General features: G+C 60.1%; 65 protein-coding genes, 1 tRNA gene and 1 pseudogene (1 of these 67 running past the window's edge). 29 read left to right on the top strand and 38 right to left on the bottom strand.

Going from position 1 to position 55,118, the window contains the following annotated elements; all coding sequences use genetic code 11:
• Positions 1-71 (top strand): annotated as a pseudogene (locus DCC24_RS07140) (transposase); its annotated part reaches 533 nt to the left of the window's first position; the annotation flags it as partial.
• 465 nt (positions 72-536) lie between these two features.
• Here the strand turns inward: DCC24_RS07140 and DCC24_RS07135 are convergent.
• Together DCC24_RS07135 and DCC24_RS07130 are read right to left on the bottom strand one after the other, a co-directional pair.
• On the bottom strand, positions 537-1,439 hold the full coding sequence (locus DCC24_RS07135) for a Cof-type HAD-IIB family hydrolase (protein ID WP_233492019.1): 903 nt from the start codon (positions 1,437-1,439) through the stop codon (positions 537-539).
• Positions 1,436-2,398 (bottom strand): carbohydrate kinase, encoded by a 963-nt coding sequence (locus tag DCC24_RS07130; protein ID WP_233492018.1) that lies wholly within the window; start codon positions 2,396-2,398, stop codon positions 1,436-1,438. The genes DCC24_RS07135 and DCC24_RS07130 overlap by 4 nt, the downstream gene beginning before the upstream one ends.
• Before the next feature lie 91 nt (positions 2,399-2,489).
• Between DCC24_RS07130 and DCC24_RS07125 the strand changes: the two genes are divergently transcribed.
• Positions 2,490-3,818, top strand: coding sequence for a uracil-xanthine permease family protein (locus DCC24_RS07125; protein WP_110099230.1), 1,329 nt, complete (start codon positions 2,490-2,492; stop codon positions 3,816-3,818).
• Here the strand turns inward: DCC24_RS07125 and DCC24_RS07120 are convergent.
• Genes DCC24_RS07120 through DCC24_RS07110 form a run of 3 tightly spaced genes read right to left on the bottom strand, consistent with a single transcriptional unit; the run spans position 3,815 to position 6,278 of the window.
• Complete coding sequence (locus DCC24_RS07120; RefSeq protein WP_110099229.1) at positions 3,815-4,504, bottom strand: LysR family transcriptional regulator substrate-binding protein; 690 nt, start codon at positions 4,502-4,504, stop codon at positions 3,815-3,817. The genes DCC24_RS07125 and DCC24_RS07120 overlap by 4 nt on opposite strands.
• Positions 4,505-4,536: 32 nt before the next feature.
• Positions 4,537-5,445, bottom strand: coding sequence for an Lrp/AsnC family transcriptional regulator (locus DCC24_RS07115; RefSeq protein ID WP_110099228.1), 909 nt, complete (start codon positions 5,443-5,445; stop codon positions 4,537-4,539).
• Entirely contained in the window at positions 5,442-6,278 is an 837-nt protein-coding gene (locus tag DCC24_RS07110; RefSeq protein ID WP_110099285.1) for a nitrilase-related carbon-nitrogen hydrolase, read from the bottom strand. The genes DCC24_RS07115 and DCC24_RS07110 overlap by 4 nt, the downstream gene beginning before the upstream one ends.
• A gap of 272 nt (positions 6,279-6,550) precedes the next feature.
• Here DCC24_RS07110 and speB point away from each other — a divergent pair, with 272 nt between their 5' ends.
• Genes speB through DCC24_RS07095 form a run of 3 tightly spaced genes read left to right on the top strand, consistent with a single transcriptional unit; the run spans position 6,551 to position 10,715 of the window.
• Complete coding sequence (gene speB, locus DCC24_RS07105) at positions 6,551-7,510, top strand: agmatinase (protein WP_110099227.1); 960 nt, start codon at positions 6,551-6,553, stop codon at positions 7,508-7,510.
• Between the two features lie 53 nt (positions 7,511-7,563).
• Positions 7,564-9,333, top strand: coding sequence for an NAD(P)/FAD-dependent oxidoreductase (locus DCC24_RS07100; RefSeq protein ID WP_233242959.1), 1,770 nt, complete (start codon positions 7,564-7,566; stop codon positions 9,331-9,333).
• Positions 9,330-10,715 (top strand): YjiH family protein, encoded by a 1,386-nt coding sequence (locus tag DCC24_RS07095; protein ID WP_233492017.1) that lies wholly within the window; start codon positions 9,330-9,332, stop codon positions 10,713-10,715. Before DCC24_RS07100 ends, DCC24_RS07095 begins: the two co-directional genes overlap by 4 nt.
• 102 nt (positions 10,716-10,817) lie before the next feature.
• On the opposite strand, the gene DCC24_RS07090 is transcribed toward DCC24_RS07095, so the two are convergent.
• A complete protein-coding gene (locus tag DCC24_RS07090) occupies positions 10,818-11,333 on the bottom strand; it encodes a methylated-DNA--[protein]-cysteine S-methyltransferase (protein WP_110099225.1) in 516 nt (171 codons plus the stop codon).
• Between the two features lie 347 nt (positions 11,334-11,680).
• On the opposite strand from DCC24_RS07090, the gene DCC24_RS07085 reads away from it, so the two are divergent.
• The gene (locus DCC24_RS07085) at positions 11,681-11,917 is read left to right on the top strand and encodes a hypothetical protein (RefSeq protein WP_110099224.1); all 237 of its coding nucleotides are present in this window, start codon (positions 11,681-11,683) and stop codon (positions 11,915-11,917) included.
• 441 nt (positions 11,918-12,358) lie between these two features.
• Here the strand turns inward: DCC24_RS07085 and DCC24_RS07080 are convergent, their stop codons facing one another.
• Positions 12,359-12,709 (bottom strand): PadR family transcriptional regulator, encoded by a 351-nt coding sequence (locus DCC24_RS07080; RefSeq protein ID WP_110099283.1) that lies wholly within the window; start codon positions 12,707-12,709, stop codon positions 12,359-12,361.
• A 120-nt stretch (positions 12,710-12,829) separates the two neighbouring features.
• On the opposite strand from DCC24_RS07080, the gene DCC24_RS07075 reads away from it, so the two are divergent.
• The 3 genes from DCC24_RS07075 (at position 12,830) to DCC24_RS07065 (ending at position 14,710) form a co-directional block, all read left to right on the top strand.
• Positions 12,830-13,075: a hypothetical protein gene (locus DCC24_RS07075; protein WP_146206301.1), complete on the top strand. Its 246-nt coding sequence runs from the start codon at positions 12,830-12,832 to the stop codon at positions 13,073-13,075.
• A complete protein-coding gene (locus DCC24_RS07070) occupies positions 13,076-13,426 on the top strand; it encodes a relaxase domain-containing protein (RefSeq protein WP_110099222.1) in 351 nt (116 codons plus the stop codon). It abuts the gene before it with no gap.
• A 150-nt stretch (positions 13,427-13,576) separates the two neighbouring features.
• Complete coding sequence (locus DCC24_RS07065; protein WP_110099221.1) at positions 13,577-14,710, top strand: hypothetical protein; 1,134 nt, start codon at positions 13,577-13,579, stop codon at positions 14,708-14,710.
• A 4-nt stretch (positions 14,711-14,714) separates the two neighbouring features.
• Here DCC24_RS07065 and DCC24_RS07060 read toward each other — a convergent pair whose 3' ends face one another.
• The 4 genes from DCC24_RS07060 to DCC24_RS07045 all read right to left on the bottom strand — a co-directional run bounded on the left by DCC24_RS07060 (position 14,715) and on the right by DCC24_RS07045 (position 15,945).
• On the bottom strand, positions 14,715-15,107 hold the full coding sequence (locus tag DCC24_RS07060; protein ID WP_110099220.1) for a hypothetical protein: 393 nt from the start codon (positions 15,105-15,107) through the stop codon (positions 14,715-14,717).
• A gap of 9 nt (positions 15,108-15,116) precedes the next feature.
• Complete coding sequence (locus DCC24_RS07055; protein ID WP_110099219.1) at positions 15,117-15,389, bottom strand: hypothetical protein; 273 nt, start codon at positions 15,387-15,389, stop codon at positions 15,117-15,119.
• A gap of 5 nt (positions 15,390-15,394) precedes the next feature.
• Positions 15,395-15,628: a hypothetical protein gene (locus DCC24_RS07050; protein ID WP_110099282.1), complete on the bottom strand. Its 234-nt coding sequence runs from the start codon at positions 15,626-15,628 to the stop codon at positions 15,395-15,397.
• A gap of 92 nt (positions 15,629-15,720) precedes the next feature.
• Positions 15,721-15,945, bottom strand: coding sequence for a helix-turn-helix domain-containing protein (locus DCC24_RS07045; RefSeq protein WP_110099218.1), 225 nt, complete (start codon positions 15,943-15,945; stop codon positions 15,721-15,723).
• Between the two features lie 98 nt (positions 15,946-16,043).
• Here DCC24_RS07045 and DCC24_RS07040 point away from each other — a divergent pair, with 98 nt between their 5' ends.
• Together DCC24_RS07040 and DCC24_RS07035 are read left to right on the top strand one after the other, a co-directional pair.
• Positions 16,044-16,697 (top strand): helix-turn-helix domain-containing protein, encoded by a 654-nt coding sequence (locus DCC24_RS07040; RefSeq protein WP_146206299.1) that lies wholly within the window; start codon positions 16,044-16,046, stop codon positions 16,695-16,697.
• 173 nt (positions 16,698-16,870) lie between these two features.
• Complete coding sequence (locus tag DCC24_RS07035) at positions 16,871-17,956, top strand: site-specific integrase (protein ID WP_158524622.1); 1,086 nt, start codon at positions 16,871-16,873, stop codon at positions 17,954-17,956.
• A gap of 60 nt (positions 17,957-18,016) precedes the next feature.
• Here DCC24_RS07035 and DCC24_RS07030 read toward each other — a convergent pair whose 3' ends face one another.
• Positions 18,017-18,493: an HXXEE domain-containing protein gene (locus DCC24_RS07030; protein ID WP_110099215.1), complete on the bottom strand. Its 477-nt coding sequence runs from the start codon at positions 18,491-18,493 to the stop codon at positions 18,017-18,019.
• 199 nt (positions 18,494-18,692) lie between these two features.
• Positions 18,693-18,776 (bottom strand) — tRNA-Leu (locus tag DCC24_RS07025).
• A gap of 296 nt (positions 18,777-19,072) precedes the next feature.
• On the opposite strand from DCC24_RS07025, the gene DCC24_RS07020 reads away from it, so the two are divergent.
• The 7 genes from DCC24_RS07020 to pknB are packed head-to-tail and all read left to right on the top strand — an operon-like array spanning position 19,073 to position 28,670.
• Positions 19,073-19,858 (top strand): FhaA domain-containing protein, encoded by a 786-nt coding sequence (locus DCC24_RS07020; protein WP_369860055.1) that lies wholly within the window; start codon positions 19,073-19,075, stop codon positions 19,856-19,858.
• Positions 19,858-20,364: an FHA domain-containing protein gene (locus DCC24_RS07015; protein ID WP_110099214.1), complete on the top strand. Its 507-nt coding sequence runs from the start codon at positions 19,858-19,860 to the stop codon at positions 20,362-20,364. The genes DCC24_RS07020 and DCC24_RS07015 overlap by 1 nt, the downstream gene beginning before the upstream one ends.
• A gap of 11 nt (positions 20,365-20,375) precedes the next feature.
• The gene (locus DCC24_RS07010) at positions 20,376-21,878 is read left to right on the top strand and encodes a PP2C family serine/threonine-protein phosphatase (RefSeq protein ID WP_233492016.1); all 1,503 of its coding nucleotides are present in this window, start codon (positions 20,376-20,378) and stop codon (positions 21,876-21,878) included.
• Positions 21,875-23,341: an FtsW/RodA/SpoVE family cell cycle protein gene (locus DCC24_RS07005; RefSeq protein WP_110099212.1), complete on the top strand. Its 1,467-nt coding sequence runs from the start codon at positions 21,875-21,877 to the stop codon at positions 23,339-23,341. Before DCC24_RS07010 ends, DCC24_RS07005 begins: the two co-directional genes overlap by 4 nt.
• Positions 23,338-24,804 (top strand): penicillin-binding transpeptidase domain-containing protein, encoded by a 1,467-nt coding sequence (locus DCC24_RS07000; protein ID WP_110099211.1) that lies wholly within the window; start codon positions 23,338-23,340, stop codon positions 24,802-24,804. Before DCC24_RS07005 ends, DCC24_RS07000 begins: the two co-directional genes overlap by 4 nt.
• Positions 24,801-26,729 (top strand): protein kinase, encoded by a 1,929-nt coding sequence (locus DCC24_RS06995; RefSeq protein WP_110099210.1) that lies wholly within the window; start codon positions 24,801-24,803, stop codon positions 26,727-26,729. Before DCC24_RS07000 ends, DCC24_RS06995 begins: the two co-directional genes overlap by 4 nt.
• Positions 26,730-26,759: 30 nt before the next feature.
• Positions 26,760-28,670: a Stk1 family PASTA domain-containing Ser/Thr kinase gene (gene pknB / locus DCC24_RS06990; protein WP_199446244.1), complete on the top strand. Its 1,911-nt coding sequence runs from the start codon at positions 26,760-26,762 to the stop codon at positions 28,668-28,670.
• Between the two features lie 53 nt (positions 28,671-28,723).
• Here pknB and DCC24_RS06985 read toward each other — a convergent pair whose 3' ends face one another.
• From DCC24_RS06985 to DCC24_RS06980, 3 genes are read right to left on the bottom strand one after another with little or no spacing between them, the layout of a single operon-like run.
• Positions 28,724-29,317, bottom strand: coding sequence for an aminodeoxychorismate/anthranilate synthase component II (locus tag DCC24_RS06985; RefSeq protein WP_110099280.1), 594 nt, complete (start codon positions 29,315-29,317; stop codon positions 28,724-28,726).
• Positions 29,317-29,481: a hypothetical protein gene (locus DCC24_RS12195; RefSeq protein ID WP_166769954.1), complete on the bottom strand. Its 165-nt coding sequence runs from the start codon at positions 29,479-29,481 to the stop codon at positions 29,317-29,319. Before DCC24_RS12195 ends, DCC24_RS06985 begins: the two co-directional genes overlap by 1 nt.
• Positions 29,482-29,492: 11 nt before the next feature.
• Positions 29,493-30,479, bottom strand: a complete 987-nt coding sequence (locus DCC24_RS06980; protein ID WP_110099208.1) for a class E sortase — start codon at positions 30,477-30,479, stop codon at positions 29,493-29,495.
• Positions 30,480-30,586: 107 nt separating this feature from the next.
• Here DCC24_RS06980 and DCC24_RS12320 point away from each other — a divergent pair, with 107 nt between their 5' ends.
• Positions 30,587-30,823 carry a cell division protein CrgA gene (locus DCC24_RS12320; RefSeq protein ID WP_233488049.1) on the top strand — a complete coding sequence of 79 codons (237 nt, stop codon included), beginning with the start codon at positions 30,587-30,589 and terminating at the stop codon, positions 30,821-30,823.
• Positions 30,824-30,938: 115 nt separating this feature from the next.
• On the opposite strand, the gene DCC24_RS06970 is transcribed toward DCC24_RS12320, so the two are convergent.
• Together DCC24_RS06970 and DCC24_RS06965 are read right to left on the bottom strand one after the other, a co-directional pair.
• Positions 30,939-31,892 (bottom strand): rhomboid family intramembrane serine protease, encoded by a 954-nt coding sequence (locus tag DCC24_RS06970; protein WP_233492015.1) that lies wholly within the window; start codon positions 31,890-31,892, stop codon positions 30,939-30,941.
• 103 nt (positions 31,893-31,995) lie between these two features.
• Positions 31,996-32,541 carry a peptidylprolyl isomerase gene (locus tag DCC24_RS06965; protein ID WP_110099277.1) on the bottom strand — a complete coding sequence of 182 codons (546 nt, stop codon included), beginning with the start codon at positions 32,539-32,541 and terminating at the stop codon, positions 31,996-31,998.
• Between the two features lie 252 nt (positions 32,542-32,793).
• On the opposite strand from DCC24_RS06965, the gene DCC24_RS06960 reads away from it, so the two are divergent.
• Positions 32,794-33,591, top strand: coding sequence for a hypothetical protein (locus DCC24_RS06960; RefSeq protein ID WP_110099207.1), 798 nt, complete (start codon positions 32,794-32,796; stop codon positions 33,589-33,591).
• 63 nt (positions 33,592-33,654) lie between these two features.
• On the opposite strand, the gene DCC24_RS06955 is transcribed toward DCC24_RS06960, so the two are convergent.
• Positions 33,655-34,578: a site-specific DNA-methyltransferase gene (locus DCC24_RS06955; RefSeq protein WP_110099206.1), complete on the bottom strand. Its 924-nt coding sequence runs from the start codon at positions 34,576-34,578 to the stop codon at positions 33,655-33,657.
• Positions 34,579-34,666: 88 nt separating this feature from the next.
• Between DCC24_RS06955 and DCC24_RS06950 the strand changes: the two genes are divergently transcribed.
• From DCC24_RS06950 to DCC24_RS06935, 4 genes are all read left to right on the top strand, one after another.
• Positions 34,667-34,990, top strand: coding sequence for a putative quinol monooxygenase (locus tag DCC24_RS06950; RefSeq protein WP_110099205.1), 324 nt, complete (start codon positions 34,667-34,669; stop codon positions 34,988-34,990).
• 41 nt (positions 34,991-35,031) lie between these two features.
• Positions 35,032-36,726 carry a phenylacetate--CoA ligase family protein gene (locus DCC24_RS06945; RefSeq protein WP_233492014.1) on the top strand — a complete coding sequence of 565 codons (1,695 nt, stop codon included), beginning with the start codon at positions 35,032-35,034 and terminating at the stop codon, positions 36,724-36,726.
• Between the two features lie 276 nt (positions 36,727-37,002).
• Positions 37,003-37,263 (top strand): hypothetical protein, encoded by a 261-nt coding sequence (locus DCC24_RS06940; protein ID WP_110099204.1) that lies wholly within the window; start codon positions 37,003-37,005, stop codon positions 37,261-37,263.
• On the top strand, positions 37,247-38,275 hold the full coding sequence (locus tag DCC24_RS06935) for a hypothetical protein (RefSeq protein WP_110099203.1): 1,029 nt from the start codon (positions 37,247-37,249) through the stop codon (positions 38,273-38,275). The genes DCC24_RS06940 and DCC24_RS06935 overlap by 17 nt, the downstream gene beginning before the upstream one ends.
• Positions 38,276-38,286: 11 nt before the next feature.
• On the opposite strand, the gene DCC24_RS06930 is transcribed toward DCC24_RS06935, so the two are convergent.
• Positions 38,287-38,511, bottom strand: a complete 225-nt coding sequence (locus DCC24_RS06930) for a hypothetical protein (RefSeq protein WP_110099202.1) — start codon at positions 38,509-38,511, stop codon at positions 38,287-38,289.
• Between the two features lie 4 nt (positions 38,512-38,515).
• Between DCC24_RS06930 and DCC24_RS06925 the strand changes: the two genes are divergently transcribed.
• The gene (locus tag DCC24_RS06925) at positions 38,516-38,818 is read left to right on the top strand and encodes a hypothetical protein (protein ID WP_110099201.1); all 303 of its coding nucleotides are present in this window, start codon (positions 38,516-38,518) and stop codon (positions 38,816-38,818) included.
• A gap of 34 nt (positions 38,819-38,852) precedes the next feature.
• On the opposite strand, the gene DCC24_RS06920 is transcribed toward DCC24_RS06925, so the two are convergent.
• The 14 genes from DCC24_RS06920 to DCC24_RS06850 all read right to left on the bottom strand — a co-directional run bounded on the left by DCC24_RS06920 (position 38,853) and on the right by DCC24_RS06850 (position 47,906).
• Complete coding sequence (locus DCC24_RS06920) at positions 38,853-39,512, bottom strand: hypothetical protein (RefSeq protein ID WP_110099200.1); 660 nt, start codon at positions 39,510-39,512, stop codon at positions 38,853-38,855.
• Positions 39,509-40,135 (bottom strand): SatD family protein, encoded by a 627-nt coding sequence (locus DCC24_RS06915; RefSeq protein ID WP_158524621.1) that lies wholly within the window; start codon positions 40,133-40,135, stop codon positions 39,509-39,511. Before DCC24_RS06915 ends, DCC24_RS06920 begins: the two co-directional genes overlap by 4 nt.
• 17 nt (positions 40,136-40,152) lie before the next feature.
• Positions 40,153-40,431 carry a hypothetical protein gene (locus DCC24_RS06910; protein ID WP_158524620.1) on the bottom strand — a complete coding sequence of 93 codons (279 nt, stop codon included), beginning with the start codon at positions 40,429-40,431 and terminating at the stop codon, positions 40,153-40,155.
• A 358-nt stretch (positions 40,432-40,789) separates the two neighbouring features.
• Positions 40,790-40,987 (bottom strand): hypothetical protein, encoded by a 198-nt coding sequence (locus DCC24_RS06905; RefSeq protein WP_110099197.1) that lies wholly within the window; start codon positions 40,985-40,987, stop codon positions 40,790-40,792.
• 88 nt (positions 40,988-41,075) lie between these two features.
• Positions 41,076-41,327, bottom strand: a complete 252-nt coding sequence (locus DCC24_RS06900) for an ABC transporter substrate-binding protein (protein WP_110099196.1) — start codon at positions 41,325-41,327, stop codon at positions 41,076-41,078.
• A gap of 348 nt (positions 41,328-41,675) precedes the next feature.
• A complete protein-coding gene (locus tag DCC24_RS06895) occupies positions 41,676-42,530 on the bottom strand; it encodes a hypothetical protein (protein WP_110099195.1) in 855 nt (284 codons plus the stop codon).
• A complete protein-coding gene (locus DCC24_RS06890) occupies positions 42,527-43,234 on the bottom strand; it encodes an ABC transporter ATP-binding protein (RefSeq protein WP_110099194.1) in 708 nt (235 codons plus the stop codon). Before DCC24_RS06890 ends, DCC24_RS06895 begins: the two co-directional genes overlap by 4 nt.
• A gap of 4 nt (positions 43,235-43,238) precedes the next feature.
• The gene (locus DCC24_RS06885) at positions 43,239-43,622 is read right to left on the bottom strand and encodes a GntR family transcriptional regulator (RefSeq protein ID WP_110099193.1); all 384 of its coding nucleotides are present in this window, start codon (positions 43,620-43,622) and stop codon (positions 43,239-43,241) included.
• A gap of 548 nt (positions 43,623-44,170) precedes the next feature.
• The gene (locus DCC24_RS06880) at positions 44,171-44,527 is read right to left on the bottom strand and encodes a hypothetical protein (protein ID WP_146206298.1); all 357 of its coding nucleotides are present in this window, start codon (positions 44,525-44,527) and stop codon (positions 44,171-44,173) included.
• A complete protein-coding gene (locus tag DCC24_RS06875; protein ID WP_110099191.1) occupies positions 44,514-44,798 on the bottom strand; it encodes a hypothetical protein in 285 nt (94 codons plus the stop codon). Before DCC24_RS06875 ends, DCC24_RS06880 begins: the two co-directional genes overlap by 14 nt.
• 175 nt (positions 44,799-44,973) lie before the next feature.
• Positions 44,974-45,519 (bottom strand): hypothetical protein, encoded by a 546-nt coding sequence (locus DCC24_RS06870; protein ID WP_110099190.1) that lies wholly within the window; start codon positions 45,517-45,519, stop codon positions 44,974-44,976.
• A 141-nt stretch (positions 45,520-45,660) separates the two neighbouring features.
• Complete coding sequence (locus DCC24_RS06865) at positions 45,661-45,945, bottom strand: hypothetical protein (protein ID WP_110099189.1); 285 nt, start codon at positions 45,943-45,945, stop codon at positions 45,661-45,663.
• An 879-nt stretch (positions 45,946-46,824) separates the two neighbouring features.
• Entirely contained in the window at positions 46,825-47,187 is a 363-nt protein-coding gene (locus DCC24_RS06855; protein ID WP_158524618.1) for a DUF4282 domain-containing protein, read from the bottom strand.
• A 47-nt stretch (positions 47,188-47,234) separates the two neighbouring features.
• Complete coding sequence (locus tag DCC24_RS06850; protein WP_110099186.1) at positions 47,235-47,906, bottom strand: pyridoxamine 5'-phosphate oxidase family protein; 672 nt, start codon at positions 47,904-47,906, stop codon at positions 47,235-47,237.
• A gap of 260 nt (positions 47,907-48,166) precedes the next feature.
• On the opposite strand from DCC24_RS06850, the gene nrdI reads away from it, so the two are divergent.
• The 4 genes from nrdI to DCC24_RS06830 are packed head-to-tail and all read left to right on the top strand — an operon-like array spanning position 48,167 to position 52,482.
• Positions 48,167-48,616 carry a class Ib ribonucleoside-diphosphate reductase assembly flavoprotein NrdI gene (gene nrdI / locus DCC24_RS06845; RefSeq protein WP_199446249.1) on the top strand — a complete coding sequence of 150 codons (450 nt, stop codon included), beginning with the start codon at positions 48,167-48,169 and terminating at the stop codon, positions 48,614-48,616.
• 16 nt (positions 48,617-48,632) lie between these two features.
• Positions 48,633-50,789, top strand: a complete 2,157-nt coding sequence (gene nrdE / locus DCC24_RS06840; protein WP_110099184.1) for a class 1b ribonucleoside-diphosphate reductase subunit alpha — start codon at positions 48,633-48,635, stop codon at positions 50,787-50,789.
• 33 nt (positions 50,790-50,822) lie between these two features.
• Positions 50,823-51,848, top strand: coding sequence for a class 1b ribonucleoside-diphosphate reductase subunit beta (gene nrdF / locus DCC24_RS06835; protein ID WP_110099183.1), 1,026 nt, complete (start codon positions 50,823-50,825; stop codon positions 51,846-51,848).
• A gap of 58 nt (positions 51,849-51,906) precedes the next feature.
• Entirely contained in the window at positions 51,907-52,482 is a 576-nt protein-coding gene (locus tag DCC24_RS06830) for an NADPH-dependent FMN reductase (protein ID WP_199446243.1), read from the top strand.
• A 233-nt stretch (positions 52,483-52,715) separates the two neighbouring features.
• On the opposite strand, the gene DCC24_RS06825 is transcribed toward DCC24_RS06830, so the two are convergent.
• From DCC24_RS06825 to DCC24_RS12315, 4 genes are all read right to left on the bottom strand, one after another.
• On the bottom strand, positions 52,716-52,955 hold the full coding sequence (locus DCC24_RS06825; protein ID WP_110099181.1) for a hypothetical protein: 240 nt from the start codon (positions 52,953-52,955) through the stop codon (positions 52,716-52,718).
• Positions 52,956-53,286: 331 nt separating this feature from the next.
• The gene (locus DCC24_RS06820; protein WP_110099180.1) at positions 53,287-53,679 is read right to left on the bottom strand and encodes a hypothetical protein; all 393 of its coding nucleotides are present in this window, start codon (positions 53,677-53,679) and stop codon (positions 53,287-53,289) included.
• Positions 53,679-54,692, bottom strand: coding sequence for an N-acetylmuramoyl-L-alanine amidase (locus tag DCC24_RS06815; RefSeq protein ID WP_110099179.1), 1,014 nt, complete (start codon positions 54,690-54,692; stop codon positions 53,679-53,681). Before DCC24_RS06815 ends, DCC24_RS06820 begins: the two co-directional genes overlap by 1 nt.
• A 59-nt stretch (positions 54,693-54,751) precedes the next feature.
• On the bottom strand, positions 54,752-55,118 hold a 367-nt coding region (locus DCC24_RS12315; RefSeq protein WP_233492013.1), incomplete at its 5' end, for a hypothetical protein.

Raw genomic sequence — 55,118 nt, 5'->3', positions numbered from 1 at the left:
AACTCGCCGCCACCTACCCCGACCGAATCAACCCCTACCTCTCAACCCAATCCCCTACACAACAAACTTGACAAGCCCCATGGATATCATCATGACCGCCGGCATTCCTCGCTGGGTTACCTGCCCCCGATCGAGTACGCTCGAGCTTGCGCCCACCAGTTAGAAGTAACCGACTCACATACCGGCCGGACCTCACAACGGGGCGACCCACTGCTAACAGTACCAGTAACAAATTCCCCTCCGAGAAACTCTCACGAACCTCGATATCCCGGTTACAAGTTCTACCAATCATTGAATCCGATCGAGCTCAGCTAAATCATTTCCCAGCACGGCAGACCCAGAAGGCCATAACAAAAACGAAGACATCTAACAGTTCAAACCCATAAAGCCAGAAAATAACGTAAAGTCGCTACGACACCAGCTTGAACATCAGACCCTGCTACGACGATGCAATCCTTCAAATCTGAACTACGACAATCCATTCATGCTCAACAACATGAGGCACGGCACTTGCCCCGCTCTCGGTAAAGAAGATCCTAGGTGGGTAGGTGCATCAAATGCTCGATCACCGCGGCCACCCCGTCATCGTCACAGTCCGCGGTGACCGCATTGGCGGCTGCTTTCAGCTCGGGGTGTCCGGAGCCGACCGCGTACCCGGTGCCGGCCCAGCGAATCATTTCCACATCATTGAGCTGGTCGCCGAAGGCCACGACCTTGTTGGCGTGGACTCCCAGAGAGGTGGCGTAATCGGCCAGGGTCGCGGCTTTATTCACGTCGGCCCGCGAGATCTCCAACAAGGGTTGGCCGGGGGCCGAATGGGTCACGGTCACGGTGGTACCCAGGTGTGCGCGCACCCTGGCCAAGAGCTGGTCGGGTTCCCGGTCGGGAACGCGGACCATGAACTTCAGCACCCCGGGATGCTCGTCCAAGCCGTCAATGGTGCGCGGGTAGTGGTGCAACCCTCCGGGGCGATATCCACTGGGGTCCTCGGGGTGGTCATCCCGAAAGCCGGGCTCGACCACGAAGCCGGTCAGGGTTTCAAATCCACACCGAGCTGCGGGTTCGATCCGGCGGAGCTCCTCGTAGACTGCGACGACACTCGCTACCGGGATCGGGTGGGCCTCCAGCACGGTCTCAGAGCTCAAGTCATAGATCACCGCCCCGTTAGAACAGATCGCCGGCCCGTTCAGAGTCGCGACGAGTCCGGACATCCACCGCATGGGTCGGCCGGTCACAAAGACCACCGGGATGCCGGCTTCTTGAGCGGCCTGAAAGGCAGCGGTGGTGCGCGGGGTGATGATCGACCCACCGGCGGGGTGACGGTAGGAGATGATAGTGCCGTCGAGATCGGAGGCGATCAGGCCCGGCCGGCGCACGGGATGGCCCGTCGCGTCACGCTCGACGGATTCCCCGTGCGGGCTCAGGCCATCCCGGTTCACGGTAAGCCCTGCGCGTCGATGCCGGCAGCCTGTAGCGCTGCCAGGAGTTCAGCGGTCTCAGGTGGGTTGGCTCCCGGTCGGGAGCTGGTGATCGCCGAGGCGTGTGCGGCGATGCGCACCGCGTGCTGGGCGGCGCTGGTGGAAAGTCGGTGGATGCCCGCACGATCGCCGAGCACCTGGTGCAACGCCCACAACAATGCGGCGGTGAAGGAATCTCCGGCCCCGACGGTGTCGGCGACCTGTACCGGGACGATCGGCATCTCGAAAATCTCCCCGTCAGCGCAACTTCCGAGAATGGTGCGGGCGCCTCGGGTGACAATGACGAGCCCCGGCCCGCGGGCCGCCCAATCGCGCAGTGAGTCGGTGATCTCGCGGTGCGGATACAGCCAGGTGAGGTCTTCATCGGAGGCGTGGACGATATCGGTCAAGCCCACGATCTCTTCGGCCCGCTGCCGGTAGGCCTGCCGATCGGGCAAAATGGTGGGCCGGCAGTTGGGGTCATAGCTGATGGTGGCGTGCTCGCGCACAGCGCTCAGAGCTCTCAGCACCGTGGCGGCCCCAGGTGCTAACACAGTACCGATGGATCCCACGTGAACGTGATCGAGCTCGGCCCCGCCGGTGGCGGTGGCGAAGTCGGTGACCAAGGTCTCGGGCACCTCCCAGTTCAGGTCGAACTCATAGGAGGCCACTCCGGAGGGGTCGAGGTAGGCCCGGGCCACGGAGGTGGTCTCCACCCGCTCGAGCACCGGTTTCACGCCGTGAGTGCTCACGTGCTGATCGATCAAATCACCGAACTCGTCCCGACCCCAGCGACCGGCAAAAAAGACATCGTGACCCAGTTTGGCCAGCCCGACGGCCACGTTTAGCGGCGATCCGCCAGGAAAGGCTCGTTGTTCGGCGGTATCCGAGATCACCACATCAACGAGTGCTTCACCAATCACGCCCAATTGTTTACTCACGGGGTTAACGCTACCGGAGAAAGTCACGCCGGGTGAGAATGGGCTACAATCGAGCCGATCTGATCACCGCACTCGTGCATAAGGGGAGGCCATGGCCGGCACTTTGAGACAGAAACTCGGACTCACCTGGAGACTCCATGGCGATGGACGGCACATTCGTCCCGGTGAAGTGGTGCTACCTGAAGAGCGGTTGCGCTGGCCGTTGACCATCGGGGTCGGAGTGCAACACGTGATGGCCATGTTCGGTGCGACTGTGCTGGTGCCGACGCTGACCGGGTTTCCGGCGACCACTGCCCTGTTTTTCTCCGCAGTGAGCACGGTGCTGTTCTTACTCCTGACCGCCGGGCGGGTGCCCAGCTACCTGGGATCCTCCTTTGCCTTCATCGCACCCATTACCGCCGCCACCCAGGCCCATAACATGTATGCCGCCATGGGCGGGGTACTCATCGCCGGGGTCACCTTATTCTTAGTGGGCCTGGTCGTCCATCAGGTCGGTACCGGCTGGATTCACGCGCTCATGCCACCGGTGGTGATGGGCACCATTGTGGCTCTGATCGGTTTGAATCTGGCCGGGTCCACGACCGAGGCCATGGTGGAGGTACCGCTGACGACTTTCGGTACCACCGCGGCGGTGGTCATTGCTGCGGTGTTATTCCGCGGGATGCTGGGGCGACTCTCGATTTTGATCGGCATTGTCACCGGGTATCTCCTGGCCCTGGTCCAGCGGCAGATCGATTTTTCCCCGGTGGAGCAGGCCGACTGGCTGGGGGCGCCACCCTTCCATGCCCCGGAATTCCACCTAGACGTGGTGTTCCTGTTTGTTCCGGTGGTGTTCGTGTTGGTGGCAGAGAATATTGGCCACGTGCGCACCGTGGGGCTGATGACCCGGGAGAATCTGGACAGCTACAACGGTCGAGCCCTGATGGCCGACGGGCTCGCCACCACGCTCTCGGGTGCCGGCGGTGGGGTGGGTAATACCACCTACGCCGAAAATATTGGTGTGATGGCCTCCTCGAAGGTGTACTCCACCGCCGCCTACTGGGTGGCGGCCACGGTGGCCTTCGCGCTGGCGTTCTTTCCCAAGTTCGGGGCCCTGATTGCCACCATTCCACCGGGGGTGGCCGCCGGGGCCGGGATCATTCTCTATGGCATGATCGGCATCATGGGAGCCCGGATTTGGGTGCAGAATTCGGTGGACTTCTCCAACACCATTAACCTCATGGCCGCCGGGGCCGGGCTGATCGTGGCCATTGCCGACCCGCAGATTTCGATGGCCGGTGCCCAGTTTGGTGGCATCGCGCTGGGTACTGGCACCACGCTGATCGTCTTCCATCTGATGACGCTGATCGCCAAACTTCGCGATACCGAACCGGTCGAAGACGAGGAATTTTCCCCAGCCGAGCCCGGCCGGCTGGGCTAGGTCCAGCGCTGGGAGGAGGGCCGGCGGCCTTTGGTGACCCCGATGAAGTCTTGAATCAGCGGGGAATCTAGGTCTCGTCGCCAAGCTAGCCCAACCTGCCAGCCCGGATGCGCCGTGGTGGGCAGGGTCAGCGTTCGTTTGACCCCGAACATGCGTGCCACCGAGGCCGGCAACAGCGTGAAGCCGGTGCCTGTGGCCACGATCTCGATCGCCATGCGCTCCCCGGAGCCGGGAACCTCCGGTGGCTCCAGGGCATCAGGGGCAACCGGTGGAGCGAAGTCGGCAGGGTCCAGGAACCCCTCGGTGAGCTCCTCAGCAGGAATGGGCCCATCGGCCTGCGGGTCCCAGGCGGCCAGCAGGTGATCGAGGCAGACCACAATGACCGGTTCTTCTTCGTATAACGACACCAGGTGCACCTCATCGGGGTCGAGCCCGTGGGCGGTGACCAGCTGGTGCCAGCTGGCATCGCGTCTCCAGCGCAGGTAACCCAACTGTGGAATACCGCGGACCGTGCCGTCTGGGCCCGGTTGTAAAAACAGGGTTTGCGAGGACTCGTCGTGATTGACCAATTGTACTCTGCGCGTCGAGCCATCGGAGGTGAACCGGTGCACCCATTTCGAGGGGGTTGCCCCGGGAATGGTGGACAAAAACAGGGTCTGGGCCACATCGGCAGACTGTAAGGACATGGGTTCAGTTTAAAAGACGGCGGCCCCACAGCTCAGCTCCGCAGAGAGGACAGTGAGGACACGGATCGGCCGTAGTCCTCTTTAACGGTGTGCAGGTGGAACCAGGTGGTCATCCGGTGGACCGCATCCAGGGCGCGCAGTCGCTCGAGCCGGGCGAATAGTTCGGGTGGGGAGCCACCGGAGACGGTGGCGATCAGATCATATCCGCCCAGGGTGAGCGCGGTGAATTCGGTCTCGGGACTGTCGGCCAGTGTTGTCAGCACGGAGGATTCATCGCCGCCGAGGTTGAGCCCGACACCGACTTTCACCCGGGCGGAACCGGCGTCTTGGCGCACCACGGCGCTGATCTTCAGGATCCGAGCCTGCAGCATCCGATGCACCCGAGCGCGCACCGCGGTTTGGGACAGTCGCACCCGTTCGGCGAGGTCGCGGTAACTGGTGCGACCATCAACGTTCAATTGCTCAATCAGAGCGGCATCGATATCGTCGACGGTGACTTCACCGGTGAAGTGCGAGGCGAAGGTGCCACGAATGACGTCGGTGTAGAGGTTCACCCGCACGGTATCGGCCTCGGGTAGCCCGCGAATCCAGCACAGCGTTTCGCGTAGCGCGGTTTGGTCGGTGGCGCGGATCTCGGCCACCAGATCCACCGGCCCCGAAGTCGCTGAGACCAGTGGGATCTCGGGGCGCGCACATAGCCCCTCGGTCAGTCCGGTGAGATCTCCCTGGCCGGTGATCGAGACATGGGCCAGGGCGCGGTCGCCGACAAAGGCCGGGTCGGCCGCGGCCACGATGCGCATTTCGCCCGAATCGAGCAGAGCTCGCACCCGTGTCGACACCAGGCTACGGGGGACACCGAGTCGGGTGGCCAGCTGCCGGTAGGTGGCCCGGCCGTCTTCGCGCAAGGCTTGAATCAGGGCGTCGTCGAGGTCGGGGGTCATGACTGGGTGGCAGGATCGTTCCGGGCGCACTGCGACAAACTGCCGGTGTCCCAGTGGCGATAGATCTCGGGGCGACGATCCTGCAGGTACCACGGTCCCTCGGGTCCGGGCTGCGGGCGGGCGGGGACGTGAACCACGACGAGCCCCGGTTCGTCCTGCAGCGCACCAAGCACCGCGCCGTCGGGACCGGCCACTACGCTGCGTCCTTTAAAGTCCCATCCGTTTGCAGTGCCCACGTGGTTGGCGTAGGCGACCGTCATCCGGTTTTCGAGCGCTCGGGTCGGAATCACCAGGTGCGGGATCTGCGGAAAATCACCGGCCAAAGCGGTGGGTACCAGCAAAACATCCGCGCCGGCGGCGGCCACCGCCCGGGCCATCTCGGGGAACTCAATGTCGTAGCACACGGCCAACCCCACCTGTCGTCCGTCGAACTCCACCACCGGTGGGGCTTGGGTTCCGGCCTGGAACGCGGCGTTTTCCTCCGGGCCGAAGAGATGGACCTTCTGATAATGCGCGCGCCGGGTGCCGGTGGCGTCCACCAGGGTGGCGGTAATTCCCCGACAGGCTGGCTCTTCATCCCCGGGCAGGCTGTAGACGAGTCCGATGCGATAACGGCGAGCAATGTCTGCCAGCTCACCGTGTGCGAAGGCAACGTCTGCGGGGCTGATCTGGTCGCGGATGCGCTGCGGTGCGTATCCGACCACGAATAATTCCGGGGTGAGTAATAGCGTGGCATCCTGGGCTGCGGCGGTTTCGGCAGCGATCTCCATCAGTGCGAGATTGTGCTCGATCTGTCCTGGCTTAGCGGTCTGCTGGAACACGGCGATGCGCATGGTCCCATTATGCCTACCGACCGCTCTAGTGATCAGAACCCGATCATCCAACACGCCCAATTCGGCGCAGACGAGCCTCAAGGTGAACACATCGTGCGTGAAATGTCTCTGAACCGGTGCTTTGGTGCGCACTATCGTGAGATATCGTGTCACATCCGCGTTCTAGCACGCGGATCGTACCCGTTTGTCACATTGCTGAGGGCAGAAACTGCGCTTAGTATTCGAGGGAACATATCTATGCCACACATCACACCTGCAGCTGAGGAGACGCTATGGCGACGTCGCACCATTCCGAACCGATCGGCCCCCGTGACTCATCGCAAACCCCGCGCTACGCCGGAGCGGCCAACTTCGCCCTGTTGCCCACTCTCGACGAGGTCGGTCACGCCGACATCGCGGTGGCCGGAGTGCCCTTCGACACTGGTGTCAGCTACCGTCCCGGCGCCCGTTTTGGGCCCTCACACGTGCGTGAGTCGTCTCGCCTGTTGCGTCCGTATAACCCGTCCCAAGATATCTCCCCGTTCGCTGTGGCTCAGGTCGCCGATGCTGGGGACATTGTGGCCAACCCGTTCAATCTCGACGAAGCCGTCGCCCAGGTGGCTGATGGTGCCCGCGAACTGCTCGAGCGCGCCGACCGACTGGTGTGCATTGGTGGCGACCACACCATCGCCTACCCCCTGCTGAAAGTCATGGCCGAGAAGCACGGCCCGGTGGCGGTATTGCACGCTGACGCCCACCTGGACACGTGGGATACCTACTTTGGTGCCCCGGTCACCCACGGCACCCCGTTCCGTCGCGCCTCCGAGGAAGGATTCATTGACCTCACCGCGAGCGCACACCTGGGTACCCGTGGACCGCTGTACGGCAAGCACGATCTCGACGACGATGAGAAACTGGGTTTTCAGATCACCGGCAGTGTCTACATCGAAGAACACGGCATCGCTGCCGCAATTGAGCGTCTTCGCGCCCGGTTGGGCGACCGGCCCGTCTATATCTCCATCGATGTCGACGTCATGGACCCGGCCCACGCCCCCGGAACCGGTACCCCGGAGGCCGGTGGAATGACCAGTCGCGAGTTACTGCGGGTCATCCGCTCGCTTTCTGATCTGAACATCGTGGGCGCCGACGTTGTTGAGGTGGCCCCGGCCTATGACCACGCTCAACTCACTGGCATCGCTGCCAGCCACGTGGTGTATGAGCTGATCTCCTCCATGAGCATGTCATTGCGCTAAGACAGTGCTCCGCCCGCTGACCGACACTCCGACCACATCCCGAAAGGCTCACCATGAGTTCGCCTGCTGAACAGCCTCCGCTGACGATGCTCAGCCCTGATTTCCCGTTTAGCTATGACCATTACTTGGCCCACCCGGCCGGGCTGGGTTCCGTTCCCGAATCGGCCTACGGCACCGAGGTGGCGGTCATTGGCGCCGGGCTTGCCGGCGTGATCACCGCCTACGAGCTGATGAAGATGGGACTCAAGCCCGTCGTCTACGAAGCCGGGGCCATTGGGGGCCGGCTGAAGTCCCAAGCTTTCGACGGTAACGATGACGTCGTCGTGGATTTAGGCGGGATGCGTTTCCCCGTCTCGGGCCGGGCCTTTTACCACTATGTGGACAAGTTGGGGCTGGAAACCCGCGCATTCCCGAACCCTCTGGCCGATGTCACTCCTTCCACTGTGGTGGAGCTGAAAAACCAGACGATCTATGCGGAGTCCGCCGAGGATCTTCCCGAGTTCTATCAGCAGGTCGCCCGGGCGTGGAAACGCGCCTTGGTGGAGGACGCCGAGCTCGAAGCCGTACAAACCGCCATCCGGACCCGGGACACCGCCACGCTGAAGCGTCTGTGGAATGAGCTTGTCGCCACGCACGACGACACCTCGTTTTACGGGTTCCTCGCGTCCTCCCAGGCGTTTGGTGAGCTGAGCTTCGAACACCTGGAGACCTTTGGCCAGGTCGGCTTCGGATCGGGTGGCTGGGATACCGACTTCACGAACTCGATTCTGGAGGTGTTGCGCGTGGTGTTCACCGATGCCGATGACCAGCACCGTGGCATCGTCGGTGGGGCACAGCGCTTACCACTGGAACTCTGGGAGCACGCCCCCGAAGACCTGGTGTATTGGCCGGTCGGCACCTCCCTGGCCTCTCTGCATGCAGGCACCCCGCGAGGTGCGGTGACCGGCATCCATCAGGCTGAGAATCCAGAACTGTCCGGGGGCATCCGCATCAAGGAGAAGTGGGGTCGCACCCGCGAGTACGCTGCCGCGGTGGTGACCTGCCAGTCCTGGTTGCTCTCCAGCCGGATCGACACCGATGAGTCCCTATTTACCGCCGATATGTGGACCGCCATCGAAAAGAGCCACTACATGCTCTCCTCTAAGACCTTCGTGATGGTGGACCGCCCGTTCTGGCGCGATGTGGACCCGCAAACGGGGCGCCCGGCGATGTCGATGACGCTGACCGACCGGCTCCCCCGCGCGACCTACCTGCTGGATGATGGGCCCGATCAGCCCGCAACGATCCTGCTGTCCTACACCTGGAATGACGACGCGTTAAAGTGGTTGTCTTTGGATGCTTCTGAGCGCACCCGGCTGATGCTACACTCGCTCCACAAGATCTATCCCGGTCTGGATATCGGATCCCACATCGTCGGGGAACCGATCACCGTCTCGTGGGAGGCAGACCCGAACTTCATGGGCGCGTTCAAGAATAACCTGCCCGGGCATTACCGGTACCAGGAGCGGTTATTCGGCCACTTCATCCAAGACGACCTGGCGGAACACCAGCGCGGGATCTTCCTGGCCGGTGACGATATCTCCTTCACCGCCGGCTGGGCCGAGGGCGCGGTGACCACCGCGTTGAACGCTGTCTGGGGCGTGGCGCGCCACCTCGGCGGAGCCTGCGCCCCCGAGAACCCCGGTCCCGGGGACGTGTGGGACGAGCTCGCTCCGGTGCGCCTCGACCGCATACACAACATCAACACCACTGATAACACTGATATGGCTTCGATGGCTTCCGGTTCGGCTCCATCGGGCAACACAAAGGACGGTATCCGATGAGTGAGATGTCGACGTCCACCCCCCACCCCGATGAGACGGCCCAGCCGACCCGTTCCCGGGCCTCCAGCACCTGGTGGTTCCTCCTCCCTTCGCTCCTCGGGGTGCTGATCTTCATGGTTCCGGTACCCGACGGCGCCGGTTCCGTGACCATCCCGATCGCTTTTCTCTCCGATTCCCTGACCACCGCCCTCGGTGTTCTCGTGCCGTGGCTCGTCGTCGCACTGGTCGCCATATCGGTGATCGGCACGTTGGTCTGGTGGACTGCGCGACCCGCCTTCCTGGATAACCACCTGGGTCGCACGCTATTCGACATCGGCTGGATGTGGATGACAGTACGCGTATTGGGCCTCGTGTTCGCGGTGCTCATCGTCCTGCAGCTCGGGCCAGAGCAAGTCTGGGGCGAGAACACCGGTATGGTGATCATGGATCTGGCCACGGTGCTGGTGTCGGTGTTCTTCCTGGCCGGCCTGTTACTACCGCTGCTGTTGAACTTCGGATTGCTGGATTTTGTCGGTGCGCTGATGACCCGATTGATGCGCCCGCTCTTCCGGTTGCCCGGTCGTTCCTCGGTGGTCTGCCTGAGCTCGTGGCTCGGAGACGGTTCCATTGGCGTGCTGATGGCCAACCAACAGTACGTGCAGGGGTACTACACCAAGCGCGAAGCTGCGGTATTGGGTACCACCTTCAATATTGTCTCGGTGACCTTTACTGTTGTGATCCTGGAATACCTGGGCCTACAGCACATGTTCCTGCCGTTTTACCTCACCATCGTTGTCGCCGGCCTCGTCGCCGGCGTCGTGATGGTGCGCATCCCACCACTGTCACGAATTTCCGATGACTACGCTGAAGGGGTAACTCCCCAGCCAGAAGAGACAGCTCCTCCACGGCGCGGGTTGTTGCGTCGGGCCTGGAATAATGGGCTCAAACGGGGCTGTGAGGTGCACTTGGGCTCAGTCGTCCGGCACGGATTCTCCAACGTATTAGAGATGTGGGTCGTGGTGGTGCCCAGTATCCTCGCGATCGGTACCGCGTCGGTGATGCTTGCCGAACACACCCCGTTGTTCACCTGGTTGGGTACCCCGTTCATTCCGGTCCTGGACCTCATGCAGGTCCCGGAGGCCGAAGAGGCGTCGGCGACCATGCTGATCGGCTTTGCCGATATGCTCCTGCCGGCAGCGTTCGCGGCCTCGATTGACGCGGAGATGACCCGGTTCATCATTGGCGCCCTGTCAGTCACGCAGCTGATCTTCATGTCCGAGGTGGGTGGCATGTTGCTCGCCTCCCGGATCCCGGTGCGCTTCCACCATCTGGTGGCGATTTTTTTGCTACGCACCCTGATCACACTGCCCGTTATCGTCGCGATCGCCCACCTGTTCTACTAATCAACACGATCCAGCGAGCGTGTCATCACCACCCCGGAGGCCACGGTGCTCCGGGGTGGTGATTGCTATCCGGCCTATCGTGGTACTCGATGTGCACCAAGTTCACGCTCGGGCACTGGACTCCAGCTCTAATAGATACCGTTTCCAATCCTCTCCCCCGCGATAACCACCGAACCCTCCGGAAGCGGGCACCACACGGTGGCACGGCACCAGAATCGGCAACGGATTACTAGAACAACCTGCACCCACCGCACGAGCTGCACCCTCGGCATCTAGCTGATCGGCTACCTGCGCATAGGTCAGGGTCGTTCCGTAAGGAATATCGAGCAGGGCTCGCTGCACGCGGGCCAAAAAGTTCTCCGCTACCGGGAGCGCTATGGGGATGGTAAACGCTTCTCGCTCACCCTGGAAGTACTCCGCTAATTGCGTCTCGGCTCGGTTCAGCACGCGTGAGGATTTCCGTTCCGTCGCGCCCGGGAAGCGTTCCTGAAGAAACTGCAACACTGCTTCGGAGTCGTCGACGAATTCTACGGCCAGTACGGTCTGAGCGTTCGCCACCAGGAGTAAAGGAGTCACCGGCGTCTCGATGACGCGATAGTACTGTCGTTCAGTGGTCATGATGCGCTCATCCTTCCAACTCGGCGCGTGGTAATGATCACATTAGCCCACGCGTGGGACATCGCGGGAGTATCCGGGCACCCAGTGCCTTCGGCGGGGAAGAATTAAACGAAAAAGACCTCGACCGGATCTCTTCTTTCCGGTCAGAAGCCTTTTCCCACGGTGCGCGAGGGGGACTTGATCTCTTGCCCCCGTCCGGGCAGGCACCGACCTCAAAGGGCGGAAACCCACATGAAATCAACGGATTTCGGGGAGGAACCTGCGTTCGCGCACCTCCCGATACATGCGAAGACGTACTCGGTGCCCCATGGTTTGCCCCATGAACCCTGCGTTCAGGGATAGGCCGGATGTCACAACACGAGAAGGGCATCCGCATGGTCTCCGTCCTCAAGCTAGCGATGCCCCCGCTTGATCCGTTGCCCTTCGACGATCAGCCAGATGCCGACGGCGAGGAGCAGGCCGAACAGCAGCGCGCCGAGCAGGGGGCTGAGCACGGCGCCGATGTCCCACCCGGCAACACCGGTGAGCGGCGCGCTCTCTGGGGTGATCGTCGCAGTGCCCTCCGCGCTCACTATCTGCTCTGAGGTCACGATGACGGCGGGTGCGTTCAAAGCCCATGACACGAGACTTTCGACACCGACGAGCGTCACGACAGGCCAGGTAGCGGTACCGATGATGTGGTGTCGCTTCTGCCAGGTCTTGGAGTTCCAGAGGAGTACGACGCCTCCGATCCATCCGAGGAGCGGGAGGGAAACCGCCGAAGGTGACCAGGAACGCTGTCAGCCAGGTGTACCAGCCCGCATCGTGGGGTCGGTTTGCAACCTCTGCTCGTAGATCGGCGGTGACGTACTCCGGTGAACCGATCTGCTCGATCCTGCTTCGAACGGCCACGTCGTCCAGTCCCTCGAACTCCTTGGTGATGCTTTCCAGCAGTGACGAGGCGGCTTCGAGGTCTGTACCTTCGAGCAGTCGCCTGACACGGCGCAGGTACCCCCTCGCGGTGGTGTCGAGTGTGGTCTGTGCGGTCATGACTGGTTCCCCTCTCTATCGGGCGTGATATGGCGTGTGACGGCGGGAACGAAGTGTGCCCACTGCTGACGGAAAGCATCCAGCGCCGCCTGCCCCGCGTCGGTCAGCTCGTAGTAGCGCCGAGTCCGCCCCTCATCAGAGAGCTGATCGAAGGTGGTGACGTAGTTGCTCTTACGAAGGCGGGTCAGCACCGGGTAGAGCGTCCCGATGCCGCCGATGATCTGACCCTCGTCCACGAGGAGTTGGGACAGCTCCCACCCATACATCGCGCGCTTGCTCAACAACCCGAGAACACACGCCTCGACAACGCCGCGCCGCAATTGCGCTCCGACATCCTCGATACTCATGCCAAGCACCATATCATGCACCACCTAATATCCTTCGACGATCTCATCGGTCCGACGTCGCACATCCACTGAGAACTCCGACGTTCTCACCGCATCTCTCCCGAATGGGCGTATTCTACCGTGGTAGATACACAGGTTTCCGTACTGGAAATATTGGTGGTGAGTGTCGTGCAGGGCGGCGTGATCCCGTTCCGGGGAACCGGAGCTGACGGGCGCCGCTATGTCGAAGCAGACCGTTCCCGCGCCGATGACTACTACCTCGGCGCGGGAACCACGGTCGCTGAGTTCGCCGCGCTCGATGGCGCTGGCAACGTGACGGCCGAGCTGGGCCTTGACCCGGAGACGTATGCGGGTTGGGTGGACTGAGTGAACCCGGTCACGGCAGAGTCGATGGGGAGGCCGCGCCTGCCTGGAGAGGCTCGTCAAGGGTCGCCTCGGTTTATGGAGATGGTCGTGACCTCTCCGAAGTCGCTCTCCATCGCCGCCGCGCTCCACCCCGAGGTTTCCGAAGCTCTCGATCAGGCGCAACAGGGCGCGCTTTCCGAGATTCGATGCTGGCTCGCGCAGCACTCCGTCACCCGTGTTGGCCCGCGCGGACGTCAGGAGGTCGTGCCTATCGAGCACATGCAGGTCGTTGGCATCACGCCCCGGACTTCCCGTGCGGGTGATCCGCACCGCGACCGGCAGCGACGGCCCCCACCGGTGCCGGGGATCTGATCCAGACGCGCAAGAACAACACCAGCGTTGGGGTCGCGAACCGTCAGAACTGGATCGTGCAACACGTCGAAGACGACGGCACGCTCAGAGTGCGCGAGGCCGGGAGCGGGAGGAAGCGGCAGCGCACCCTGCGCATCCCCGGCCGAGTATGTGGCCGAGCACGCGCACCTGTCCTATGCGGCGACCGCCTACGGAGTCCAGGGCGCGACTGTGGCGGGGTCGCACACGCTTCTCACTGACGCCACCAGCGCCGCGAGCGTGTACGTCGGAATGACTCGCGGCCGCAAGCAGAACTTCCTGCACATCGTCGCCGAAAGCCAGGAGCAGGCGCGAGAACAGTTCATCGCGACGATGGAACGCGATCGCGCCGACCGAGGCCTCACCGACGCGACCGAACGCGCAGCGGAAGCTGTGCGAGGACTTGTGGAGGATGGGCCGGTGCGTCTCGTGCAGACCGAACGGGCACGCCTCACCCAGCTCATCGAACGCGCGGAACAGCACGCGGCCGTGTTCGAGGACGCCGCCGCGCGATTCGTCGAGCAGAAGCAAGCGCAGCACGTCGAAGCCGGGGAGCACGCCGAACTGGTCGTCCACGCGAAGGAGCTTGCGGCGCGCACCCGCCACACGGTCACGGCCGAGGTGGAAACGCGGGCGCGGGCGGACGGGCAAGAACTCGTAGAAGCTCGGGCGCATCTCCACACCGCCCGAGAAGAGGTGAGGGCGGCGAGGTTCGGGCGTAAGCGCACCGCCGCCCGGAACATCGACACCGCGAAAGAGTCGGTTGAGAAGATCGAGCAGCACATCACCCAGACCTGGGGCACCGCACCGTCTCTCTTGCGACCCGTCACCGAGTGGGCGCAGACCATCGCAACAGGACAGGCCGATGCCCATCCCGAGGTGCGGGCGGCTGAACAGGCCCTCAGCGAGGCGGAGGCCGCGAAGCGGCAGACCGCCGAGTGGCAGGCCGTTGAGCGGGATCGCCTCGCCGTCCAGGTCTACGGGGCGGAGCAGGCGCGGCAGATGCGAGGCACGTTCCGCATCCCCAACCCGACAGCCGACGCCGAACGCGCCAGGAAGCGCGCCGCCACAGGGCGGCGCATCATTGCTGAACTGTATGCGCGCCCCGTCGCGGAGGCCGCTGAATGGCTCATTCAACGACGCGAGCAGCAGCGAGCCGAGCATGAGGCTCTGCAAGCCCGCCAGGAAGGCTTGGCGCGCCGCAGTGCTGGCCTGACAAGGACTGGCCCGGATCAGCAGCCAGGGGCACTGGGCATCGGATGGTGAAGCCTCAGACGGTCCGCACAGTCGGGAGGGTACGCAGCGCGAGCGCCTGGCTACCTGCGAAGAGCGCGATATCGACCACGACGGCCAGAACCCCGACCACCGCGAGCAGCGTTCCCGCCGCCATCACGCACACCGCGACCAGAAGTGCGGCGAGGATGTTCACGCCCATCACCATGCGCAGCGCGGTCTGGATGCGCAGCTTCAGCAGCATCCACAGCACGAGGCCCGCCCACAGCACGACCGTGACACCCGCAGCCGCGATCAGCAGTTGCGGCAACGCGACGACCTCGGCGATGGGCGCAGCGAAGAGCGCGACGGACGCGCCAAGGAGCGTGCAGTAAATCGCGTCAAGGCGGAGGCTCCACCTACCGAGCTTGTGCCCGTTGATCCGTTTCATGCCGTCCTCCTACGCGCTGGCGCTGTAGCGCTGGCGGGCGGCCTCGCCGCTGGTGCCGATTGCCTCACCGACCTCGCGCCACGACAGCCGCTTCTCCCGCGCCGCACGCACTGCGTCGGCCAGTTCACGCTCGGCAGTGTCGCGTCGCCAGGCGGCGAGCTTGACGGCCATGACGGGCGAGATCGGGGCGTCCTTATCGCCGGGCTTGGGGTCGTAGTTCTCGAAGGCGTCCGCGAACTCGTCGGCGCGGGCCTTGATGTCTTCGATAGAGCGTGGAGCCATGATGTTCACCTCAGATACTTGGGTCGGGCCGGACGCATCGCGTGCGCGATCGCGATGATGCCGTGCCATTCGATGACGCCGACTTCAACCAGGGTGCCGGTCTCGTCGGGGCCGATGAACATGGTCATCGCGTCGTCTTGCACGAAGTGCCGGACAGGGAAACGGAGCGCATGAAGCATCGCCGCATCCGAGACGCCGTGCCGGTGGGCACTGTCCAGGATGAGCGGTTCCGACTCCATGCTCACAAGTTTACTTGCCACAAGTTATCTTGCCAAGCGGGGCAACAAAGACTTGCGCGGGGGTGCCGAATCGGCACCGCCGTATCCGAGTGTCAGGACTCGCCGGTATCGGTCACGGCATCTGCGAAGAGGGCGAGGAACTTCTCGCGGGGGATCACGATGCGCCGCCCGAGCTTGACATGCGGGATCGTGCCCTCGTTGATGCTCGTGGTGTTCGTGCGGGGATCGACGCCGAGCGCTTCGGCGGCTTCCTTGCTGGTGATGACGAGGCTGCGCCGTTTGCGGAGGTCGTCCATATCGAGGGTGCTCTGCCACATGTCGCACCGTCCGTTCGTGTCAGCGCCGAGAAATGTGGTTCATCCCACCGTAGAGAATCGCACTTGTACTGTCAAGCATTGCGTTGTAGTTTTCTACTATGGAAACAGAGAGGGTGCGGGGCAACCCCGCAGGCATCACGAACACGCACGTCGCTCAGAACATCCGCGCGGCACGTCAAGCGATCGGCATGGACTTGCGCACCATGTCCGACGGGCTGAAAGCCGCCGGGCGCAAGCTCTCGACTTCGGGGATCAGCAAGCTGGAGGCCGGGGATCGCCGCGTGGACGTGGACGACCTCACCGTGATCGCCTACCTGCTACGCACCACCCCCGCAGCCCTCCTGACCCCACCGGAGGAGCAGACGACACTCACCGGGGTGCCGGAGGGGTATGAGCCGGAAGAGATCGACAGGTGGATACGCGGGGAACTCGTCCTCACCGATGAGGGACTGTTCAACTACTGGCAGCAGGAATGGGTGGTCTGCACCGACCGCATCCACCACCTCGAAACCACCCTCGCGGGCATGACCGCTCCAAGCAAGGACGACCCCGAGAAGACCAGCGCGCACCCGAAGACCATCGCCGCCTACCAGGAACGCCTGGATCACGCGCGGGCACGCGCGCGCGTGATCCAGGAGCGCGGCGTGCAGGTCGATCCGGAGGGGCGCGTGTTCAACGCCGCCGACTACATCGAGAACTATGGGAATACTCACCGGCCTGGCAAGACCACGGCGAGGAGCATCCTGTCATGACCAGGAAACAACAGCCCGCGGAGCAGGGTGGCGGGGGTGAGAAGCAGCAGCGGCGCTCCCGTTCCCGGTAGCCGGGCTCGATCCAGGCCTACGACACCGACACGGGGAAGCGGTGGCGGTTCCAGATCTACGTTCTGAAAGATCCCGAGTACCCCGAGATGGGATCGCGACGGTTGACGCGTTCCGGGTTCACCAGCACCGACGAGGCCAACGACGCGTTGCAGGAGGCGTTGAAGCAGCGGAAGCAGAACGAGAAGTTCGGCAACAAGGTACCCACCGTCGGCACCTATGCGGATGAGTGGGCGGCAGGGCTCAAGCTCGCGGCGTCCACGATCACGGGGTACAAGGAGATCATCCGCAACCACATCCGCCCCCAGCTCGGCCCGATCCGGCTCGATAAGCTCACCGCCACGAGGATCGCCCGCCACTACCGCGACCTAGAAGACCACGGCCGCAACGACGAATACGGCAAAGGACAGCCGCTCTCGGCGAACTCAGTTCACAAGGTGCATGTCGTGCTCGGTGCGATCCTCGATGCCACGATTGACGACGGGCACCTGACCGTGAACCCGGCGAAGAAGAAGCGCACCGTGAAGCCCCCGAAGTCCAGCGACGTGCGGGCACAGAAACCCGAGATCGCGACCTGGACGGCCGAGCAGTTGCAGACCTTCTTCACCTGGAACCGCGACACCCTCGAAGACGAACTGTTCCCGCTGTGGCGACTCATCGCCTACACCGGCATGCGCAGATCAGAAGCCCTCGCGCTCCGATGGTCGGATATCAACACAAAGACGATGCGGGTCAGCATCCGCCGCGCCGTCGACACCGACGACTGGACGAAGACGAAGACCACCAAGACCGGGCAAGCCCGCGTCATCGACATCGACGCCGAAACCCTCAAGGTGCTCGCCTCCTACAAGGTCGCACGAGCCGAGGTGTCGTTCGAGCTGGCGAAAGCCGACGCCTACATCTTCGGCGACGATGATGGGAAGCTTCGCTCGCCCGACGCGATGACCAGCCGCTGGGATCGCCGCTTGAAGTGGGCGACTGAGAAGTTCGACTCTCTGCACCGGGTGACGATCAAAGGACTGCGTCACACCCACGCGACGCTGCTGCTCGAACTTGGCGAGCACCCCAAGGTCGTGCAAGAGCGGTTGGGTCACTCCACGATCACTACGACGATCAACATCTACTCCCACGTCACCCCGACCATGCAGCGGTCGGCAGTAGACCGCTTCGCCGCACACCTGGGTTCGTAACCGACGCCGTAACCCAGTAAGCAGACAACTCGGAGCTCTCTGCGTTCGGGCCAATGAGGTCTAGCTTCTCCGAATCAACATGCGCGCGAGTGCCTGGCACCCCAGCGCAGCAGGGAGCAGGAGCGCAGCTCCGACAGCGTAGTCTTTCGCGCGAAGTGGCCCGCCGAAGTCGCGAAGCTCCCGACGAGCGGACTCAGCACCGGGCAGCATGACCGGAAGCGCGGTTGCAACGCCAGCCGTATACCGACGTTGCAGCACCGAAGCCAACAGATGCGTACCAACGTGTGCCTGAAGTCCCGCCACCATCGCCCGATAGAACCGCGAGCGGCCATTCGATACCGCGCCCCGGCGACAGGCAAGAGCGACAAGAACTCCCATCAGGCCAACAGCCAGCCATGACTGACGCTGATCCATGCGCAACGCCTCGATACCAGTCCGATCAGCCAGGGCATCGCAGGTGCTCGGAAACGCCACCGCCTCCTCGACATCGTGAACAGCCCACGCGATGAAGAGATGAGCGGGGCCACGGGCGTGCATGCCATAACGCTACCATGAACGCTGCTTCGAGACCGTTGGGGCGCACACGCCCCCGAGGGTAAGGCAACATCGAGCCCCGCACAGAAGCCTCGGTGATTGGCCCGGTATCGCAGCCATTAGCACTTTTTCTAGCACTTCCGACGCAAATGACCCCCAACCTGAGAGATAAAATCCCAGGTCAGGGGTCATTTCATTTACGTGCGCGAGGGGGGACTTGAACCCCCACGATCTTGCGATCACTGGCACCTGAAGCCAGCGCGTCTACCAATTCCGCCACTCGCGCAAATCATGGTACTGTTCCACAGCGAGTCACCACCGTGGGTTGCACAGCGAAAACTATCATAATCATAGGGAGCTCGATTCACCTAATCGTGAAGCCTTTCGTAGAGAAGGATCACAACTGAGCCACGTTTTTCTCGCATTTCCGCTTGAAAACAGGGTGTATGGTCGAGGAAGTTGTGACCCGTGTAGCCCAAAGATACGCAAGGGCATTACACTTTAGTACTCTGACGTGAGGAGAGAACACCTCCTCGGCCTGTTAGGTCATGTCCGAGGTGTGTTCATGTTCATCTCCTAAAATTGACCCAGATTATTGACGAAGGGGGTGCCTCGGTGGGAGTACTCGACAATCTCGAACGCGGCCTCGAACGTGCCGTGCGAACGGTCTTCACCGCCGGTGGCGCTCGTAAGGTCAAGCCCGTTGAGATCGCTAACGCGCTACGATTGCACTTGGATCGCGAATCCATCTCACTACACGAGGGCCGGACTCTGGTGCCCAATGTCTTTTCGATCTCGTTCTCACCCCAGAACTTTGAACAGATTCGACACTGGGGTTCAGCATTGGCTGAAGAGCTCTGCGATGAGGTCATCCGTCACTCTTCCGAGCAGGGCTATACGCTCCAGGGGCCGGTGCGTGTGACCTTCCTGGAAGATCAGAACGTCTCCCGCGGTGATATCTCGATCGAATCCGAAACGCAGTCCGCGCAGTCCGCTCCAGCGCCGGCGCCGCGACAACAACAACGCGCCCGGCAACCAGCGCCTGTTGCACCCACCCAACTCCAACCGGTTCTCGAAATTGACGGGACCACCTACTCCATCACGTCTCCTGCTGTCGTGATTGGTCGCTCGTCCGAGGCTGATATCACGATCCAAGATCCCGGGATTTCTCGTCGCCACCTGGAGGTGCGCGTGCACGGAGACAGCGTGACCGCCGTCGACCTGGGCTCCACCAACGGCTTTTATATCAACGGTCATCAGGCCCAAGGCTCGGCCGTCTTGCGCCACGGGGATACCGTGACCGCCGGACGCACTCGGATGACCTTCCGTATGGTGCCGAAACAACAGTCCCGGCAGGGAGGGTTTTAATGAGCGAACTTGCCGTCGCTGCCCTTCGTTTGGGTCTGCTGGCCGCCCTATGGGTGTTGATCATTGCCATCGTCGCCTCGCAGGGCCGAGATTTGATGGTGGGCCGTCGTAATAAAGTCCGGGGACAACAGGCCGATGCGATTGCCGTCTCCCCCGACGGAGCCCCGGCCAGCCAAGGACCCCGCGCTGATGCCCCGAGCGCCCCTCCACGCGCTTTGGCCACCCAGTTGGTAGTCACCGAAGGGCCCCTGTCCGGACATATCGTGGATCTACAGGGCGCGCCACTGATGATGGGGCGCGCCGCCGAACGCGACCTGGTGCTGGATGATGATTATGTCTCCGGGCGCCATGCTCGCCTGTTCCCGCAGGGTACCCGCTGGTTCCTCGAAGACCTCGGATCCACCAATGGCACCTATATCAACGGCGCGCAACTGGCGCGAACCCTCGCTGTGGAGCCCGGCACCCCGATTCGCATCGGTAAAACCGTGCTGGAGCTGAGGCAATAACAATGGCTTTAATGCTGAATTTTGCCGCCCGATCCGATGTGGGTAGAGTCCGCGCCAAGAACGATGACTCAGCCTATGTGGGTCGTTACTTCGCGGTGGTCGCCGATGGAATGGGCGGACACGTCGGGGGCGATGTCGCCTCCGCCTCAACCGTGCTGGATTTGGCACCGTTGGATCGGCCCGATCAGCAAGACCCCGAGAATGTGCTGGCCGATGAAATTCAATCCGCCAACCTGATTCTCAACGACCTGGTCAATACCAACCCCAAACTGGCGGGAATGGGTACCACCTGCACCGCTTTACTGGTCGATCACGACCAGTTGCACATGGCTCACATTGGTGACTCTCGGGCCTATCGCCTGAAAAACGACACCTTTGAGCAAATCAGTAAAGACCACACCTTCGTCCAGCGGCTGATCGATGAAGGCCGTCTCGACCCGGCCGATGCCGAATCTCACCCGCATAAAAACGTGTTGATGCGCGTGCTCGGCGACGTTGATGCCTCCCCCGAACTGGATGTGTCCACCTTTGCTGCCCAGCCCGGCGAACGCTGGCTGTTGTGCTCCGACGGACTCAACGCCGTGGTGGCCGACAACATCATCGAAGAAAAACTGCGCTCGGCCGACGACATTGAGCAGGCGGTCGAGGAATTGGTCGACCTGACCTTGGCCGGAGGATCTCCCGATAACGTCACCGTCGTGATCTTCGAAACCGTGCCCGAGGATGAGACCAGCCGTCTGGCCCCGGTGGAAGAAGACACCACCGAGCTGACCCGTTCCGCCCGGGAGATCTCCGAATCCGACCCCCAATCCCCGGTTTCTGCGGCGCTATTACGTCACGACCTGGGCAAACGTCCGCACCTGCTGGTTGGTGCCGCCGCGCTGGCCACCGACACCGACCAGATTCCGATCGTGACCCGCTCATCCTCGGCCAAACGAGCCGCCGCGCTGTTGCACGGCACCCCGCAGGCCCTGGATGCCCCACGAGCTGAGAAGACGTACCAGCCGATCCCCTACCGGACGCTGAATGGCACCTCCGAAGACTTCTCCGACGATACCGACACCTCGCGCCCGCGCGGACGCAACTGGCCATTGATCGCAGCATTGCTCACCATCGTGGTGCTCATTGTCGGTGGCGGGATCGCCGGCTACTTGTGGTCCCAGAACCAATACTACGTCGGTGTTGATGGCGACCACGTGGCCGTCTACCGTGGTGTCGCCCAGGATCTGGGCCCGATAGAGCTCTCTCAGGTCGAAGAAACCACCGATATCCCCCTAGACCGACTCCCCGGCTACACCCGGCAACGGGTCGAGTCCGGGCTGACCGCCCAGGATCTCAACCACGCCCACGATATTTTGGAAGATCTGCGCAGCTCCATGATCCCTGAGGCACCGCCGGTGGAGTTGCCCTCTCCCCAACCGACCGACCCCGATATTCCCGAGGTCAGCAATTCTCGCGCATCGGGTGCCGTCGCTGGCGCCACCGGCGGAGCGATTGGAGGTACCGGATCATGACCGTCGTCTCCCCCTCCCGTCCCCGCCGGGCCACCGAGCTGTTGCTGATCATCCTGGCCCTAGCCATCGGCATCGCCGCTAACGTGCTGGCCGGTATCGGCATGGAAACCCCGATCACCAATGACTACTGGATCCAGGCCGGGGTGATGACCGTGTTGGCCTTCGCCTTCCATGTCGTGTTGCGCGTCAAAGCGCGCTACGCTGACCCCTACATTCTGCCGATCGTGCTGACCCTGAACGGTCTGGGGATCGCGATGATCCACCGGTTGGACCTGGCCAAAGACCCCCAAACCCACTTCGCCAGTTCCCAGCTGGTCTGGACCACCTTGGCGATGGTGATCGCCATGGGCATTCTGTGGTTCCTCAACGATCACCGCAGACTACGCAACTGGACCTACCTGTTCTTGGTTGCCTCCGGTGTGATGCTGGTGTTGCCACTGATCCCCGGGCTCGGCATGGAGATCAACGGTGCCCGCATTTGGGTCAACCTCGGCATCGGTCAATTCCAGCCCGGTGAAATCGCCAAGATCACCCTGGCCATCTTCTTCGCCGGCTACCTTTCGGCCAACCGCGACTTGATCCTGTTGGCCGGGAAGAAAATCGGTCCCATGGCATTCCCACGCGTGCGCGACCTGGCCCCGCTGGTCGTTGCCTGGCTGATCTCGATGGGCGTGCTGATCTTCCAGCGCGACCTGGGTTCAGCGGTTTTGTTTTTCGGCCTCTTTCTGGCCATGATCTACCTGGCCACCTCCCGGCTGTCCTGGATCATCCTCGGTCTGCTCGCGGTGGCAATCGGCGGCACCTTCGCCGTCTCGACTTTCGACCACGTCCAAGCCCGCATCAACGGCTGGCTGAACGCCTTCGACCCCGAGGTCATCAACGCCCAGGGAGGCTCCCACCAGGTGGTGCAGGGCCTGTTCGGGTTGGCCTCCGGGGGTCTGCTAGGCACCGGACTGGGTGGCGGTCGGCCGGACCTGGTGTATGCGGCCAACTCGGATATGATTATCGCCAGCTTCGGTGAAGAAGTCGGCTTTGTCGGTCTGGCCGCCATTATCCTGCTCTTTGTCTTGCTAATAACCCGGTTCATCCGCGCTGCTCTGGGCGCCCGCGACTCCTTCGGAAAACTGTTGGCCGCCGGGTTGGCGGTCTCCATCGGGATCCAGTGCTTCGTGGTGATGGGCGGAGTCTTACGCGTCATTCCGCTCACCGGTCTGACCACACCCTTCATGGCCGCCGGTGGTACCTCAATTCTGGCCAACTGGATCATTGTGGCCCTGGTGCTGATGGTCTCCCATGCGGCCCGGCGCCCGATCATCGTCGGCCCCATGGTCAACGCCTCCGGAGACGGATCCGGTACCGGTGACCGCGCCCATGCCGAAGGTGCTACGCCGAGCACCCCACAGTCGGTCAGCACCCAGCCGTCCAGCACCCCTCCGGCCACCGCTGGTGGTGGTCACCAGTGAACCAATCAATCCGTCACGCCTGGATGGTGTTGGTGGCCATGTTCGTGGTGCTGTTGGCTGCCGCCAGCTATGTGCAAGTCATTGGCGCCCAAGAGTTGAACAACAATGAAGCCAATACGCGCCAACTGTACCAGCAATTTGGCTCCAACCGTGGCCCGATTCTGGTCGATGGCGAACCTATTGCGGAATCGGTCCCGGCCGACTCAGATAACTTTGACTACCAGCGCGTCTACCACGAGCCCGAAAAGTACTCGGGCCTGACCGGCTTCTACTCGCTGACCTACGGGGCCACCGGACTGGAAAATAAACTGAATGCCGAACTGTCGGGAACCGCCGACGGGATGATTGCTGACCGGCTGAACAACTTGTTGACCGGTGGCGAGCAACGTGGCGCCCAGGTCGAGCTCACCATTGACCCACAGATGCAAGAGATCGCCTATTCGGTGCTTCCCGACGGGATTAAATCCTCGGTGGTGATCTCCGATCCGGCCACCGGCGACGTTCTGGCCATGGCTTCCAAGCCCAGCTACGACACCAACCTGCTGGCCACCCATTCCGGTGCTGAAGCACGGCAGAATATGGAAGAGATCACCTCCCAAGACGGGCTCTCCCCCTATCGCACCGCCGCCACCCAAGAGGCGGTGGCACCGGGCTCCACCTTTAAGCTGATCCAGGCCTCGGCCATGCTCGAGTCCGGCGACTACGATCCCGATACCACCTTAGATCTGCCGAACTCCATTACGCTGCCACAGACCGACGGTCTGCAGTTGCGCAACTTCGAAGGTGGCCTCTGCAGTAGTCCTAACCAGGCTGATTTCCGCTATATCTTCGCTCAGTCCTGTAACACTCCGTTCGCCACCGCGGCCATGGAGATGGGACAGGAACCGATTGTGGAGATGGCAGAGGCCTTCGGCTTCAACGACACCTTTGACATGCCACTAACGGCGACTAATTCCAGCTTCCCCACCGAGCAGTTACCCGACGCCACCCTGGCCCAGTCGATTCTGGGTGCGGTGGATGTCCGCGCCACCGCTTTGCAGATGAACATGGTGGCCGCCGGTATTGCAAACGACGGCACACTGATGAAACCCCAGCTGATCGATACGGTGCGCGGTCCCGATCTGAACTTGCTGGAGGACCCCGAACCCGAGGTCTACTCCGAGCCGATCAGTGCCGAGACCGCCAACGAGCTCACCGGCATGATGCAGGAAGCCGTGCAATCTGGTACCGCAATCTCGTCCCGATCCAATCAGGTTGATATTGCAGCCAAGACCGGTACCGGTCAGATCTCAGACTCCACCGGTGCCGATACCACAGTGCACTCCTGGATCACCGGCTTTGCTCCGGCCGATGATCCCCAGGTGGCGGTCACGCTGGTTTACGAAGACGTTCCATATGACACGGGGCACCAACTGACGGTAGATAATATGAAGAAGATCATGGAGGCGGTGGTCGAGCAGTGAGACCAACATCCGGGATGACGCTGGGCGGGCGCTACCAGCTCACCGATCGCATCGCCATTGGCGGTATGGGTGAAGTATGGAAGGCTCGCGATACGGTATTGGGTCGCATTACCGCGATCAAAATCCTCAAAGAGGAATATACCGGTGATACCAATTTCCTACGCCGGTTCCGTGCCGAGGCACAGCACACCGCGCTACTGAACCACCCCGGGGTGGCCAATGTCTTCGACTATGGGGAAGAAGAGGGCTGTGGCTACCTGGTCATGGAGCTCGTTGATGGCCCACCGCTGAGCGCCATCTTGGAGAAGGAAAAGGTCCTCTCCGCCGATCGGACCCTGACCATCATTGCCCAGACCGCCCGGGCACTGTCTGCCGCTCACGCCCAGGGTCTGGTCCACCGTGACGTTAAACCCGGCAACCTGTTGATCACCGCCAATGACCGGGTGAAAGTCACCGACTTCGGCATCGCTCGCCTGGCCGACCAAGTCCCGCTGACCGCCACCGGCCAGGTTATGGGTACCGCCCAATACCTGGCCCCGGAACAGGCCACCGGCCAGCAAGCCACCGGATCCTCCGACATCTACTCGCTGGGCATTATCGCCTATGAGTGCCTAGCTGGGCACCGCCCCTTCACCGGCGAATCCCAGATCGCCATCGCCCTAGCCCAGGTCAACGACGCCCCGCCGGAATTGCCGGAGTCCATTCCGGAACCGGTTCGCGCGCTGGTGATGTCGATGCTGTCCAAGGAACCCGAAGACCGGCCCCAAGACGCCAATGCCCTGGCCACCGCAGCCGAAGCACTGCATCGTGATGACACTGACGCCGCCGTCGGTGCGGTGCCGGGGATGATTCCCTTCCTGTCCGGCTCCGCCGCAACCGGTGGCAACGAAGATACCGCCACCCAGGCCATACAGACTCAAGCCATCGACACCGGTGGTGAACGCACCCAGGCTCTGGCAGCCGAGCAGACCAACCCAGCTACCGCCGCCTTGCCGCTGACCGGGGCCGGGGAAGGGACCCTGGACGAGGACGCTGAGCCCGGCCACGAACCACTCAGTGTGGACGAAACAGGCGAAGGTGACTCCGACTCACCGGGCAAACGCAAGCGTAGCCCCTGGACCTGGCCACTGATCGGGTTGATCATTTTGGTGCTGTTCACCGTGATCGGAATGTGGATCTCTTCGGTACTGAATAACGACGAGGAGCCCGATCCCGAGCCCACCGAATCCGCTTCGGAAGCCTCCGTGGAGGTCAATGCCGACGACTACGTCGGCCGTCAGGTTGACGAGGTCGAACAAGAACTGACGGATTTGGGCTTTGAGGTCACTACGCAGGAGCGCGAAGATAGTGCTCCAGCCGGTGAGGTGCTCTCGCTGAACCCCACCGGAACGGTGGCCGAGGGGAGCGAAATTACCGTGAACTACTCGAATGGTCAGGGTGGCCAGCAGCAGGACCCCGGCACCCAACAGCAACAACAACAGCAACAACAGGCACCGCCGCAGAACCAGCAGCAGCCCCAGCAAACCCAACAACAGCAACAGGCACCGCCGCAGAACCAGCAGCAACAACGCCGGCAACAAACCCACCAACCACGACCCCAACAGACCCAGCAGGACCAACCGGAACCCACCCAGCAACCGGAGCCAACTCAGCAACAGCAGACCCCGGACGAACAGCCCGGCAACGGTCAGGGCAATGGTCAGGGCAACGGCCAGGCCAACGGTGGTGGCCAAACCCAGCAGGGTGGCCAACAAAACCCGGGTCAGACAGCGACCAACGGGCAGGGTGAGCAGAACGGTAACGCGCAGTCTCAGCGCAACGCCGAACTTCACGACCAGGCACCGCAGAACCGTTCCGAACAAAATCACCGGGAGACCTCCAGCCACGAAAACCGGTACTCACACGGCAATTCCCTGCTCGCCTAGCGGTTCGGCCGTCCTGATAGGATTCTCCACGTGTCAGAACAGCAAGTACTCAACAATCGGTATGAGATCGGCGAGCTCATCGGTCGCGGCGGAATGGCCGACGTCTACCTGGGCCACGATCAACGCTTAGGTCGCCAGGTGGCGATCAAGATGATGCGCCCGGATCTGGCACGCGACCCCCAATTTCAGACCCGGTTCCAACGCGAGGCCCACTCCTCGGCTGCCCTGAATCACCCGAATATCGTGGCAGTGTTCGACACCGGAGAAGAGCGCCTGCCCGATACCGATCACACCGGGGTATCCTGCCCCTTTATGATCATGGAGTACGTCTCCGGCTCCACCTTACGCACCTTGTTGCGCTCCAGTGAGGTCAGCATCGATGACGCGGTGCATTGGATGTCAGGAGTTCTGGCTGCGCTGAACTACTCGCACGAACACGGCATCGTGCACCGCGACATTAAACCGGCCAACGTGATGGTGACCGAGACCGGCGATGTGAAGGTCATGGACTTCGGGATCGCCCGAGCGCTGTCAGATTCCTCCACAACCATGACGCAGACCCAAGCGGTCGTCGGCACCGCCCAGTACCTCTCCCCCGAGCAGGCTCGCGGCGAGCAGGTCGATTACCGCTCCGATCTGTACTCGGCCGGTTGTGTGCTGTTCGAACTGGTTACCGGCCGTCCCCCGTTCGTGGGCGAATCACCGGTCTCGGTGGCCTATCAGCACGTGCGGGAAGACCCCCCGATGGCCTCGACCATCAACCCAGACGTGACCCCGGCCCTGGAAGCGGTGATCACCAAAGCCCTGTCGAAAGATCCCGATGATCGGTTCGATACCGGTGCCGACTTCGCCCAAGCCTTGGACAATGCCCACTACCACGGCATCTTCCCCGATCACGACGAAGAAGCCACGACCCAGCACACCACGGTGCTGCCGGCTGCCGTGCCGATGGCCGGCCCCGGGTCGGAGGCCGAGGCCACCCAGGCATTCCCCACCGTCTCGGCCACCGAATCCGAGCAGGACCCCCTGGATCCCTTTGCCCCGAACCACGACGACGAGGGCTACGTGGTCGAAGATCTCGACGAGCCCCAACCGCGCAAGAAGAAAAAATCTACCGCGTGGATCTGGATCGTGGTCCTGTTGCTCTTGGCCGGTGCCGGCGTGGCCGGCTGGTGGTTCTATCAAGACTGGCAGCAACAACAGATTGAACAATCCCAGGTCACCGTGCCGGACGTGGCCGGGATGTCGCAGACCGATGCCCAAAATGCTTTGACCACCGCCGGATTGCGTCCGGTCATTGAGAACGTCCACGACGACGAAATTGCCGCCGATATTGCGGTGGGTACCGACCCGGCTGCCGGCGAGACGCTGCAGGAATATGATGAGATCACCTTGAAGATCTCGATGGGTCCCGAAGAGGTCGTCTTGCCCGAGGACTTGGCCGGCGCCTCCGAGGCGACCGTGCGCGATACGCTGGAAGATCTGGGCCTGCAGGTCGGCGATATTAACTACGTCAATTCGGCCACGGTGGATCGTGACCGACTGGTTAATACCAACCCGGAGCTGGGTTCAACGGTCTCCTATGGGGCAACGATTTCGTTGCAGATGTCCAACGGTCAGGTCGAAGTGCCCGATGTGATCGGCAGATCTCAGGCCGATGCCGTCCAGGCCCTGGAAGCTGATGGCGTGGGACTGTCGGCCAACGTGGAGACCGAAGAGACCGATGAAGCCCAACCCGATACGGTCATCAAACAGTCGGTGACCGGTGGCAAAACCGTCGATCAGGGCTCCACCATTACCATTACGGTGGCCATTGAACCACCAGAACCCACCCCGACCGACGAGCAGACCACAGCCGAGCCCTCGCCGGAGGAAGATACCACCAGTCCGGAGGAGTCCGAGCCGGAGGAGACCACATCCACACCGGAGGACGAGAACTAACCCGCAATGCCCGGCACCGCCCGGCACCGCCCGGCAACCCCGGGTAGATGTGGCTAGAGGGTGTTCACCCAGTTGCGGAGCATCTCGTGGCCACCTTCAGTCATCAGTGCCTCGGGGTGGAATTGCACTCCCCAAATCGGCAGGTGGCGATGCGCAAAGGCCATCGGTACCCCATCCGCTGTTGTGGCGGTGACCTCCAAGACGGTCTCATCCACGGTGTCACGTTCGGCTGCCAGGGAGTGGTAACGGGTGGCGGTAAAAGGATTGGGCACCGCCTCGAACATCGGGTGATCGGTGTGGGTCACGCTCGAGTTCTTGCCGTGGAGCTGTTGGGCAGCGCGGGAGATCCGGGCCCCGTACACCTCACCGATGGCCTGGTGCCCCAGACACACACCATATAGTGGCTTGGCCTGCTCAGCGGCCCAGCGAATCAGGTCCATGCTCACTCCCGCCGAGCTGGGATCACCGGGACCCGGGGAGATGAGCACCCCGTCAGCGGCCTGCGCGCGTTCCACGAACTCCTCCCAGCTCAGCGCGTCATTGCGCAACACCTCAACTTCGGCACCGGCATCGCGCAAATAGTTGATCACGGTGAACACGAAGCTATCGTAGTTGTCAATCACCAGAATGCGGGGGGACCTGGAGATCACTGCTCTGTCTCCAAGGTGGCATCGGAGAAGAACCCGAATTCAGACATCCACGGGTAGACGAACTCCATCAGCACAAACACGATCAGGGCAAGCAGGACGAGCACTTCGATCCACTTCAGCCAGGTGGGCCCGGGCAAGATATGGAAAAACCAGGCGTACATGATGTTCTCCTTTACCGTGCAGCAGCCTCAGCTGTTTCGGTTTCACGCTGGGTCTGGGTCGCGTGGTACTTTTCGTAGAGGTTTTCCATGGTCACCGGAGCCAGCTCGTGCATGGTCTCTTCGAGATCAGGATCGATCGTGGTGGCACCGGCGGGCATATTCTCCGCGGCCACCTCGGCGATTTCCTCCGGAGGACCGTCGGCCAGTGGAACGAACTCCACCTTTTCGGCGTGGGTCACCATCCGCTCTCGTGTGGTGTACAGCGGGTGACAGGTGGTAATGGTCAACCACTGGCCCGATGCCGGTCCACCGGGATCCAACGGGTTGGGGTCCAGGACCTCAATGGCGGTGGGAAGCACAATGTGGTTTTGTTTCACCTCGTAAACCCACCAGCCGTTAGCGGTTTGCAGATACATCCGGTCGCCTTCGACCACCTGGTCCATATCCCACAGGATTGAGCCGTGGGTTTGACGGTGCGCAGCCATAGCCAGGTTGCCTTCTTCGCCAGGACGGGGAGAATCCGGGTAGCGCCCCAACACGCCCTGATCGATGACCTCGGGACTAACCCCATCAAGCACCGGTGAGGACCAGTCTGAGCCCAGGCGTGGCACGTAGAGAATGCCCCACGCGTCTCCGCCGTCACCAACCTCGGCCGGCACCGCTGGATCCGGACCATCGCCGGTAAACATCCCGTCGTAGTTGCGTTGGAAGTCGTCGATGACCTGTTGCTGGTGGGCATCAGCCTGCCGATTGGCATCCAGGTTGGTCCAGTACAGTTCCCAGACCACGAATAGCAACAGGAACACCCCGGCGGTCACCAGCAGTTCACCTACGACACTGACCACTGTGGGTTTGGCCGGACGCAAGGACCGACGCATCTTCTGATAGCTACCCGGGTGATAGTAGCCCCCTGAGGGCTGACCGGACACGTCATCGTGGAACCGGCGACCGGGGCGAGGCAATCCGCCTCGGCGGGGGTGTGTGGCGTGTGTGCTCATGTTCTTCTCTCTGACCAGGCGAGCTCAACCAGTAGGTAGAATGTCGTCCTGGACCATTCTATGTCCGACCTACCACACTGTCCGCAATATCCACGTCAGGAAGTCCTGTGACGAACTCAGATCCAACTCGCCGTGAAGTGCTCGGAGAAGACATCGAACCTGATCCGCTACCGGTTTGGTACAAGGTGATCATGTTCGGACTGATGATCATCGGTCTGATCTGGATTATCGTGTATTACCTATCCGGAGCCACGCTGCCGATCCAATCCATCGGCGCCTGGAATATCGTGGTGGGCTTTGGGATCGCCATTATCGGTTTTTTGATGACCACGCGCTGGCGCTAAACCCACCGGTCGTTATCCACAGTGTGGATAGCATCTGTGGAGAATCACAGGATCGTAATTACACAGCTGGTATTTACTCCACATCGCTGGACAACCCTGTGGATAAATTCGCTCGTTACAATGTGATGGACAGTGCGCCGACCCAGGTCAGCACCACCAGCACCACGAAGACCGCGGCAATGGCCAGCCAGGTGCCCAGCTGAGCCACCGCGGTCGCGGATAGACCGCCGGAAGCGTTTGGCAAGGTGGGGTCAGCCATGCGCTTGCTGAAGAGTTGGTGCAGACCCAGCATCAGTCCGGCGGTAAGACCCCCGGTGATGAGTCCACCAATGTGGCCCTGCCAGGAGATATTGCTACCCACGAAGGAAATCACCAGGTTCAACACGATCAACGCGGTGATCGAAGCCAGCTGTCCTCCGGACTGGCGTAGCAGAATGAACATGGCGGCAAACAGGCCGTAGACCGCACCGGAGGCACCGACAACTGGAACATGAGGTTCAGAGAGAAACAGCACGGCCACCGAGCCGCCGAAAGCGGACAGTAAGTACAGACCCAGGAACCGTACCCGGCCCAGGGCCGGTTCCAGCGCGCGTCCCATCATGTAGAGCACCAGCATATTCAGCAGCAGGTGTACCGGGTTGGCGAGGGAGTGCACAAAGGCCGAGGTGATCATGCGCCAGGGCTCAAAGGGGAGCCAAGGGTATTCCAGTGCTACCGCCGAGGTATACACGCCGGCATATTGGAATAACTGAGTCACGCCCTGCGGTTGCGCGACAGTCACCCACTGCAGGATATAGACCACCACACACAGTCCCATCAGACAATACGTCACCCAAGGCGTATCACTGCGCCGAGTGGTGCGGGCACCCTGGTTCTGATGCACGCAATCGGCGCACAACACGCCCACCTCGGTGGGTTGTTGGCATTCGCCGCAGGCCGGTCGGCCACAATTCTTACAGCGGACATAACTGACCCGGTCCGGGTGCCGGTGGCAGACCGGTTGTGGTTCGGAGGCAGAAGAGCCGGGCGAGGCACCATATTCCGGCGGGTTCGAATCTGAGGTGGTCATACCGGGAGTCCTTGGGTGGGGTCGTTGTGGTCACAGCACAACACCGCCGATTCCACCATCAGCGCGGAACCGGCGGTGTAAGCTCATCAGTGATCGGCTGGATTTAGAGCTCGGTGATCTCGATCGAGGAAATCACCACATCATCAACCGGCTTGTCGTTCCTGCCGGTGGGTACTGCGTTGAGTTGGTCGACAACCTGCTGGGAGGTGGGATCGGTGACTTCACCGAAGATGGTGTGCTTGCCCTGCAGCCAGGTGGTCGGCACTGAGGTGATGAAGAACTGGGAGCCGTTGGTGCCCTTGCCGTTACGGATACCGGCATTGGCCATCGCCAGCTGATAAGGCTCGTTGAAGGTCAGTTCGGGGTGAATCTCATCGTCGAACTCGTAACCGGGACCACCGATCCCCTGACCCAGCGGGTCCCCACCCTGGATCATGAAGTCCTTGATGATCCGGTGGAAGATGGTGCCGTTGTACAGCGGGGTACCAGATTTGGTCTCACCACTGGCCGGGTCGGTCCACTCCTGCTCGCCGGTGGCCAGGCCCACGAAGTTCTTCACGGTCTTTGGAGCGTGGTTACCGAACAGCTCGACCACGATATCGCCGAGATTGGTATGGATGGTCGCTTGGTGCGTTGCAATTGAACTCATGGTTTCTATTCTTTCATGACCGAGGGATTTCGGGGCGATATCCGCGGTGAGAAAAACCCGGTTTACGATCCAGCCGTACTGGAGCACATTCACACCCGGCTAACACACCGCAGTCAGAGTATCCTGTTTCCTGTTGTCATTCATGGCTTGTCGCGACATCTTTCGTGGCCACGCACTCACACAATAGAAGACTGCGAGATTCCCGCGTAGGCTAGAGATGAAGCTAGTGTCCCTAATGGAGGCGAGACCACGATGTCGAAACGTTCTACTCAAAAAGCCGCACGTCAGGCCGAGAAGAAGCTGAAGAAGGCTTCTGGGTCGGTCCAGTCGACTTTGGCCGATAACTTCGAAAACGCCAAAGAGTGGGCGGCTCCAAAGGTGGAGAACGCCCTGAACTGGGCGGGAGAAACCTTCCAGGACGGCGTGGAGAAAGCCACCCCGCTGGTTCAGCGTGGTGTGGATAAAGTCTCCGAGGCTCTTGAGGCCGCTCGGACCAAGGTTGTCGAAGACTACGCACCAGCTGCCACCGAACAGCTGGCTCAGGCCGCCGAGAAAACCGCGAACGCCGTATCCGACCACGATGTTCCGGCACCGGTGCAGAACGTGCTGGAAACCGTCACCGGCGATAAGAAGGCCTCCAAGAAACTGAAGAAGGCGCTGGAGAAATACACCAAGTCTGCCGAGAAGACACTGCAGAAGCAGCATAAGAAGGCCAAAAAGGAAGCCAAGAAGTCCAAGGCTGGTAACAAAGTCTGGATCTTCGTGGGTCTGGCCGTGGCCGCCTCGGGTGCTGCTTTCGCCATCTACCGCTTGACCAAGCCTGTCGAGGATCCCTGGAAGAACCCGACCCCACAGCCGATCGCTCAGGGCACTCCCGCAACTCCGGGCGCACAGCGCTCCGGGCGGAACGCCGAGCAGAAGCCGACCGCTCAGCCGGCTGTCACGTCGGAGACCGGCTCGAACGAGCAGGATCAGAACACCACCGACGTGACGATCGATACCTCCGCGTCCTCCCAGCCCTCCGGCGCTCACGCCGCCGAGAAGAAGTAACACTCACGGCGCAGTAAGTACCTAACCCCACAGTGGGGGCTATGCTCCACCCCCACTGTGGGGTTAACGGCCGGATGTCGCCAATGGTTGATAGGTCTCCAACCCGTCCGGCATGGACCGCAGATACGCGACCTTGAGATCGGGGAGTCGGTGCTGGTAACGCTGATGCATCACGCTGATAGCATCGGGGTTTTGATCAATCATCACGAAATGACGTCCTAAGCGTCCGGCCACGGCACCGGTGGTGCCGGACCCGGCAAAGAAATCCAGCACAGTATCTCCGGGTGCTGAGGAGGCCTGAACGATCCGGCGGAGGATGCCTTCTGGCTTTTGGGTGGCGTAGCCGGTTTTTTCTTTCCCCGTCGGAGAGACAATAGTGTGCCACCACACGTCAGTGGGTAATTTACCTCGTGCTGCTTTTTCAGCGGTCACCAGTCCCGGGGCCATATAGGGTTCCCGGTCCACCTCTGCACTGTTGAAGTAGTACTGCTGGGGGTCTTTGACGTAGACCAGAATCGTGTCGTGTTTGGCCGGCCATTTCTTCTTACTGCGGGCACCGTAGTCATAGGCCCAGATGATCTCATTGAGAAAACAGTCCCGCCCGAACAGAGCATCCAGCAGCACCTTGGCGTAGTGGGCCTCACGGTAGTCGAGGTGCAGGTAGAACGTACCGGTGGGTTTCAACAAGCGCCAAGCCTGTTCCAGCCGGGGCACCAGGGATTCCCAATAGTCCTCAAACTGATCGTTATAGGCATACAGGTGACCCTTGATGGTCTGGTAACGAGCGCCTTTAAATCCTCGGCGGGTGCCCTCAGCCGACCGCGTGGTGGCCATATTCTGCCGAACTTGGCGTTTTCCGGTGTTAAAGGGTGGATCGATATAGATCAGATCGATTGATGCATCGGCCAGTCTTTGCAGTAGCCCCAAATTATCCCCCAGAATCACGGCGTGAGGATGCTGTAGGGAGAACCGGTCGGCGTTTGTCATGCCTCCAACTCTAACGGCGCCGGCTGTAGCCTAGAGACAACTGTCACGTTAGCTGGCGTGTTCATCGCGTCCGAAAGGAGCCATGGTCATGTACTTCATTGTGGTCCGTCACGAAGTCAAGCCTGAGTCTGTTGAGAAGTGGCCTGACATTGTGCAGGAGTTCACCGAGGCCACGCGCGCCGAAGAAGGGAACCTCTTCTTCTTCTGGTCCAAATCATTGGAGGCCGATAACGAGTTCATCCTCATCGAAGGGTTCACCGACGACGGTGCGGCCCCACATGTGAACAGTGAGCACTTTGCCAAGGGGCTGGAGGCGATGCGTCCGCATCTGCTGTCGACTCCGAAAATTATCTCCCGCCAGGTTGAGGGCAACGGTTGGGACGAGATGGCTGAGCAAAAGATCGAGGGGTAACCTCTTGTCCGGTTACTGGCCGGAAACGTAAGCTGTGTCACATGAGCAGATCGAGTCTGCGTCGGGTTCTGCGCAAAGCCTCCCGACGCCTGCGCGGAACCGGTACCCGCTCGATGGTCACCCGTGACGACGACGAGCTATTGCCGTTGCCGATCAAGTCGGCCCCGATCAATATTGCCCGGCAAATCGCGTTGCGCGCTGCTAATTTTGGGCTCACCTCGCTGTACAGCATTTACCGGCTGGACCCGGCCCTGTGGCGGTTGACCGCCAAGAACTATCATCCTTGTCTGGAACGATTCGCCAAGCTCAACGCCTGGATGATCTGCCAGCATGCCTCCCTGGACGTACCGGCCTACCAGGATTATTTGGTCCGCAACGACTATGAATTCAGCTGGTGGGATCTGACCTCGTATCCGCCCACCTCCAAAGACGACTATGTCAGGGCCTATGGTGAAGCCAGCCGGTGCTGGGACGGTGAAATCGAGGTGGCCGGCACCGTCGTCGATGAGTCCTCAGGCTCTACGGGGACCCCGTTCAACTGGATGCGGTCCAAGGACGAAACCGCAACGGTACACAAGAATGTCGCCGGCTATGTGACCATGCTTTTTGGTGGCAAGAACTTGTTCTGCATTAATGCGTTCTCGATGGGTGCCTGGGCGACCGGGACCAATACCGGTCAGGCCATGGCCAAAATTGCGATGGTGAAGAACACCGGCCCGGACCTGGAGAAGATCCTGGATACCCTGCGCCACTTTGGACCACGTTTCACCTACCTGATCAGCGCCTATCCACCGTTTTTGAAGCATCTGAAAGATCTCCTCGATGAGTGCGGAGACGAATTCGCAGAGTACACCATCAACGGGTTCGTTGGTGGCGAGGCCATGACCGAAGGGCTCCGGGATTACTTACTGGGCACCTTCGACCGGGTCTATTCCGGCTATGGTGCCTCCGATCTGACCATCGGCATGGGTGGCGAGACCGATCTGAGCATCACCTTACGCAAAGAGTTGATCGCTAATCCCGCCTTCCGCACCGCGCTGTTGGGCCAGAACGAGACCAGAACCCCCATGATCTTCCAGTACAACCCGCTGGAAACCTATATGGAAACTACCGACGACGGGGAGTTGATGGTCACGATCAATTCCTCGGCGGTGATGAGCCCGCGGTTGCGGTACAACATCGGCGACGAGGCGCGGATCCTGTCCTTCCCCGAGATGGTGCAGATCACCAGCGCCTTCCCGCAACTGGTGCCCCGGCTCAAGGAGGCCTACCGGAATCAGCAGATGAAATTGCCGTTCCTGCTGCTGTTCGGGCGGAAAGATTCCACGATCTCCTATATGGGCGCCAATATTTATCCGCTCGATGTGCAAAACGGGCTGTATCGAGACCCCGAGGCGGCCAAGGTGATCGATTCTTTCCAGATTGAGCTGATGGAAATCGGCGATTTCGAGCACCGGCCCCGCATGCACATTCAGCTCCGCGATCCCGAGACCTACCCGGCCGCCCGGTTGGACCAGGTCGCCAAAGATCAGCTGGCCGATCAGCTCTCCGAGCAGGTGTTGGACCACCTGGCTTCGGTCTCTCGCGATGTAGCGGTGTCGTTGACCGAGGATGCCTCGGCGGCAGAAATCCGGGTGGTGGTCCACGACTTTGGGACCGGCCCCTTCAGCGACCCGAACACCAAGATCAAGAACGTCTACCTGACCCGAACCCAGCACGACGAGAGACAAAGCTAATGCGCACTCGAGATTTTTCAGCCTGCAAAGCCCCCAAGCCCGGACCGGTTGCCTGTTTCTCGGTCAGAATGAGTACCGCAATGTCGCTGCCTTGATCCAACAAATTCTGGTCTGGCCGCCCCTGGGACGTCGACTGCGCAATGCGCCGGGCTATTTGTGGCACCGTAGCTATTTCGAGTTCCCGCTACGTATCGGTCTGGTGGTGGCCTTCGAGTCCCGGTCGGCCCTGATGGACACTCCGGCCACCTACCCAGCGGTCCCAACGCTAATCCGGTGGTGGGCGGATTCATTCGGATTCTTGAGGCCGACGACATCGGATATGCCAACGGCACCTGGTCGGCCGAGCATGACCAGCTGCAGGTACTGACCGAGTGGTCCCGCCCGGCCCCCGGGGAGACCCCACCACCGGTGCTGTCTCGGGCTGCCCGCGCCACCATTCAGGGCGTGGGGATCGCGACTTCCCTGGCCAAAGCACTGGTGGGCTCCGGGGTCGACACCATTCAGCGCCTGCGGGACCGCCGTGACGCTACGGTGTGAAGAGCTACTCACCCCGCACCGGGAGCTGAATCAGCTGGTCGCCGACCCTCCCGTCGGTGCCGGCTGGCGAGACAAGATGGTGCCCGTCCTCGCCGATGACCTGCGCGCCTGGCTCACCGGACACCACCCCGAGGTGGATTGGTGCCGGATGCTGGTCGTCCGAGAGGACACCACCGGCCAGATCCACGCCCACGCCACCATGCACGCCTCACACACCGTGGATGCCAAGCTGAGCGGTTCGGGCTTGCTGAGTGGTGGACCGGCCCTATATTTCGGGGCGCTACTGTACCGGAACCGAGCAGCACTCCGAGCGCTGCTGACCGGGATCCACGCCCGGGCAGAACAGCAGGGTTTCCGCCAGATTTTTGGGCCGGTCAGCCTACTGCCGAACCAGACCGGCGGGGCCGTGCTCTCTGGATTTGAGCACCCTGGTTTCTTCGACTCGACCTACAACGACCCCGTCCTAGTGGATGTGGCCGAAGAGTTCGGTTACACCACGGTGTATCCGGCTGCCACCTGGGAACTTCCGGTCGCAACCATCCCGGACCAGTACCGAACCCCGCCCACGGTCGAGGAGTACCGGCGGGCCGGAGTGCGCCCGCGGAAAGTCACCCGCTGGAATCTACGGGGCCGATCCGGTGTGGTAGAACACCTGCGGGCCGGGCACAATGCGGCCTTTGCCCAGCTTCCCTACTACACTCAGATCTCCCCGGCCCAAATGAGGGCTCAGGCGGCCGGCTTAGAAGTACTGATGGATCCCCGGCTCGTTGTGATCCTCGACCACGACCTGTCCCCGTCCGCATCAACAGGCCCGGCCAGTTTTGCGCTGGTGGTCCCCGATCCGGTGAGTATCCTGCGCTCCCATAACGGCCGTCTGGGCCCTCGCCAGCTGGCCGAGCTAGCCGGAGAGAAACTCCGCCCGGTTCCACACCGCACCAGTTCGTTGCGCGATGCCGTGTTGATCACCCAGGGCACCGACCGCAGCTTCAGGGACGGGGACTGCTCTCCTTAGTCTCCCGCCAGTTATTTGCCCAGCTCTCCGCTGCCGGCTACCGCACCCTGCGGGTCACCGATATCGGTGAGGATAACCCGGCGTCGGCCGAGGTGTTCCGCCGGGCCGGTGGCTACCGACTCCACGGCATCGGTTTCCTCACCACCTCGGTACAGGCCATCACCCAGCCCGACAGCTCCGGCTGGGCCGATCGAGTCCGGGGCTGAAACCCAGATTCTGTTGGCGTGTGAACCCACTGGCGTGGCCGAACCGGGGGAATTCACCGGCTGGTTACGCCTGGATCCCCATCACCCGCGACGCTACCTCGACGGGCTCGACGGCACCTGTCTCGTGCTGCCCGAGCCGATACAACGGATTGCCCGACTGCTACGCACTAGCTGGGCGGATTCACTGGCCCCGGCGGTGGCAACCCTGAGTCGAGCCACCGCGCATCTGCCCCGTTGCGCCGGGAAACCTCAAGCTGGTACCCCGGTTCTGTTCTGCGATCCCGCGCAAACCCCCGCCGAGACTCCACCGCGGTCGGCACGCCTGACCGGGCGGTGACCGGCCCGCACTGAGAGAACACGACAGATGGGGCCTAGAGAACGAGCGTGGCAGCCGCGAGCGCTCCGGCCAGACCCCAGCTCGTCAAGGACCCGATGAGAAATTCTTCCGCCCGGGCCCCGATCCGACGATCGGCGGAAATTTCGGGAAAGCGCACAATCCCTTTGGCGGCAATCAGGGCTGCCACAATGCCTTGGGCACCCGTCAAGGCCAGCACATAAATGATGATCCGTTCCAACGGACCGATGATGCGACCACCTCGCAGTGAGGAGGCTGTGGAGCCTTCCTCCTCCGGGGGCCGGTGTTGGCCGGGCATCTCGTGACGCCCGGTAAGTTCCAAAACACTGCGCACCACTTCATTGCCGGTACTGGATAAGAACACCAACGATCCGGTCGCCATAACGATCGGGCTGGGCTCGTGATCTCCAGTCGCCCACGTGACACCGAAAACCACGGCCAGTAGCACGACGAGCACTGGACCACGCCAGATCAGGTGGCGTTGGCTAGCCACCATCCAGACGAGAGCGAGCACGACCGCCACGGCTGCGTGCCACCAGTGGGTCACGACCGTGGCACCAATGAGGGCCAGTAGCCACCACACCGTCGCGATCACCCACCGGGCCGGCATCCGGCGGATGAACACGGCCAGCAGATCACTGACCCCAATGACTAGCAGGGCACAACCAAACATCATGATGTCTCCCCCGCCAACTCGCGATCTAACCGTAACAGCATAGCTGCCCCAGACCGATGCACGGCTTTGGAAACTGCCGCCTGGCTGATTCCTTCGGACTGGGCGATCTCCCGTTGGGTCACCCCGTGCAATAAGGCTCCGGCCATGCGACGTTCGCGGGACTTGAACCGGGCCAGTACCTGGTCAACGGCCAGAAATTGAGCGTTAACCGCCACCGCCAGGTCGGCATCCTCCCCGCGCAGGCGGTGTCTGACGGCAGGTAAGGATTGCTGGAGCACCTCGGCTTCGTTAAGGGCTTCCCGGGCTGCGATCCAGCCGGGCCCGTCATGAATTGGCCCGGTGACGCTACGAGCAATCGTCGTGATACGTCCCATGCCCACTCCGGCCCGTACCTGAACCTCTGCCGGCAAGAGCAGATGCACACGGTACAGGCTTCGCACCGCGTCCTGCCACGAGAAGTAGACCGCTTGGAACTCGTCGCCCACTGTGGCCCAGGCCGGATGGTCGGGCACAATCTGCTCTTCGATACGGGCAAAAGCATCCATGATCACAGAATGGGCCACGACACGATCGGGAAGATCACGGGACCCCACGATGTCGAGAATCACGGGAACGCTCGTCATGTATATAACCATAACAGTTATATAGAGGCTAGTATAACTATTTTTGAGGTGAACTTCTCGGTGCGTTCTGCGATCGGGCGCGGGTCAGGGAAGATCTCACACTCGGGGCCAAAGACCCGGTGGACCAACTCTGCGGTGAGGAGCAGGGCGGCGGGATCTTCGGCAATGAGTTTGCCATGACCGAGAAGCACCGCGGGCAGTATCGCCCAGTGGGTGTCAAACCATGCTCCGGCCAGGCTCAGCGGTACGACCGATTCGCTACCGGAGGACCGACTTAGCACCGAGACCAGGATCACCACGGCGATGGCACCGAGTAATGCGAAGAAGGCAGTAGCCGTTTACCACCGCGACGCAGGCCCCGGTGGGCATCCGGGGTAGCCCTGGCCCTTCCAGCGGGTTGCGGGTCAGCTCCTGGATAAACAGCCAGAGTAGCACCGACCACTGCCCCGACCAGGGCGGGTGGCCAGCGGGCTGCCAGCACCTGCTGTCAGGAGGCGTCGTCGCCACCGCGCAGGACAGGTGCGAACTAGTGTTTTACTCGGCGTGGTCCGCGGAGCCTTCGCCCTCAGCATTCTGGACGGTCTCATCGATCATGGGTCTCGTATCGGTCCAGCACCCAGGGCACAGTTAATGGGCTCATAATGGAGGATGCGGTCACCAAAGACTGGTCGGTGCCACCACAACACCGTTGTCAATTGCCAGAATCGAAGCGTAGAGATCTTGGCCTTCGATCACTTTCCGGTTTTCCTTATCGTCATACCAGATAAAACTCAGATCGGGATTCTTGAGCATATCGATGTTCTCGAGTCCGATCAGCGCCGAGTCTACGGTCAAACCGAATTTGCTCTCCATCGGGACGCGCTACTCTCCAGGAAAGAGCAGGCCCGGTGTGCCTGGTCCCTTCTGGTATATACGAGAAGGTGTCGTTGGACTATTCCTCCTAGCTACGGTCGTGAAATTCCTGGTCGATCTCTTCGATCAGCTTCGGGGCCTGGTCTTCTTCCCCCAGAACGGTGGCGACGGTGTGAATCTGTTCTTCCCACGTGATGGTCCACGTCAACTCGAGACAAGCCGCTCTCAGACCGATATCGTCCAGCAGGTCGTACTGCTTCTGGGTCATACCTGAGCGCGGTGCCAGGAGCACGTCGGGGTCGAGATCAACAATGGCGTCTCCGCTGAGCTTCGGACCCACTCATAGCCCCCGAAGGCGCTAAGTGTCAGAGGCACAACAGCGGTTCCGACCAGAGTGGTGAGTCTGTTCCGGGTCTTTTCCCAACGATTCATGGGATCTCCTTCGAGGTAGCCACGGTGGGACGGTACCGGTGCCACCTCACGACACCTTGTCGACCTTACAGTGTGTGAGTACTCGACAACACATCGACGGCAAGTCTTATATCGTTATGCAAGACCAATAGATAGTTATCAGGTATCCCGAGGGAATCGCCGTGACCGCAGAAAATAATCACATCCACCACGAACGGTGCCGGCACACTGCCAGCGACGGGCAGGTTAGGATCCTGCCCGCCGCATCACCGCACAATTAGTTGAGTGAAACGTGCCGATTCCAGGAACGGTGGGTGCGCCACATGACGATGACAAGCGTGAGGATCGTTCCGACGAACACGCCGAGTGGCATGATGGCGCTGTCACCATCGGCAAAGGCGATCTCGAGGGTGTTGATGACCACCAGCTGCGGTGTTCCATCGTCACTAACAACAGTGAAGTCGAATCCCAACGGAATAGCCAGTATCGCAAGAAAGATAATGGCTTGGCTACCGACGTAGGTGATCACGGCCATCAAAACCAGGCCACCAATGCCCATTCGACCGAATGGACCCTCGCTACCGACAGAGGCGATGAATGCGTACATCACCGGCCAGGTGAAAAATATGAATAGCACCACGATCGGCAGGTACACTCCGAGGAGCAATGGTAGCGGGATGAAGTCGCTGATAGCCTCTAGTCCCGAGCCCAACGCCACGAACAAGTTCGGCTCCTCAGGGCCCAAACCAGCAGCGGTTGGTGAGCTCGCAAACGTGAACCAGGCGGCCCAGAACAGCAGGAATCCGATGATCAATACGACCGCCGTCGCCAGCATCATGTGCAATAACTTCGTCCAGAAGATAGTTGCGCCTTTCACCGGAATCGCGTGAGTGAGGTAGCCTCCACTGCGAAACCCTGAACACCAAAAGTCGATGGCGAGGGCGATTTGAGTCGCGGGCACGAGCGCCACGATCGGTAACACGATCAGTGGTGGCCCGAAGTGACTCACGACTGGCAGATTGATCCACATCAGCAGCGTGCCTAAAGCACTCGCCGCGAGGGCGCCACCGATGATGATCGCAAGCAGAACGCGGGTGCGGATGAACTCGTGTTTTAAGAGTGTCAGTGTCATCGGAATACCTTTCGGAAAAGCTGGTCGATACTCAGACCGTGTTCAGCGCGCAGATCGTCGGCGTTGCCGGTGAGCGTGATACGACCGTGGCGCATGAACACCACCGTGTCGATAGCAGGTTCAAGGTCGTGGATGAGGTGAGTTGACATCACCAACAGTGAGTCGGCAGCCAGGTTGTTGAGCACGGTGTCGAGGATCTCGTCGCGCGCGGCCGGGTCGATACCGCTGATCGGTTCATCAAGCAGGTAAAGCTTGGCCCGGCGGGACATGGTGAGCGCGATCTGGATCTTCTCGCGCATACCCTTCGACATTTCGCGCAGTTTCATTCCATCGCTAAACCCGAAATTCCGCATCATCTCGAGCGCCCGGTCGCGGTCGAAATCAGCGAATAAATCATCGTATAGATCGAGGCAGTATCGTAGGGTAAACGCGCGAGAGAGAAACTCGACATCAGGCAGAAATGCCGTGAAGGCTTTCGTCTCAGGTCCGGGTGCCTGACCAAGGATCCGGATGTCGCCGTCGGTGCCGTCGAGCACGCCGGCGATGGCCTTCAGCATGGTGGTTTTGCCACAACCATTTTCACCGAGTAGACCGACGATGCGACCTCCGGTTAGCTCGAGATTGACGCCGTCGAGAGCGGTGGTTTTGCCAAATTTTTTGGACAGATTACGAATGGACAGCAGTGGTTGATCGGTAGTGCTCATGGGATCAACTACCTTCTGACTTGTTGTCGTCATGATGGTGCCAACTTTCACTGATGAGTTGCTGGGCGCGGTCGAGACTCAGCTTGATTTGTTGCGCGGTTCGGATGTAGTTAATGGCTGCCGAACGCGCAAGCTCGAGGCGCAGGTCGTCGATACGGCCGTGGTCTTCGGTGATGAACCGTCCCGCGGTCCGTTCGGTGTAGCACAGCTCGCGACGTTCGAGCTCGCTGAGTGCACGTTGAGCAGTGTTCGGGTTGACGCGGAGATCGGTTGCAAGTTCACGAACGGCCGGAATACGGGAACCCGCAGGCCATTGGCCACTGACAATGCGGCGAATGAACTCATCGACAAGCTGCCTCCAGATCGGGGTTCCAGCTTCAAATTCCACATCACTCCTTTCCTTTGTACCTTTGTATTACTCACATAATACAATGGCACAAGCCATGCTTCAAGGTTTATGTGTGGAAATGCGACCGGCATACACAGATGAGTCGTCATGACTGCTCTGAATCGCCGAAACGCCCACTGACGAAGCCCCGATTGGGCTGATGAAACAACGATTTGTTCTCAGCCCGCGACCCGAACATTATGTGATGAATCTGCACCTCGGCACGTCATACCATGACTTGACGCGAGGATGCTACCGATCTCGACGGCCCGCGGTAGTGATCCATCGGATGAGACCGAGCCGACAAGTCCGCCGGGAACAGTCAACGGTGAGATAGAGGCGCTGGGATGGGAGGTGTCAGAGTTCCTATTCAACTGTTGAGGTCACAGATCGCCCGTGAACTGCGCTCCTTATGAGAGGAAAAAGTAGACGCCCATGTTGTCCTAATATGAGCGTCTTCGCGGTGGAGGTAAGGGGATTTGAACGGCTAGCGCTATGCATTTGTGCGCGTGCGCACTTCTGCGGATCCGCATTATTTTTCGCATGGTTTAGCGGTTCCTACGCACACCGGTTTCGGTCGTTGCCTCAGGTCGGCCAGAGTCCGTGTCCCCGTGAGCAGTGGTAATACCGAGGAATGCGTTGATACCGGTACCCAAACCAAGATTCGGGTACCGTTGAGTCCCCGAAGGGGAACCATCAGCATTCTTGGTCTGCAAGTTCGATAATTCCCAGGTCAGTCGCGGGACAATCGCAAACCCATGGACCGACACCGGCCGGTCTCGATTGATCAACAGCCCAGCGGCAGCGCGTACCACCTGGTCTGGTTCAACAGATGCAGACAGCTCCGCGGAGTACTCGGTAGCACCCACGTAGTGATCCCAGGCCGTGATTTCAGTACCACTCAACGGGCTGACCCGGTGATACAGGCCCAGATCTAGGGCACGAGACAGTGCCACGGAGCCTGCTCAGCTGGTGCTCCTCATCGGCCCACTGGACTTCCTCATTGTCCTCATTGAACCGCATCGTGACCTGAGCTTTCTTCGGAGTCGCGGTCAGAGAGGTGAACCCACCAGTGGTAGCAGACTTCTCCGCACCCTCCGTCACAAACTCAGCCACCGTCGAGGTGTTGATGGTGTCCTTGATCAGCCCATCCGCCACCGTGCAAGGCATCAGCATCTTCGCTGTCTCAGTAGTAAAAAATAGCCATCACAAACACGCGCTTCCAAAGCGTCACAAAACAAAGAGTATTACCCCCGAAGGACACTCACCGTCCCTGGTCATGACCGCCAGCACGCACACGCCAGCGCCTAGCGTCATCATCATTCGTGTTAGTTAAGCCGAGACCACCCATTTAGCGACCTCGTAGAAGATCCTGAGCAAACTTCTGCTGCTCAGAAACCCGCGCTTTACCAGCAGAATCCACCGGAGGAGCCTCACGCACCCCCACACCGGCATAACCACCAGCCTTGACCCCAGCATTTTGAGAGAACGCTTCGAGCAACGCCTTGGCATGCTCAGTGATCTCACCCTCGCTATGACCGCGTAGCACCGAAGTCGGCACCCCATGCTCTGTTGCGATGCGCTCCACGGTCTCCCGGCGCTGATACTCGGCCAGTTTCTTCTCCAACTTCTCGTTGTAGGCTTCGAGGCCGTCCACGCGCTCAGCGGTGTTCTTGAAATCCTCGAAACCCTCGTATTTCTTCCGCTCCCGCTCCAACCGGTCACGGACCACCCGGTCCACATCAGCCTGAGAAAACAACCGCTCCTCTACGGGGACAGAAGACTTCTCTTCAGGCTGCCGTTCACCCTCAAACCCCTTCCGGTCACCGTTGTTAGGGGCCATGGTTTCTTCGTTGTCTTCTCCACCGTCACCGGCGTTACTCGTGTTTTCGGACATCCCGACTACACCCTTTCCTTCACTCACCATGAGACCGCGCAAATGGGCGCGTATCACTAAAAACCCCGGAAACCACACCAACAACCAGGCACAACAAAACCCCGCACCAGTTACTGGTACGGGGCAATAAAAACTGGGGCCTTAGGCCACCTGTTGCTCGTTCAACTCACGGAGAAGCGCGATATCATCGAAAGCAGGCTCATCATCAACGTCTTCCTCGTCAAACACCTCACTAGCTTGAACGAGCAATTCCTCTGGTATTTTTATTGACTCTTCTACGGCCACGTCAAGACAAAACAACACAGCAATACCGAGCTCTCGGTGCTGAGACGCATTCACCGCTTCTTCTAGTACTGGATTCGACTCTCCAACAGCGTCAACAACCACGCTGTACAAAGACTTAAAAACTTCGTAGGAGCTCCACATGATCTTATTCTACTTCCTGGGGTCAAGATCCGGATAAGCACTAAGAATGTAGCGTAGCCCGCCGTGTTTTCTCCGACCAGTCGCCACCTTGCACGGCACCCCATCCACCGTGTGCTCATAGGTAAGGCCATGCCTAGACGGTACTGGCTTACCCCGGGCGATCGTGTCATCAATCGCATGCACAATATCTTCGTGAGACCAATCGCGTGGGAACTCGGTCCTAGGAACACCTTCAGCTAACTCAAAAATCCACCCGTACCCGGCCCCATGGCCTCCACGACCTCTAGGTGCTTCTGGCGTCGAACTGTTACGCCGTTCTCCGTAGAGGATGTGGTTCCACTGCTTCGAATTGAGAGGCTCAAATCCTTCAGGCCTTAGTTCCGGAGGATTCTCCGGATTCCTAGGCGGGATCTTCTTACCATAAGTGAACCCGTCAGGATACTGTTCACGAAGTCTCTCTAACGTCTCGCCCCGGTGCTTATACCATTTCGCATACGGTACTCTACCGTCATCTGTAGTTTTCTGATTATCCACACATCTTTTCCTAAGCTGTTTCGCAACATATTTATAATCGATAATGCTTCAATTTCACTCAGTATTTATTGCGTCATTATTAATCAATAGATCGTGCTCAGCGGATTGGTTGTTTCAGCCGATGAAGGATTGTCATAGATGATCCCCAGAAAGCCATCGCCACCGTGCGGATCATGTCGTTATGCAGGGCCATCGCCAGCCGGAATCTCGCCTGGGTGGACCCATTCCCCCGCAACCAGTTGATCGGGATGAATGCTCTCAATCGCAATCTGCGGAGAGGAATAGCACACCGCATCCCCCACACGGGTGATCGTCGCTTTGAAACAGCCGGACCAGCTGTACAAATTAGCCTCGCTGCCCCACTTCGTCACGCAATTTCTGAACTTCTTGACGTGTAGCAGCAGTATTCTGTGCGGTGCGAATGGTCGCAATGAATTGCTCCATCGTCACACGTAAGAGCACCAGCAGAACAACGGGAATGATCCATCCAATCAGCAACCACAGTACGCCAATCAGCGCGACACCTGTCGCCATGATGGTAAATGCCGGCACTAGCCAACCAATGATCAGGGAGATGCCGACCAGAACGAGGATCAAAATATAGATGATCTTCGTGAACTTGACCGTCACGAAACTATCGAACGACAGATCAAACAGGCAGGCGACGAAGCCTTTGTTTTCTTCTGCTGATCGTCGTGCAAAGTCCAACAGCAGTTTTTCAGGTTATTGTCAGGAACGCTAGAGTTCATCGTTGCCTACGCGCTGACGTCCAACATCTCCGCCTCGTGCAGGTGGATCAAGACCGCTGCAGCGGGTGGGCTTACGTCCTGCGCACGAGCGAAAGTCACGGCTGCCTCGAACACGTCTCCGTTGTGATGAACCTCGGGTAGTCCCACAAACCGATAACCCGTAAAGTTGTCCTGATCAATTACGGCAACCGTGGCGACCGATCCAGCGCGGAAATTTGCCAGGTGCCGACCGGTTGGCGGTTCGTAATAAAAGAGTGTGCGTTCATCCCAAATACGAAGCGAACTCGTTGGTCCAACCGCAGGAGCCCCTTCCGGTGTAGCCGTAGCCAGCACCGGAATGTCCGTCTCAAGCAGAGCTCGCATGTGCCCCGTCAAGCGAAAACCACCACGCAGTCGCCCCGCGAATCCTTCGGCAAATGCCGCGCTATCACGAACAAATGGTGAACCCAACGGTGGCGCACCGGCGCGGAGGGACGCGTCAAGGAATCGCTCCATCTTCTCAGGATCTTCGTCTCGCAGAAACACCACCAACATACGCAACAGTCCATGCACCGTGGTGGCTGGGTCCGCTGAAGTCTCCAAAAGTCGCATCGCAGCCTGGTGATTGCCCGCCCGCGCTTGCTGAAACAAGCCAATTGATTCCAACCAAATGCCATCGCGCCACGTCTCTACTGTCACGTCTACTCCGATCTGGCTACTGACTGTTTGGTGTGAGTACCTCGCTACGCTCCATCATATGTTCGCCATGCCGTAGTTACAAACACAGTTAGCGCGTAGACACGGAACCTATCGTGTGATACTACTAGATATGCGCCTAATTAGTTCATCAACACACAAGATATTGTGTTTTTATGATGTCCACTTCAGTCAATGAGTGAGGAGAGATCGCTGTGCATACTCCAGCGAAGAAACCCCCGGATGCACTCCCGGTTCGAGAAATACCAGTCAAAGAGTCCCCGGATCTGGTGTATTTTTCCAGCGTTTCGGAGAACACCCGTCGCTTCGTGGAGCAGCTGAACCGACCGGCCATACGAATTCCGCTGCGCCCGAGAAGTGAAGGGTATATCCGTGTCTCACGCCCTTTCGTGCTCGTTGTCCCCACCTACGGGGGTGGGGAGCGCTCTGGTGCGGTACCCAAGCAGGTGATCAAATTCCTCAACGACCCGATCAATCGGTCTTTGATCCGCGGTGTGATCACGGCGGGAAACACCAATTTCGGTCAGCACTACTGTCTGGCCGGACCGATCATCTCCGCCAAATGCAAGGTACCGGAGCTGTATCGCTTTGAACTCTTAGGAACGCGGCGCGACATCGAGCTGGTGGACACCGGACTGACTCGCTTCTGGGACCAAGCCGACTCCCAAACCTTTACCTCCACTCCAAGCTAAGTCGAAAGGAAACGGTATGACGATACCCACCACGGATGCTCCTGAGGTCACCGGAATCGGTGAGCGCAGGGACTACCACGCACTCAACGCCCAGCTGAACCTGTTTGCTGCTGACGGCTCGATCCAGTTTGATAAGGATCGCCAAGCAACCCAGGCGTACCTGGATCAGCACGTGGCCCCCAACACCAAACGCTTTGATTCAGTGTGGGAAAGACTGCACTGGTTGGTGGACAACGACTACTACGAGAAAGATTTCCTCGCCGCGTACTCAGAAGAATTCGTCACCGCTGTATACGAGCGTGCCGAGAACGCCGGTCACCGTTTCCAGACCTTCTTGGGCGCCTTCAAGTTCTTTACCGCGTACGCTCTGAAAACCTTTGACGGATCCCAGTATTTGGAGGGGTACGCCCAGCGAGTCGCTACCACGGCTCTATACCTGGGTCACGGGGACGAAGTATTGGCTACCCAACTGGTTGATGAGATGATGTCTGGCCGTTTTCAACCGGCTACACCCACCTTCCTCAACGCTGGAAAAGCCCAACGCGGTGAACTAGTTTCGTGCTTTTTGCTGAGGATGGAAGACAATCTGGAATCCATTGGTCGCAGTGTCAACTCTGCGCTACAACTGTCTAAACGGGGCGGCGGAGTAGCGCTACTGCTATCAAACCTTCGTGAGGCGGGGGCGCCGATCAAGAAGATCGAAAACCAGGCTTCCGGAGTTGTTCCCGTGATGAAGATCCTGGAAGACTCATTTTCCTACGCCAACCAGCTAGGGGCACGCCAAGGCGCAGGTGCGGTGTATCTACACGCCCACCATCCCGATATTCTGCGGTTTCTCGACACCAAGCGTGAGAACGCCGACGAGAAAATCCGCATCAAGACGCTTTCTCTTGGTGTCGTCATCCCGGATGTGACGTTCCATCTTGCCAAGGCTAATAAGGACATGAACTTGTTCAGTCCCTACGACGTTGAGCGCGAATACGGGACCCCACTATCAGACCTGTCAGTCAACGATCACTATGACGAGCTGGTCGCCAATCCACGGATCCGCAAGTCCACCATCAAGGCCCGTGAGTTCTTCAAAACCCTGGCTGAGCTACAGTTCGAGTCCGGTTACCCCTACGTACTGTTTGAAGACACGGTCAACCGCGCTAATCCACTACAGGGCCGGATTAACATGTCCAACCTGTGCAGCGAAATTCTGCAGGTAAATACACCATCTCGCTACGATGGCGCCATCGGCTACCAGGAAGTCGGTCGTGATATTTCGTGCAATCTGGGTTCACTAAATATCGTCGCGGCGATGGCCTCTCCGGATTTCGGTGCCACGGTGGAGACGGCCGTTCGGGCACTCACCAGTGTCTCAGATCAGACCAACGTGGATGCTGTTCCGTCAGTAGCTGCCGGTAACGAAGCCTCACACGCCATCGGGCTAGGCCAGATGAACCTGCACGGCTACCTGGCCTCTCAACGCATCCATTATGGTTCCGAGGAGGGCATTGATTTCACCGACATCTACTTCCTGACTGTCACCTATCATGCCTTGCGTGCCTCCAATCGGCTGGCGATTGAACGTGGGAAGGCCTTCGAGGGTTTTGAAACCTCGTCCTATGCCGACGGTAGCTATTTCGACAAGTACACCGAGAAAGAGTGGCAGCCAGCCACCCAACGAGTCCGGGATCTGTTCGCGAGCGCTGGGGTCGCCATCCCGTCGCGCGAAGACTGGGAGAAGCTGCGTGACTCGGTGACAGAACACGGGATCTATAACGCCTATCTGCAGGCCATCCCGCCCACGGGTTCCATCTCGTATGTCAACAACTCCACCGCCTCGATCCATCCGGTGGCGGCCAAGATCGAGATCCGTAAGGAGGGAAAGCTCGGCCGAGTCTATTACCCGGCACCGCATATGACCCACGACAATCTGGAGTTCTACCAAGATGCCTACGAGATTGGATACGAAAAGATCATCGACACCTACGCCGCCGCGACACAGCACGTGGATCAGGGGCTGTCGTTGACGCTGTTCTTCCGAGATACCGCCACTACCCGGGACATTAATAAGGCTCAGATTTATGCCTGGCGTTCTGGTATCAAGACTCTCTACTACATCCGATTGCGCCAGCCGGCCCTGGGAGGCACAGAAATCGAGAACTGTGTCTCCTGCGCCCTGTAACCACTGACCACCCTATCTGTCGAAAGAAGAACGATGACTGCGACCCATTCCAACCGTCCACTCACCGAAATCTCCGTGACCCCACCGTCCTACCGCCACGACCCCACTGCCCGGTTGCGCCCGATCAACTGGAACCGCGTCGACGATGAGAAAGATCTCGAGGTCTGGAATCGACTCACGGCAAATTTCTGGCTACCAGAAAAAGTGCCCCTCTCCCATGACATTCCCGCCTGGCAGAAGCTCACCGAAGAAGAACGCACCTTGACCATGCGCGTCTTCACGGGGCTCACGATGCTCGATACCGTCCAGGCCACCGTCGGGGAGATTTGTCAGATTCAGGATGCACGCACCGAGCATGAAGAGGCGATCTATACCAATATCGCGTTCATGCAGTCCGTACACGCGCGCTCCTATTCATCGGTATTCACGACTCTGACCTCAACACCGGAGATCGACAATGCCTATCGGTGGGCGGTCAACAATGACCTGCTACAACAACGGTGCAAGAAGGTGTTGGCTCACTATTATGGCGACGACCCACTGAAACGCAAGGTGTCCTCGACCCTGTTGTCGTCACTGTTGCTTTATGCGGGTTTCTATCTGCCGTTGCATTTCTCGGTCCACGCCACGCTGACCAATACTGCCGATATGATTCGGCTGATCCTGCGTGATAAGGCAGTCCACGGGTACTACTCCGGCTATAAGTACCAACGGGGCCTGGAAGCCCGCACGGCTAGTCAACAGAAGGAAATGCGAGAGTTCACCCTCAACCTGCTGGACGATCTCTACGAGCTAGAGCTGCAATATTCGGGTGAACTCTATGAGCCTCTGGGACTGATGGATGACGTTGCCGTCTTCGTGCGGTATAACGCCAATAAAGCACTGATGAACCTGGGGTATCCGCCGCGCTTCTCGTCAGAAGAAACCGAGGTCAATCCCGAAATCCTGGCCGCTTTGGCTCCCGGGGCGGACGAAAATCACGATTTCTTCTCCGGGTCTGGTTCCTCCTACGTGATCGGCACAGCCGAGGATACCAGCGATGACGACTGGGACTTCTAAGTTCGACCCCCAACCTGTTAGCCAATGAGTACAAGATGAGTACACGAAAGGAATTCTGATGACCAAAAACATTTCCGTGCTTGTCGGTAGTCTGCGTCGTGGCTCTTATGCCCGCAAGATCGCCCGCAATGTGCTTGACTACTTCCCCGACGGCTATAACGCTCAAATCGTGGAGATCCGGGATCTGCCCCTCTACGATTTCGACTACGATGACCCAGCGGTCACCGATAAACCGACCCCTGAGCAGTACACGAACTTCCGGAATACCATTAAAAATTCCGACGGTGTCTTGTTCGTCACCGCAGAAAATAACCGCACCATTCCGGCCTGCTTGAAGAATGCTGTTGATATCGGTTCCAAGCCGAATAATGATGTCGTGTGGAAAGGTCTTCCCACCGGCATCATCAGCCACTCGGTGGGACGTATGGGTGGCTATAGCTCACAGAAGAATCTTCGGTTGGCCCTGTCTTACTTTGACATGCCCACCCCCGGCCAGCCCGAGGTCTTCTTGCCGCAGTCACCGACTCTGATTGATGACAATGACCAATTTGTCCAAGACTCCACCGTTGAATTTCTTCAAGACTACGTAAAGCGTTTTGTCGAAATCGTCAAAGAGGTGGCACATAAGAAATAAGCCACAGAGCAAACTCCAACGACGGCGGCGGATAGGGTTGCTACCTTGTCCACCGCCGTCGTGAGCACTGAGCCACCATGATTTGAGTCGACGGTGGCAGTTCCAGGATCGGTGTGTTCGTCATATTGCCATGACGAGCGTGAGAACTGCACCAATGATGATGACAGCATCTAGATCACGGGTGCGAATAAACGCTTGATTCAATCATCTCGTCATCATCAGAATGCTTTCGATCAGGATGCCGTTCGGAAGAGCTGGTCAATGCTCAATCCGTGCTCGTCGTGCAGGACATCAGCATTGCCGGTGACAGAGACGAGAGCTGAAGATTTGTTCGGGAGTCGACCTGGCACGGAGTCGGAGAGGGCTCCCGAGAGGGCCGCTTCTTGCGACTGGAGCTCAGCGACCGGATCCTGTGCGAGGTCGTTTCGGACTTGAGGCAAGGCTCGTGGGTTTTTGATGACCTCAGTGATCATAACGAGGTTCGCACGCCTGAAAACCTAGTCATGTCACCCACATAAAAAAAGAACCGCACCATCGTGCGGTTCTTTGGTGGAGGTAAGGGGACTCGAACGGCTAACGCTGTGTGTTTGTGCGCGTTCATATTTCTGCGCATGTGCAGTATTTCCGCATGGTTTAGCGGTTCCGAGTTCATCTTGTTCTGAGCCGATTTTTCGAAATTACCAGCCGTGGGTGGCGCGAACACCCAGGTTCTCCGGCCGTTCTTTGGGCATGCAAAAAATGCCCCGCCCGCCAGCAATGAGCCGGCGAGCGGGGCAGGCGTAATCCAAAAAGGATACTCTCGTTCTACCAGGTTCCTAGGAACTCTTTCTCTTCTTCAGTGTCTACACCAAGTGCCGATGGTCCGCGCCGTACGGTGGCTTCGTGTCCAGGTACGTGCCCGTCAGGGTCGGTCTCGTCATCGTTGATGGGGTCGTCGAGGTCATCACCGGTGGATTCCGTCTGCCCGATAATGTCCGATGAGTCCACATCAAGCCCGGCGTGTAGCACGGTCGGTGCCTGTGGTGGTACCAGCCACCCCGCGGTCACTGCCAGGATGACGGTGATGATCACTGTCACCGCCGATTCCAGCGGTTGTAGTGAGGGTACGAAGTGAATAATGATTTGGGCGATGGATGCTCCTAGGGCGCCGCCGACGGTGGTTGCACCGGTCACTGGCCCGATCTTGCGTTTCTGCATTACTCGCCCTCCTTGGTGTTGTCGGTGGCGACTTCTAGGGTGACGTCCGCGTCCAGCGATTTGATGGCCTCAGACACCCCTTGCTGTGCCGCCCTGCGCACCTCTTCCAGGTTCACCTTCCTACCCTGGGTGAGAGCCTCGAGCGCTTTCAGGACGCCTTCGAGTTCGCCCTGGACTGCGAGCGCCGCTTTGTGCGTGGCGCGCATATAGGCGTAGGAATCCGATTTAGTGTTCTGATTCTTATACGACCAGACTTTCCAGCCGACTTTGTTTGCTAGTTCTTCGAGTAGCCGGTAGGTTTCCCTCTGGTAGGCGTAGGCATCCCAATCCTCATTCTTGCCTTTGTAGGTCCACCGGGCGAGCCGGGTTTCTTCTCTGACGATCTTACGCAGTTGTTTCTCAGTGGCCATGTCGAACCAGTCCTTCCCCTGAATAGTATTCTTATTAGTCGTTTGCTTACCGGGTTTCTCCCAATAACCACGGTTAATCGCTTTCCGTAGCGCTGGCATGCCCCCAGGTATCCCCGTCGGATCAGTCTTACGACCTGGGGCGTACTCGTTGTGGCCAATATGAATGATCCGGCCAAACTCTTTATCTAACTGGGCCCCAAGCCGTGCAGCGGTCTCCAGTTGCGCATCGGACCACCTCAGCCCCGTGGTTCCCTCCACCTCGATACCTATGAGAAACTGATTCCCCTGATCCCGCGGGATCCGAGGCGGATACTGGCCCTTACCAGCGTGCGCCCCGGTACCCGCTGCTATCACGTCCAAGGAGCCATCCCAGGCCAGCAAAAGGTTACAAAGCGGGTATCCGAGCCCACGGATCACGTAATTCAATGTCGGATTGTTGCGGGCTTTTACCGCGGCCGCGTTCGTGGCCGTATGATGCCACAGCACCCCGCGTACTTCTCTGATACCTCCTCGGTGCGCGGTTCGGGTTTTCCAGTATTTCGTTTCCCGTACTACGAGTCCTGCGTCTCTAGCGACCTGCGCGAGTCCAGTTAAGAAGACCATTCTCCACCTCTTAAACACCGGTGCCCCCGCACCATGCGAGGGCACTCAAATCCTGACCGTTATTCAAAATGGTTAGTGCGCGGCAAAGGATCTATATCATTCGGGCTGATACCGTTCCTGATCAGTCCCACTCTTAAGGTGTGGACTCTCTCTTCCGCCCGTCGCACCTGTTGCTCAAGGCTCTTATTCTCAGCTTTGAGCTTGTCAATTCTCTGTTCGAGCCGTGCTTCTTTAGATACTCGACCGGAAATGTACTTAACGACTGCTTCGACAATTTTTAATAGCACCGGGGAACAATACGGCTCTTCGTAATTGAGGGTGTGGATCAGTGATTCCAGGACACGGCGTGGCGCTGCCCGGATAGACGTCGAGGTCTTCCGATGATGGAAGTTCTTACACAGTCCATCCGAAAGACCTCGACGTGTC

Origin of the sequence: Auritidibacter sp. NML100628 (assembly GCF_003185985.1) — a bacterium.
In the GTDB taxonomy this organism is placed as follows: domain Bacteria; phylum Actinomycetota; class Actinomycetes; order Actinomycetales; family Micrococcaceae; genus Auritidibacter; species Auritidibacter ignavus.
This window is presented reverse-complemented; position numbering and strand designations above follow the sequence as displayed.

Excerpts from the sequence above, each read along its gene's own strand:
- DCC24_RS07125 (WP_110099230.1), top strand. The coding sequence starts at position 2,490 with ATGGCCGGCACTTTGAGACAGAAACTCGGACTCACCTGGAGACTCCAT.
- DCC24_RS07120 (WP_110099229.1), bottom strand. The coding sequence starts at position 4,504 with ATGTCCTTACAGTCTGCCGATGTGGCCCAGACCCTGTTTTTGTCCACC.
- DCC24_RS07115 (WP_110099228.1), bottom strand. The coding sequence starts at position 5,445 with ATGACCCCCGACCTCGACGACGCCCTGATTCAAGCCTTGCGCGAAGAC.
- DCC24_RS07110 (WP_110099285.1), bottom strand. The coding sequence starts at position 6,278 with ATGCGCATCGCCGTGTTCCAGCAGACCGCTAAGCCAGGACAGATCGAG.
- speB (WP_110099227.1), top strand. The coding sequence starts at position 6,551 with ATGGCGACGTCGCACCATTCCGAACCGATCGGCCCCCGTGACTCATCG.
- DCC24_RS07100 (WP_233242959.1), top strand. The coding sequence starts at position 7,564 with ATGAGTTCGCCTGCTGAACAGCCTCCGCTGACGATGCTCAGCCCTGAT.
- DCC24_RS07095 (WP_233492017.1), top strand. The coding sequence starts at position 9,330 with ATGAGTGAGATGTCGACGTCCACCCCCCACCCCGATGAGACGGCCCAG.
- DCC24_RS07090 (WP_110099225.1), bottom strand. The coding sequence starts at position 11,333 with ATGACCACTGAACGACAGTACTATCGCGTCATCGAGACGCCGGTGACT.
- DCC24_RS07085 (WP_110099224.1), top strand. The coding sequence starts at position 11,681 with ATGTCACAACACGAGAAGGGCATCCGCATGGTCTCCGTCCTCAAGCTA.
- DCC24_RS07080 (WP_110099283.1), bottom strand. The coding sequence starts at position 12,709 with ATGAGTATCGAGGATGTCGGAGCGCAATTGCGGCGCGGCGTTGTCGAG.
- DCC24_RS07060 (WP_110099220.1), bottom strand. The coding sequence starts at position 15,107 with ATGAAACGGATCAACGGGCACAAGCTCGGTAGGTGGAGCCTCCGCCTT.
- DCC24_RS07055 (WP_110099219.1), bottom strand. The coding sequence starts at position 15,389 with ATGGCTCCACGCTCTATCGAAGACATCAAGGCCCGCGCCGACGAGTTC.
- DCC24_RS07050 (WP_110099282.1), bottom strand. The coding sequence starts at position 15,628 with ATGGAGTCGGAACCGCTCATCCTGGACAGTGCCCACCGGCACGGCGTC.
- DCC24_RS07045 (WP_110099218.1), bottom strand. The coding sequence starts at position 15,945 with ATGTGGCAGAGCACCCTCGATATGGACGACCTCCGCAAACGGCGCAGC.
- DCC24_RS07040 (WP_146206299.1), top strand. The coding sequence starts at position 16,044 with ATGGAAACAGAGAGGGTGCGGGGCAACCCCGCAGGCATCACGAACACG.
- DCC24_RS07030 (WP_110099215.1), bottom strand. The coding sequence starts at position 18,493 with ATGCACGCCCGTGGCCCCGCTCATCTCTTCATCGCGTGGGCTGTTCAC.
- DCC24_RS07015 (WP_110099214.1), top strand. The coding sequence starts at position 19,858 with ATGAGCGAACTTGCCGTCGCTGCCCTTCGTTTGGGTCTGCTGGCCGCC.
- DCC24_RS07010 (WP_233492016.1), top strand. The coding sequence starts at position 20,376 with ATGCTGAATTTTGCCGCCCGATCCGATGTGGGTAGAGTCCGCGCCAAG.
- DCC24_RS07005 (WP_110099212.1), top strand. The coding sequence starts at position 21,875 with ATGACCGTCGTCTCCCCCTCCCGTCCCCGCCGGGCCACCGAGCTGTTG.
- DCC24_RS12195 (WP_166769954.1), bottom strand. The coding sequence starts at position 29,481 with ATGTACGCCTGGTTTTTCCATATCTTGCCCGGGCCCACCTGGCTGAAG.
- DCC24_RS06980 (WP_110099208.1), bottom strand. The coding sequence starts at position 30,479 with ATGAGCACACACGCCACACACCCCCGCCGAGGCGGATTGCCTCGCCCC.
- DCC24_RS06970 (WP_233492015.1), bottom strand. The coding sequence starts at position 31,892 with ATGACCACCTCAGATTCGAACCCGCCGGAATATGGTGCCTCGCCCGGC.
- DCC24_RS06965 (WP_110099277.1), bottom strand. The coding sequence starts at position 32,541 with ATGAGTTCAATTGCAACGCACCAAGCGACCATCCATACCAATCTCGGC.
- DCC24_RS06960 (WP_110099207.1), top strand. The coding sequence starts at position 32,794 with ATGTCGAAACGTTCTACTCAAAAAGCCGCACGTCAGGCCGAGAAGAAG.
- DCC24_RS06955 (WP_110099206.1), bottom strand. The coding sequence starts at position 34,578 with ATGACAAACGCCGACCGGTTCTCCCTACAGCATCCTCACGCCGTGATT.
- DCC24_RS06950 (WP_110099205.1), top strand. The coding sequence starts at position 34,667 with ATGTACTTCATTGTGGTCCGTCACGAAGTCAAGCCTGAGTCTGTTGAG.
- DCC24_RS06945 (WP_233492014.1), top strand. The coding sequence starts at position 35,032 with ATGAGCAGATCGAGTCTGCGTCGGGTTCTGCGCAAAGCCTCCCGACGC.
- DCC24_RS06920 (WP_110099200.1), bottom strand. The coding sequence starts at position 39,512 with ATGATGTTTGGTTGTGCCCTGCTAGTCATTGGGGTCAGTGATCTGCTG.
- DCC24_RS06915 (WP_158524621.1), bottom strand. The coding sequence starts at position 40,135 with ATGACGAGCGTTCCCGTGATTCTCGACATCGTGGGGTCCCGTGATCTT.
- DCC24_RS06905 (WP_110099197.1), bottom strand. The coding sequence starts at position 40,987 with ATGGAGAGCAAATTCGGTTTGACCGTAGACTCGGCGCTGATCGGACTC.
- DCC24_RS06895 (WP_110099195.1), bottom strand. The coding sequence starts at position 42,530 with ATGACACTGACACTCTTAAAACACGAGTTCATCCGCACCCGCGTTCTG.
- DCC24_RS06890 (WP_110099194.1), bottom strand. The coding sequence starts at position 43,234 with ATGAGCACTACCGATCAACCACTGCTGTCCATTCGTAATCTGTCCAAA.
- DCC24_RS06875 (WP_110099191.1), bottom strand. The coding sequence starts at position 44,798 with ATGCTGATGCCTTGCACGGTGGCGGATGGGCTGATCAAGGACACCATC.
- DCC24_RS06870 (WP_110099190.1), bottom strand. The coding sequence starts at position 45,519 with ATGTCCGAAAACACGAGTAACGCCGGTGACGGTGGAGAAGACAACGAA.
- DCC24_RS06865 (WP_110099189.1), bottom strand. The coding sequence starts at position 45,945 with ATGTGGAGCTCCTACGAAGTTTTTAAGTCTTTGTACAGCGTGGTTGTT.
- nrdE (WP_110099184.1), top strand. The coding sequence starts at position 48,633 with ATGACGATACCCACCACGGATGCTCCTGAGGTCACCGGAATCGGTGAG.
- nrdF (WP_110099183.1), top strand. The coding sequence starts at position 50,823 with ATGACTGCGACCCATTCCAACCGTCCACTCACCGAAATCTCCGTGACC.
- DCC24_RS06830 (WP_199446243.1), top strand. The coding sequence starts at position 51,907 with ATGACCAAAAACATTTCCGTGCTTGTCGGTAGTCTGCGTCGTGGCTCT.
- DCC24_RS06825 (WP_110099181.1), bottom strand. The coding sequence starts at position 52,955 with ATGATCACTGAGGTCATCAAAAACCCACGAGCCTTGCCTCAAGTCCGA.
- DCC24_RS06820 (WP_110099180.1), bottom strand. The coding sequence starts at position 53,679 with ATGCAGAAACGCAAGATCGGGCCAGTGACCGGTGCAACCACCGTCGGC.
- DCC24_RS06815 (WP_110099179.1), bottom strand. The coding sequence starts at position 54,692 with ATGGTCTTCTTAACTGGACTCGCGCAGGTCGCTAGAGACGCAGGACTC.